General features: G+C 61.9%; 41 protein-coding genes (2 of these 41 only partly in view). 29 read left to right on the top strand and 12 right to left on the bottom strand.

All coding sequences use genetic code 11. The features are described 5' to 3' along the window. Positions 1–2,270: the 5' portion of an acylase gene (locus tag M5B98_RS01090; RefSeq protein WP_248741482.1), read on the bottom strand. It extends 73 nt beyond the left edge of the window; only the first 2,270 of its 2,343 coding nucleotides appear in the window; the start codon lies at positions 2,268–2,270; its stop codon lies off the left edge, out of view. Positions 2,271–2,567: 297 nt separating this feature from the next. On the opposite strand from M5B98_RS01090, the gene M5B98_RS01085 reads away from it, so the two are divergent. Continuing rightward, entirely contained in the window at positions 2,568–2,945 is a 378-nt protein-coding gene (locus M5B98_RS01085) for a fe2+ zn2+ uptake regulation protein (protein WP_248741481.1), read from the top strand. A gap of 18 nt (positions 2,946–2,963) precedes the next feature. Here M5B98_RS01085 and M5B98_RS01080 read toward each other — a convergent pair whose 3' ends face one another. Further along, the gene (locus M5B98_RS01080; RefSeq protein ID WP_119426198.1) at positions 2,964–3,152 is read right to left on the bottom strand and encodes a hypothetical protein; all 189 of its coding nucleotides are present in this window, start codon (positions 3,150–3,152) and stop codon (positions 2,964–2,966) included. Positions 3,153–3,309: 157 nt separating this feature from the next. Here M5B98_RS01080 and M5B98_RS01075 point away from each other — a divergent pair, with 157 nt between their 5' ends. The 6 genes from M5B98_RS01075 to M5B98_RS01050 all read left to right on the top strand — a co-directional run bounded on the left by M5B98_RS01075 (position 3,310) and on the right by M5B98_RS01050 (position 10,753). Further along, entirely contained in the window at positions 3,310–3,447 is a 138-nt protein-coding gene (locus tag M5B98_RS01075) for a hypothetical protein (RefSeq protein WP_167443772.1), read from the top strand. A gap of 264 nt (positions 3,448–3,711) precedes the next feature. Next, entirely contained in the window at positions 3,712–4,965 is a 1,254-nt protein-coding gene (locus M5B98_RS01070) for an MFS transporter (RefSeq protein WP_248741480.1), read from the top strand. Between the two features lie 12 nt (positions 4,966–4,977). Beyond that, positions 4,978–6,108 (top strand): acyl-protein synthase, encoded by a 1,131-nt coding sequence (locus tag M5B98_RS01065; RefSeq protein WP_248741479.1) that lies wholly within the window; start codon positions 4,978–4,980, stop codon positions 6,106–6,108. 1 nt (position 6,109) lies between these two features. Next, the gene (locus tag M5B98_RS01060) at positions 6,110–8,560 is read left to right on the top strand and encodes an acyl-CoA reductase (protein ID WP_248741478.1); all 2,451 of its coding nucleotides are present in this window, start codon (positions 6,110–6,112) and stop codon (positions 8,558–8,560) included. Continuing rightward, on the top strand, positions 8,544–9,833 hold the full coding sequence (locus tag M5B98_RS01055; RefSeq protein ID WP_248741477.1) for a phenylacetate--CoA ligase family protein: 1,290 nt from the start codon (positions 8,544–8,546) through the stop codon (positions 9,831–9,833). Before M5B98_RS01060 ends, M5B98_RS01055 begins: the two co-directional genes overlap by 17 nt. After that, the gene (locus tag M5B98_RS01050) at positions 9,833–10,753 is read left to right on the top strand and encodes a GNAT family N-acetyltransferase (protein ID WP_248741476.1); all 921 of its coding nucleotides are present in this window, start codon (positions 9,833–9,835) and stop codon (positions 10,751–10,753) included. Before M5B98_RS01055 ends, M5B98_RS01050 begins: the two co-directional genes overlap by 1 nt. Positions 10,754–10,790: 37 nt before the next feature. Here M5B98_RS01050 and M5B98_RS01045 read toward each other — a convergent pair whose 3' ends face one another. Next, positions 10,791–11,327 (bottom strand): hypothetical protein, encoded by a 537-nt coding sequence (locus M5B98_RS01045; RefSeq protein ID WP_134826709.1) that lies wholly within the window; start codon positions 11,325–11,327, stop codon positions 10,791–10,793. Positions 11,328–11,702: 375 nt separating this feature from the next. On the opposite strand from M5B98_RS01045, the gene M5B98_RS01040 reads away from it, so the two are divergent. The 18 genes from M5B98_RS01040 (at position 11,703) to M5B98_RS00955 (ending at position 34,520) form a co-directional block, all read left to right on the top strand. Continuing rightward, the gene (locus M5B98_RS01040; protein WP_248741475.1) at positions 11,703–13,694 is read left to right on the top strand and encodes a methyl-accepting chemotaxis protein; all 1,992 of its coding nucleotides are present in this window, start codon (positions 11,703–11,705) and stop codon (positions 13,692–13,694) included. A gap of 157 nt (positions 13,695–13,851) precedes the next feature. Then, entirely contained in the window at positions 13,852–14,298 is a 447-nt protein-coding gene (locus M5B98_RS01035) for a DUF411 domain-containing protein (RefSeq protein WP_248741474.1), read from the top strand. Further along, positions 14,298–14,732 carry a YqaA family protein gene (locus M5B98_RS01030; protein ID WP_248741473.1) on the top strand — a complete coding sequence of 145 codons (435 nt, stop codon included), beginning with the start codon at positions 14,298–14,300 and terminating at the stop codon, positions 14,730–14,732. The genes M5B98_RS01035 and M5B98_RS01030 overlap by 1 nt, the downstream gene beginning before the upstream one ends. A gap of 85 nt (positions 14,733–14,817) precedes the next feature. After that, positions 14,818–15,843 carry an alpha/beta fold hydrolase gene (locus tag M5B98_RS01025; RefSeq protein ID WP_248741472.1) on the top strand — a complete coding sequence of 342 codons (1,026 nt, stop codon included), beginning with the start codon at positions 14,818–14,820 and terminating at the stop codon, positions 15,841–15,843. A 13-nt stretch (positions 15,844–15,856) separates the two neighbouring features. Next, positions 15,857–16,810, top strand: coding sequence for a D-2-hydroxyacid dehydrogenase family protein (locus M5B98_RS01020; protein WP_248741471.1), 954 nt, complete (start codon positions 15,857–15,859; stop codon positions 16,808–16,810). Positions 16,811–17,338: 528 nt separating this feature from the next. Next, the gene (gene glgA / locus M5B98_RS01015) at positions 17,339–18,925 is read left to right on the top strand and encodes a glycogen synthase GlgA (RefSeq protein ID WP_248741470.1); all 1,587 of its coding nucleotides are present in this window, start codon (positions 17,339–17,341) and stop codon (positions 18,923–18,925) included. An 18-nt stretch (positions 18,926–18,943) separates the two neighbouring features. Continuing rightward, a complete protein-coding gene (gene treZ, locus M5B98_RS01010) occupies positions 18,944–20,746 on the top strand; it encodes a malto-oligosyltrehalose trehalohydrolase (RefSeq protein WP_248741469.1) in 1,803 nt (600 codons plus the stop codon). Further along, entirely contained in the window at positions 20,743–22,821 is a 2,079-nt protein-coding gene (gene malQ, locus M5B98_RS01005; protein ID WP_248741468.1) for a 4-alpha-glucanotransferase, read from the top strand. The genes treZ and malQ overlap by 4 nt, the downstream gene beginning before the upstream one ends. After that, a complete protein-coding gene (locus M5B98_RS01000; RefSeq protein WP_248741467.1) occupies positions 22,818–25,592 on the top strand; it encodes a malto-oligosyltrehalose synthase in 2,775 nt (924 codons plus the stop codon). Before malQ ends, M5B98_RS01000 begins: the two co-directional genes overlap by 4 nt. A 29-nt stretch (positions 25,593–25,621) precedes the next feature. Continuing rightward, positions 25,622–25,942: a DUF2934 domain-containing protein gene (locus M5B98_RS00995; RefSeq protein WP_248741466.1), complete on the top strand. Its 321-nt coding sequence runs from the start codon at positions 25,622–25,624 to the stop codon at positions 25,940–25,942. Positions 25,943–26,045: 103 nt separating this feature from the next. Continuing rightward, complete coding sequence (glgX, locus tag M5B98_RS00990) at positions 26,046–28,205, top strand: glycogen debranching protein GlgX (RefSeq protein WP_114882689.1); 2,160 nt, start codon at positions 26,046–26,048, stop codon at positions 28,203–28,205. A gap of 1 nt (position 28,206) precedes the next feature. After that, positions 28,207–29,205 carry an acyl-CoA dehydrogenase family protein gene (locus M5B98_RS00985; RefSeq protein ID WP_248741465.1) on the top strand — a complete coding sequence of 333 codons (999 nt, stop codon included), beginning with the start codon at positions 28,207–28,209 and terminating at the stop codon, positions 29,203–29,205. Next, entirely contained in the window at positions 29,202–29,960 is a 759-nt protein-coding gene (locus tag M5B98_RS00980) for a PIG-L deacetylase family protein (RefSeq protein WP_248742149.1), read from the top strand. The genes M5B98_RS00985 and M5B98_RS00980 overlap by 4 nt, the downstream gene beginning before the upstream one ends. Further along, positions 29,957–30,556, top strand: a complete 600-nt coding sequence (locus tag M5B98_RS00975; RefSeq protein ID WP_248741464.1) for an SAM-dependent methyltransferase — start codon at positions 29,957–29,959, stop codon at positions 30,554–30,556. Before M5B98_RS00980 ends, M5B98_RS00975 begins: the two co-directional genes overlap by 4 nt. Beyond that, on the top strand, positions 30,553–31,212 hold the full coding sequence (locus M5B98_RS00970; protein ID WP_248741463.1) for a glycosyltransferase: 660 nt from the start codon (positions 30,553–30,555) through the stop codon (positions 31,210–31,212). Before M5B98_RS00975 ends, M5B98_RS00970 begins: the two co-directional genes overlap by 4 nt. Positions 31,213–31,386: 174 nt before the next feature. After that, positions 31,387–32,148 (top strand): PIG-L deacetylase family protein, encoded by a 762-nt coding sequence (locus M5B98_RS00965; RefSeq protein WP_085708214.1) that lies wholly within the window; start codon positions 31,387–31,389, stop codon positions 32,146–32,148. An 87-nt stretch (positions 32,149–32,235) separates the two neighbouring features. After that, positions 32,236–33,018, top strand: coding sequence for an endonuclease/exonuclease/phosphatase family protein (locus tag M5B98_RS00960; protein WP_248741462.1), 783 nt, complete (start codon positions 32,236–32,238; stop codon positions 33,016–33,018). A 431-nt stretch (positions 33,019–33,449) separates the two neighbouring features. After that, a complete protein-coding gene (locus M5B98_RS00955; protein WP_248741461.1) occupies positions 33,450–34,520 on the top strand; it encodes an autotransporter outer membrane beta-barrel domain-containing protein in 1,071 nt (356 codons plus the stop codon). A gap of 45 nt (positions 34,521–34,565) precedes the next feature. Here M5B98_RS00955 and glgB read toward each other — a convergent pair whose 3' ends face one another. From glgB to M5B98_RS00940, 3 genes are read right to left on the bottom strand one after another with little or no spacing between them, the layout of a single operon-like run. Beyond that, positions 34,566–36,797 carry a 1,4-alpha-glucan branching protein GlgB gene (gene glgB, locus M5B98_RS00950; RefSeq protein WP_248741460.1) on the bottom strand — a complete coding sequence of 744 codons (2,232 nt, stop codon included), beginning with the start codon at positions 36,795–36,797 and terminating at the stop codon, positions 34,566–34,568. 2 nt (positions 36,798–36,799) lie between these two features. Further along, on the bottom strand, positions 36,800–40,141 hold the full coding sequence (gene treS, locus M5B98_RS00945; protein WP_248741459.1) for a maltose alpha-D-glucosyltransferase: 3,342 nt from the start codon (positions 40,139–40,141) through the stop codon (positions 36,800–36,802). A 39-nt stretch (positions 40,142–40,180) separates the two neighbouring features. Next, entirely contained in the window at positions 40,181–42,178 is a 1,998-nt protein-coding gene (locus M5B98_RS00940) for an alpha-1,4-glucan--maltose-1-phosphate maltosyltransferase (RefSeq protein ID WP_248741458.1), read from the bottom strand. Between the two features lie 218 nt (positions 42,179–42,396). Here M5B98_RS00940 and M5B98_RS00935 point away from each other — a divergent pair, with 218 nt between their 5' ends. The 4 genes from M5B98_RS00935 (at position 42,397) to mapR (ending at position 46,000) form a co-directional block, all read left to right on the top strand. Then, a complete protein-coding gene (locus M5B98_RS00935; RefSeq protein WP_167443771.1) occupies positions 42,397–42,555 on the top strand; it encodes a hypothetical protein in 159 nt (52 codons plus the stop codon). Positions 42,556–42,645: 90 nt separating this feature from the next. Next, the gene (locus M5B98_RS00930) at positions 42,646–42,879 is read left to right on the top strand and encodes a DUF3203 family protein (protein ID WP_248741457.1); all 234 of its coding nucleotides are present in this window, start codon (positions 42,646–42,648) and stop codon (positions 42,877–42,879) included. Between the two features lie 195 nt (positions 42,880–43,074). Then, positions 43,075–44,505 (top strand): cytochrome c oxidase accessory protein CcoG, encoded by a 1,431-nt coding sequence (ccoG, locus tag M5B98_RS00925; protein WP_248741456.1) that lies wholly within the window; start codon positions 43,075–43,077, stop codon positions 44,503–44,505. 85 nt (positions 44,506–44,590) lie between these two features. Further along, positions 44,591–46,000, top strand: a complete 1,410-nt coding sequence (gene mapR, locus M5B98_RS00920; RefSeq protein ID WP_248741455.1) for a GntR family transcriptional regulator MpaR — start codon at positions 44,591–44,593, stop codon at positions 45,998–46,000. 39 nt (positions 46,001–46,039) lie between these two features. On the opposite strand, the gene M5B98_RS00915 is transcribed toward mapR, so the two are convergent. The 6 genes from M5B98_RS00915 to M5B98_RS00890 form a co-directional block, all read right to left on the bottom strand. Then, the gene (locus M5B98_RS00915) at positions 46,040–46,786 is read right to left on the bottom strand and encodes an SDR family oxidoreductase (protein ID WP_085708225.1); all 747 of its coding nucleotides are present in this window, start codon (positions 46,784–46,786) and stop codon (positions 46,040–46,042) included. Between the two features lie 83 nt (positions 46,787–46,869). Then, positions 46,870–48,951, bottom strand: a complete 2,082-nt coding sequence (locus tag M5B98_RS00910; RefSeq protein WP_085708226.1) for a putative bifunctional diguanylate cyclase/phosphodiesterase — start codon at positions 48,949–48,951, stop codon at positions 46,870–46,872. Between the two features lie 205 nt (positions 48,952–49,156). Further along, complete coding sequence (locus tag M5B98_RS00905; RefSeq protein ID WP_085708227.1) at positions 49,157–50,626, bottom strand: efflux transporter outer membrane subunit; 1,470 nt, start codon at positions 50,624–50,626, stop codon at positions 49,157–49,159. Further along, complete coding sequence (locus tag M5B98_RS00900; RefSeq protein WP_248741454.1) at positions 50,623–53,730, bottom strand: efflux RND transporter permease subunit; 3,108 nt, start codon at positions 53,728–53,730, stop codon at positions 50,623–50,625. The genes M5B98_RS00905 and M5B98_RS00900 overlap by 4 nt, the downstream gene beginning before the upstream one ends. After that, the gene (locus M5B98_RS00895) at positions 53,727–56,831 is read right to left on the bottom strand and encodes an MdtB/MuxB family multidrug efflux RND transporter permease subunit (RefSeq protein ID WP_248741453.1); all 3,105 of its coding nucleotides are present in this window, start codon (positions 56,829–56,831) and stop codon (positions 53,727–53,729) included. The genes M5B98_RS00900 and M5B98_RS00895 overlap by 4 nt, the downstream gene beginning before the upstream one ends. Beyond that, on the bottom strand, positions 56,828–57,671 hold the 3' portion of the coding sequence (locus tag M5B98_RS00890; protein ID WP_248741452.1) for an MdtA/MuxA family multidrug efflux RND transporter periplasmic adaptor subunit. It continues 464 nt past the right edge of the window; the window shows 844 of its 1,308 coding nt (coding positions 465–1,308); its start codon lies off the right edge, out of view — the gene reads right to left on this strand; it ends in the stop codon at positions 56,828–56,830. Before M5B98_RS00890 ends, M5B98_RS00895 begins: the two co-directional genes overlap by 4 nt.

Here is a 57,671-nt window from a genome sequence, read left to right as displayed (position 1 = left end):
TTGATCTGCTGTTCGGTGAAAGGCAGTGCACTCCACTGTTTCTTCGAGAAGGCTTCGGTCTGATCCCGCGAGTACTTCGACGCCGGATCGCTGGACAGCGAGAACGCAAGCAGGCCCTGAGCGTGCGGCCCCTTGTCGTCGAACGTTACCACCTGCAGATAACTCGTCCCGCTGACCACTTCGAGTTTGCCGTCCTCACGGGGCACGCTCTGGATTGCGTTGTAGATCCCCAGCGTACCCGGACCGCCATGGATCGGCGTCTGCTGACCACCACTGCTGACTACCTGGACATCGCCCCAGCGGGTTTGTGCAGTCAGGCCCATCTTGCCGGCCGATTCGGCTGACGCCAGCATCGCTTCGCGCAACGCCTTGGCCACTTCGGTTTTTTCAGTCGCCAGTCCGCGCGGAGTGTGCTGCGCGTCTTTCGGATCGAATGCCACACGCCAGATTGCCGGCGATTTCTGCAAGGCCTGCATGATGTTCTGGAAATGCACCAGGCCCATTCCCGAATCCAGGTTCGCCCGACCGTCCCAGGCCTTGAGACTGCTGCACACCGATTTCAACTCAGCCTCGGCACCGGTTTGCGATGCACAGAATTTCAGCAGATCCGGCAGCACCTGAGCGGCCAGAAACACCTGATCATCCATTACCATGCGTTGCAGGTCCTGCACCGCCACCGAACCCTTTTTGCTCAGGGTCGCCAGACGATCCAGCGCAAACCGCGAACGCAGCCCCAGTGGCTGGCCTTCCTGACTGATCAGCGGCGAGAAACCGGTCAGCGGTTGCGCCGGGTTGGCCAGCCAGGCCGAATCGTTGGAGTGCTGGACGAAATCCTTGCGCAACAGCTGCGGCAACTGGCTGGACGCATAAATGCCCTGCTGCGCGGCTTGCGGATCGATGTCCCACGCGCAGGCGCTGTTGGAGCCGTCGAGGACGATCATTTGCAGGCCGATGCGCGGATCGCTGCACCTGGCCAGTTTGTCGGCGCTGACGTTCGGCACCACTGACAGGTTCATGTACAGCGTCTGCCCCTTGTCATCCACCGCCAGGGTGTTGACCCACGGGATGCCCTGGATCTTGTGCACCGAATCCTGCAGATCCTTGAGGTTGGCGGCGCGGTTCATCGCGTACCACTGCGTCAACACACGATCATTGTCGAGGTTGGCATCGCGCAGGCTGTAGGCGTATTGGTTGTCCCAGTCGAGCTTGCCCGGCCACTGCACGATCGGGCCGAACTGCGAGCTGTAGATATCCCGCGATACCGGTGTCACCTGTCCGTCCGCCTGTTTGACCTGCACTGTCACCGTCTGCTTGTTCAACGGCAACGATTGGCCATCGAGCAGGTAACGGGTCGGGTCCTTCGGATCGAGTTGCAGGCGATACAGGGTGAAGTGCTTGGACGAGTCAACAGTGTGGGTCCAGGCCAGGTGCTGGTTGAAACCGATGTTGATCATCGGCAGACCCGGCAGCGCCGCGCCCATCACGTCCAGTTTGCCGGGAATGGTCAGGTGCATCTGATAGAAACGCATGCCACCGACCCACGGGAAATGCGGGTTCGCCAGCAACATTCCACGGCCGTTGAAGGAACGCTCGCTGCCCACGGCCACTGCGTTGCTACCGCGGTCCAGGGCGAAACGTTGCAAGCGCGTGGCAGCCAGGTCATAGGCGCGGGCGTGGCTTGGGTTTTGCGCAGTGGCTTGCGGCGGCGTGGCGCCGGCCAGGGCTTCGGCAAACTGACCGACGCCGCCCTCGACCAGCAACCGACGGGTCAGCCTCACCAGATCCTCGGGCGCGATATCACGCACCCATTCGCCCTGGCACCGCTGCGGCAACCCTTGCTGGCGACGCTCGGCCAGATACCGGTTGTAGCCGGCGGCATAACCTTCCACCAGATCACGCACTTCGACCGGCTGCGCCTGCCAGAAGGCGCTGACTGCTTGAGGGGTATTGAGCCATTGAAAGAACACATCACTGACTCGGTTCTCGCGCTCTTCGACCGTCAACTGATCGGGCCCGAAGTAGCGCGACCGCTCACCATTGACCGTGACGATCTCGTTGGCCAGCAGGCACAGATTGTCCTGCGCATAGGCGTAACCGATGCCGAACCCGAGGCCGCGTTCGTTTTCCGCTCGGATATGCGGTACGCCAAACCCCGTGCGACGGATGTCGGCCCCGGCCTGGTTGGAAGGGCTGAACGCCTGCGCCGACAGACTCAGCCCGAGAAACATGCCGGCAAGGGTCAGTCCGGTTAACTGCCTGGAAATAATCACGCTCGCTCCTGATCGAAATGCCTGAGAGCGGAGCGCGCCGTGTTCGAAAGCCATGCGCAGCAGCTCCGCCCTGAAATCACCCACGCGTCCACGCGCAATGAGCCTGACCGGGAAACGAAACCGATGAAAAAAAATTTAGGGGATTACCAGACCGTTTCGAGCCCGGATCACGGAGAAAAGACGATTCAACGACAAATTTTCTACATTTTTCGCTTCATGATTTGTCGGGCTGATACGTCTTGTTTAGAGAGAGCACCCGTAACCCTTCCTGATCAGGCTCTGAAAAGGAGTAATCGCATGTACAACCCGCAACTACCATCGGACGGTAGCCAGGCACCACAAGGAGCTTCCATGGGTTCGCACGCCGGCGTATTCGGACCACGAGCCGAGCGCCACGGCAATGAACGTATTCGCCTGCTGCTCAAGAGCTTCGGCCTGCGCACCAGCCTGATTCGCCTGAAAGTCATCGATGCCCTGCTGGTCGCCGCCGAGAGCGAGCGCAGCCTGGGTGTGCGCGGTGTCCACAGCCAATTGCTGGAACTGGGCATTCCGCTGTCCTTTCTCAGCGTGCGCGAAGTCTTGAAGCGCCTGTGCGCCGAAGGTGTGATCACCTTCAATGCCGACAAGAGCTACAGCCTGCATCCACAGGCTGCTGCCGTCCTCAACAGCGATTGATTCCCTTCTCGAGCGCCGTCAGGGTTTGACCTTGCGGCGCATCACACCGTTGATCACCACCACGACCACCGCCACGCCAATGGCGATGTACTGGAACACTTTCTGGCTGATTATCCCGGCATTCTGCAGCCAGGACAGGCCGAACATGATCGCCAGTACGGTAAGGGCGATCAGAATCGAGTACTTCAAACGTTGCGACTGAGTCATTGCGAATTCCTGAAACTTTGAAATGTATCGGGTTTGTATCGGCGCTGATGCCATGGGCATACCGATTCACGGGGATGCGCCGCTGCAAACGGGGTCTCATGTTACAGCCGATGAAGAGTTTTGACTCCATACGGCGTTAACCATGAGGACTTTTGAAATGCTGCGTCGAATCACCTGGCTGATTCCAGTTCTGGCACTGCTCACACTGAGCGGCTGCATCATTTTCCCCCACGGCGGCTGGCATGGCGATCATCGCTACTACGGCGGAGGCCCTGGTTACTACCAACATCGGTAAATCCGACATCGCAAGAGCACCGACAATCGTCTCTTCAAATGCAACATTTGATTGAATGCCTGTGAAAAATGCCCACGAGGATGTGGGCATTTTCCGTATATATTCCGGATCAAAATATCGGAAATTTCGCCCACAGAAGTAAGCAATCTGCCTGTGGCAATGTCCTGCAAACCTGCGACATACATCGTTGCAGCAACAACGTAGATACATACCACCTCTCGCCCCTAGCCTTTGCGCTCTCCCCTTTGAAGGCCATGGAAGCGCATGCAAAGAACACTCATCGATATCTCCCCGCTCAAAACGCTTGGCTTCTGTCTGGCCATCACCCTGTTCGAGTGGCTGACCTACATGGCCAGCGACATGATCATGCCGGCCATGCTCACCGTCACCGAAGACCTCGACGCCAATCCACTGCATATTCCCAATGCGTTCAATCTGTATCTGATCGGAGGCGTCTGCCTGCAATGGCTGATCGGGCCACTGTCCGACCGGTTTGGCCGTCGCCCCGTGTTGCTCGTCGGCTGTGCGCTCTTCGCAGTGACCTGCGCTGCGGCGATCGTCACCCCCGGCATTGAAGTGTTCAACGCATTACGGCTGTTGCAAGGCATGGGACTGGGGTTCGTGGTCGCTGTCAGTTATCCCGCGCTCCAGGAAGTCTTCTCTGAAGCCGATGCCGTGCGGCTTATGGCGTTGCTCGGCAATATCGCGCTGCTTTCACCGTTGCTGGGGCCGCTGCTCGGCAGTCTGTTGCTGGAGTGGATGAGCTGGCGCGACCTGTTTCTGGCCCTGGGGCTGGCTGCCGCTATCGCGTGGATCGGGCTCTACACCTGCCTGCCGGAAACCATCGGAGTGGTTCGCCGTGATGGCGGCCAACAGGCCCCCGTTCCGCTGTCCTGGCAAAAGACCCGTCGTCGCTACCTGGCGCTGCTGCGCAACTCCGAGTTCCTTGGCGCGAGCCTTGCGCTCGGGCTGATGAGCCTGCCGCTGATCGCGTGGATCGGCCTCGCGCCACTGTTGCTGATCCAGGGGCTTGGCCTGTCGACGCGAGAGTACGCGCTGTGGCAGATCCCGATCTTTTCGGCGGTCATCGTCGGCAATCTGATCCTTGACCGACTGCTGGCCTCACGCAAGCTGCCGCAATTGATTGGCCTCGCGCTCTGGCCGTTTTGCCTCGGGTTGCTGATCTTGCTGGCTGGCGCGCTGATCGGCGTATCCCTCGGTGTGCTGATTGCCGGCCTCGTGCTCTATGCCGTCGGCCTGGGCATGAGCAATGCCGTGCTGTATCGGCTGGCGCTGTTTTCCAGCGATGACAGCAAGGGGCTGGTCTCGGCAGCCGTGGGCATGATTTCCATTGCCATGATGGGCACCGGCGGTTCACTCATCGCAGCCATCGGCGGCGGTGCCCGCCTCGAATCCTTCGCCCTCTGGGCGGCCGTGGGTGGGCTGTCGAGCCTGCCCCTCTTGTACCGGTTTCTTCGAAACGCTTCGGCAGAAACCGCTTCCTCGCCACATCAATAACAAGGACGCCTGATGTTCCATTTCCCCCATAGCGGCGCACTCTGTGCGTTGACGCAACCCTATTGTCCGGAATCCGTGCCGGCAGGGCTCTTCGATCGGGCCATGGCCGAAATCAGCCGGTTTCACAGCGAGCACACGCCCGGTTATGAACATTGGCTGAATGCCAACGGACTGAACGTGGCAGACCTGGACAGCCTCGACGACTGGTCGAGACTGCCCCCGATCTTCGCCAGTTATTTCAAACAGCAACAACTGCTCAGCCCGACCGGCGCAGACGCACTGGAACTGACATCGTCAGGCACCAGCGGCCAGAAAAGCCGCATGCGTTATGACGAACGCAGCCTGGCGGCAGCGCAATACATGGTCGAGCGAATCTTCCACCACTACGGCTGGGACGGTCCGCACACGCCATGCAATTACTTGCTTCTGAGCTATGAGCCCGAAGCCAGTGTCACCCTGGGCACGTCGTTCACCGATCAGTTCCTGTGCCGTTTCGCACCGGTCAACCGCATGGCCTACGCATTGCGACGAACCGGAAGCGGCCACGAGTTCGACGGCTTCGGTGTCATCTCGGCCTTGCAGTCATTTGCCGAAGAAGGCCTGCCGGTACGGATAATCGGTTTCCCGGCGTTTCTCTGGCAGACCCTGCAACGCATGAGGGCCACCGGCGTGGCAAACCTGCAATTGGCAGCGGACTCACTGGTGCTGTTTGGAGGTGGCTGGAAAACCCGTGCGGCGCAGGAAATCCCTCGCCAGCATTTGTACGAGCGTATCCATTGCCAACTCGGGATCGACCTGTCCCGTTGTCGCGACGGTTACGGCGCGGTGGAGCACCCGGTGCCTTACTTCGAGTGCGCTCACCATCACTTCCATGTTCCGGTCTATTCGAAGGTGTTTGTGCGCAACCCATCCGATTTCGCCGTGCTGCCTTATGGCCGGCCCGGGCTGCTGAGTGCGGTCTCGCCCTACATTTCTTCGAGCCCGGCCCATGCCGTCGTCATGAGCGATCTGATCACCCTGCACCCCGGCGCAAGCTGCGGCTGCGGTCTGGACAGCGACTGGTTCGAACTGCATGGCCGTGCCGCCACCACTGCCGGCAGAAGCTGCGCCATGGCGGCTTCCGAACTGCTGGGGAGGCACTGATATGTACTTGATCAATGGGCACCTTCACGATGAATTCAGCCTTGATGCCGCGCTGGATCAACTGCGTCAGACGTTGCCATTACACCTGAACCGGCCCTTGCACAGCGAGACGGTCATTCATGCGGCGGCCACGTTTGCCGCCCGGCTGAACGACAGCACGCTGGCCCTGCCGCTCGACGCCGGACAACGCCAGTCGCTGATCGAGCTCTGCCAGCCGCAAGGGCTATTGCGCAAGCTCGAACGTGAGCTGGGCGATCAACCCGCCGCGTTGCGCCGGCCCGATTATCGCCAACCACGCTTCGAGCGCTGGAGCCCGTTGGGCCTGGTGGTTCACATCACCCCCGGCAACGCGACACTTCTGGCGTTCTGTGCGGTGATCGAGAGTCTGCTGGCCGGCAACGTCAACTGGCTGCGCCCCAGCAGCAGCGACGACGGTCTGACCGCGCAATTGCTCCATGCGCTGACGCAATGCGACCCCAGCGGCCAACTGGCCGGGCACGTCGCTGTCGTTCCGGCGACCACCGCGCAAATCGGCCAGTTGTGCCGATGGGCCAACGGCGTCTCGGCCTGGGGTGGTGAATCGGCGCTGCAAGCGATCCGTGAACAGATTCCCGCCGGGTGCCGCTGGATCGATTGGGGACATCGCATCAGCTTCGTTTATCTGACCCCGGACGCCGTCTCGCCACAGACACTGGATGGCGTGGTGGATGAAGTCTGCCGACTCGATCAGCAAGCCTGCTCCAGCCCGCAATGGGTGCTGGTGGACAGCGACGACCCGGCCGTACTGCGCGAAATCGGTTTACGCCTGTCCGAAGCATTCGAACGCCGTGCGGGGCAATGGCCGCCATTGCCGCCAACCCTTCAGGAAGCCTCGCAAATCACCACCGATACGGCCATGGCCCGGCTCGCACACAGTTTTACCGAGGTGGCTGGCGAGGTCTGGGCAACACCGGGCTGGCGGGTGATCTGGACCCACGACCCGCAATTGCAGCCTTCACCGTTGTTTCGCAGCCTGCTGCTCAAGCCCCTGCCGCACGCACGGTTGGTCGAGACGTTACTGCCATGGCGAAACGTGCTGCAAAGCTGCGCCCTGATCTGCCCGGAACATCGGATTGCAGAACTTTCACGGAATCTGATCGCCGCCGGTGTCACCCGCATTGCTCCGGTGTCGGCGATTCACGATGGCTACGAAGGCGAACCCCATGACGGCGTCTATGCCTTGCAGCGCCTGAGCCGGCGAGTCTCGGTAAGTCTGTCGCCGACACAACTGCCCTCCCACGCTTCGCTCGACGGCACAGCCATTGCGCCCTGCGTGAAAAACCTGCCGATCATGAGCAAGGAAGATTTTATCGCCCGCCCGATCAACGTTGCGACCCAGCTGTATTTCCGCTCCGGCGGCAGCAGCGGCGTACCGGCGCTCTCGGGTTTCAGTTATCGCGATTTCCACCGGCAGATGCGCGCTACGGCCGACGGTCTGTTCGCAGCCGGACTCGATCCGGGCCGGGACCGGGTGATGAACCTGTTTTTCAGCGGCGGTCTGTATGGCGGCTTTTTCAGCTTCTCCAAAGTGCTGGAGCAACTGGACGTCACACACCTGCCGATGGGCGCCCCGGCCGATGATGATTACCGGGAGATCGCGCAGTTGATCATCGATCAGCGGGTGAACACGCTGATCGGCATGCCGAGCACTTTGCATCGATTGTTTCTCAACGAACAAACACGTTTACGCGCCTATGGCGGGATCGAAAAGGTATTCCTCGGCGGTGAACACCCCGGTGAACAGAGCCGCCTGTTGATGCAGGATTGCGGCGCCAGCCTGATCCGCTCGGCGATCTACGGCAGTGTCGATGCCGGCCCGCTCGGCCATGCGTGCCCGGCCACCGGCGATGGTGTGTTTCATCTTTTGAGCGATATCCAGCACCTGGAAATTGTCGCGTTCGAGGCCGATCGTCCTGTCCATGACACCGAGACGGGACGCCTGGTGTTCACGTCCATCGCACGGCAAGGTCAGGACGTGAGGCGTTATGACGTCGGCGACAGCGGACGCTGGGTGCCCGGACAGTGCGGCTGTGGTCTGCAAACGCCGCGTTTCGAACTGCTTCAGCGCCATGGCAGGCTGGTGCGCATCGGCACCGATTTCATCTGTCTGTCGCAGCTGGCGCAGCACCTGCGGACCGAATTCCAGGTGATTCTCGAACATGCCCCCGACGGACTCGAATGCATGAAAGTCCGAAGTGCGCTCGAACCCCACGAGGTGCATGAACGGTTGCTGGGCTATCCGACGCTGGCAACCCTCGTGCAGACCGGGCTGCTGACGGTAGAGGCACAAGTGTGCGCCATCGACCGATTCGCCCGAAACAGCCATAGCGGCAAGACGCCGCTGCTGATCGATAACCGGGGAGCCCGCGCCTCCTCCATTCTGCAAGGAGCACACCATGAATCCGGTAACTGATTGGCAAGAGCTGGTGGCTTTTGCGCGTCAGCATTCAAGCTTTTACGCCAGCCACTTCAGCGAGGTGCCCGAGCAGGTAACGTCGCTGTCCGAACTGCCGGTCATTGATTCTGCGCAGTACTGGAAAAACAGCCACGACCTCGATCACTGGCCGGTGCTGACCGCAGGCCTGGATAACGCAATGGTATTCAAAACCGGCGGGACGACCGGCGACGGCAAATTGTCGGTCTTCGAGCGCCAGGAATGGCAGACGCTGGTGGAAGATTTCGCAGGCAGCCTGAAGGGTCGGTTGAACAAGGGTGACCGGGTCGCCAACCTGTTTTTCGTCGGCGATCTGTATGCCAGTTTCATCTTCACCCACGATGCCCTGGCTCATGTACAGCCGGGTGTCGTGGAGTTCCCTTTCACCGGTCACGTGGATTCGGCCGTCCTGGCCGATGCGATTTTCCGCCATCGGATCAACGTGCTGGCAGGTTTACCCGCGCACTTGCTGTCCTTTGCCGCATGGCTGGAGCGCCAGGGACGGCGGCTGGAATGCGTCGAATCCCTGCTCTACGGTGGTGAAAGCCTGTTCCCGGCGCAGTTGCGACTGCTCGGCCGGGTATTCCCCAATATACGGGTTGCCTCCATGGGTTACGCCAGTGTCGACGCCGGCTTCATCGGCGCCAGTCATCCCGACTGCGCATTGGGTGAACATCGAATGACGCAGGGCCACAGCATGCTGGAAATCCTCGACGAGCAGACCGGCGAAGTGATCGAGGAATGCAATCGCACCGGACGCCTGGTGATGACCAATCTCACCCGGCGGTTGATGCCGATGATTCGCTACCCGGTCGGCGACCGCGCCTGCTGGCGTGAAGTTGAGCAAACTCCCACACGCAAATTCGCATTGATGGGCCGCTGCGCCGACAGCCAACGAGTCCGGGTGGGCATTCTGACGTTACTGCCTGAAGAAATTGGCAATACCGTGCAACGCATCACCCGCAGTGACGACTGGCAACTGGTGATCGAACAGAGCGGGACAAAAGATATCCTGACCCTGAAATGGGCTCCGGATGCCGTGGGACCCGCGTCGCCAGAGTCAGAGCGGATGCTGCGCAGCGCGTTGATCGAGCACTATCCGTTGATTTCGCAATTGAACGCCGATCATCTGCTGGATTTACGGATTGACTGTTGCACTGTTCAGGACCTGACACGCCACCCACGCTCCGGCAAGCGCCAGCGTGTGCTGGACCTGCGTGTCTACAACAGCCCCCATGCGGATCTTCGCTGATGGAGCGCGTAACGCTGCGGAACTACCGCAACAGCGACGCAAAAGCCGTGAGCAGGCTGTTTCGCAAAATCTATGGCGATCTCTATGCCCAGGCCCACGTTTATCTGCCCTGCATGATTGACCGCAACCATGCGCAAGGTCATTGGCACTCGCTGGTGGCGGTAGCCGAAAATAATGTAGTGGGCCACGCGACATTGATTCGCGCCAAAGACTCACGCCTCGCAGAATTGGCACTCAGCGTGGTTGACCCGCAAACCCGGGGTCAGAGTATTGCCACCCGTCTGGGCCACCATCTGTTGATCCATGCCCAGGCGCTGGGATGCCGGGGCGTGACGATCAAACAGGTGACCTGTCACCCCTACACCCAGCGCATGGCAGCCGGCCTCGGCTTTCACAATACGGGATGGCTGCCCGACGGTGTCCCGTCTCCGCATGACGCCTCGGCACGGGAGTCGCTCGTCATCGGGTACCTGCCCATCGATGGAAACCGGCGGCCGCTTCCAGCCCTGGCATGGCCCGACAGCTGTCGGGACTTCATGCAGCAGATGTGCAGTGTGTTCGGGACGCAGGAAAGGGTCGCGCCATGGGTGGGCGAACCGGTGCATCTTGAACAGCGGTGGGATCGATATGAAGGGACTTTCAAGGCACTTGATAGCTGTTTGCTCAAGCAGTTGCAGGAACTGCCGGCGCATTGGCTCATTTCAATCCGGCTGAGGCTGGCGCAGGGGTTTGATAGCGCTTGGCACGCGCTGACGACGGCGGGTTTCGTGTTCACCGGACTGGCGCCGGATGAACGAGGTGCAGGATGGCTGGCGTTGTTTCATCGCGGCGCAAAACCACCCTCGCTGACGTTGATTTGCCCGCAGATGCAGCGGCTGCACGATGACCTGCAAGGGAAAATAGCGAGCGTGGCGCAATAACGACAAGCCCCCTTGTCGGGGGCTTGTCGTTGCAGGGTCATGCCTTGGCGCTGACACCTTTGTCGGTCGGCGGTGGCGGACGGTCGCCACCCTGTCCATAGACCTTCAGGCTTTGCAGCACGTAAATGGCTTTCTTGTACTCGGGAATCAGCCCGTTGGCGTACTTGTTGCCCTTCAGATTGTTGTTCTGGATCGTGTCCAGTTGCGTGGCGAAATACTCCAGCGCGTTGAACTTGGTGTCCGGGTCTTTCTGAATGCCGAAACGATCGAACTTGTCACCGGCATTGAGCAGGGTCATCGCCGTGATATCCGTAATGAGTCCCCGACTGCGCAGGAAGTCAGTCAGTTTACCCAGTTGCTTGGGCGTCACGTTTTCCGGGTCGAAACCCTTGACGCTCTTGTGGATCCCCTGCTTGTCCATCTCCCGGGTGTTGAGTACGGTCGGATCGTTGCCGACTTTCGCCAGCATCTGCTTGACCTTCACACTTTGCGAAACCGGTTTGCTCGATGGCGAATTATCGCGGACCAACAAACCTGCCTTGGGCTGCCAGGCGCCGGTATAACCAACGGTCATGAGCGTGCTCCTTGCGGAAAGAACATGAAAATATCCTTGTGGAACGTCTTGAATTGCCCGGAGTATCGGCCGGCAAACCGATGGCACCAATCTGTTTTTCACTTTTTTACAAATTTCGTACATTCTCGATACAAACCCACAGAAGTACCGCTGCCATTGGCCTTCAGGCATTTATCCAGGCAGATTGAAATCGAATTTTTACTCTAACGAACGGGCTGGTTAGTTTGAATGTATCTGGTCTGTTACCTGCCGATTTTCGCTTCAACACTTTTTAGTACGCGAGTACCTAAAGCTTCCTCCCGCAGCGACGATATGTAAGGGATCCCCCTACTGTTTTACTCCTCGCCCCTAACAAGAAACGAAGGACCGGTCTCCATGCCCGCATTCCGTACCATTCAGGCTCGCTATACGCTGTTTCTGGTTCTGTTCATCCTGTTGCTGTCGGTCCTGACCGTGGTGGGCATCAGCCAACTGGTTGCGCCGAAATTGCGCCATACCGAAGAGCAGGTGGTGCTCAATCGCATCGCTGAAGTCGCCGAACAGATCCAGGGCGAACTGAACAAGGTTCAGTCGCAGCAGCGCAGCATCACCCAGACCATCCCGCTGCTCGACAGCGCCGCCATCGATACGGTGCTGCCGGGGCTGGTGGATCAGTACGGCGAGTTGAAAGTATTTGGCGGCGGTATCTGGCCACTGCCCGGCCAGCGCGAGGCAGGACGCAACAAGTTCAGCACCTTCTGGCACCGCGACAGCTCCGGCAAGCTCGCCGTGAACACTTTCTGGAACAGCGACGCAGCGCCCAACTACTACGACCAGAGCTGGTACAAGGGCGGTATGCAGACCCCGCGCGGCCAATGCGCCTGGGCCGCCGCCTATAAAGATGATGCGAGCGCCGAGCCGCGCACCAACTGCGCCATGGCCATCCAGAAAAACGGCAGCGCCTGGGGCGTATCGACCATCGACGTGACCCTGGGCTTCTTCAACGATCTGGTGGCGCGCAAGGAAAAAGACCTCAACGCCGAAATGCTGATCGTCGAGGCCGACGGCAAGATCATCAGCAACAGCTCGCGCATCAACGGCCCGATCGTGCTCAAAAACATCAGCGAGCTGGCCGCCGGTTCGCCATTCGCCAGCCAGGTAAAGGCTGGGCTGCAACAACGTGATCAGGCCCAGCGTGTCGAATTCGACAACAACGGCGTAGCCAGCACCTTTTTCATGCGCCCGATCGAAGGCACGCCGTGGTTCCTCGCCACTGCACTGCCGACCAAAATGCTTACCGCACAACGTGACGACGTACTCAGCAGCCTGAGCCTGTTGCAGATTCCACTGGTGATCCTGCTGGTGCTGCTGCAGGTCTACGCGATTCGCCAACTGGTTGCGCGCATGAAAGCGCTCAAGGCCAACATCGATTCGCTGTCCAGCGGCGACGCCGACCTGACCCGCCGCATCACCATCCGCGCCGAAGACGAGCTCGGTGCCATTGGTCACTCGGTCAATACCTTCATCGCCTACCTGCAGAACATGATCGGCGAAGTCACCCAGGCCACCGGCGCCATGGCTTCGAGCCTCGACAACCTGCAACGCACTTCGGCGCACACCAGCCAGATCCTGTTGCGCCATGCCTCGGAAACCGACCAGACCGTCACCGCCATCAACGAGATGAGCTCCACCGCTGAAAGCGTTGCCCAGAACGCTGCCGAAACCGCTGCGTTTACCCAGCGTGCCAACGAAAATGCCGACCGTTCGCGGGTGGTGGTGGGTGAAGCGACCAGCAGCGTCGTGGCGCTGATCGATGAAGTGGCCAGTGCTACCCACAAAGTCGAAAACATGCAGCAGGACGCCCAGCGCATTACCGAAATCCTCGGTGTGATCGGCGCCATTGCCGGCCAGACCAACCTGCTGGCACTGAACGCCGCCATCGAAGCCGCCCGGGCCGGTGAACAGGGCCGCGGTTTTGCCGTGGTTGCCGACGAGGTGCGCGCCCTCGCCGCCCGGACCCAGGCCAGCACCTCGGAAATCAACGAAATGCTGGCCCGCCTGACTCAGGGCGTGAGTTCCTCGGTCAGCGCCATGGAAAACACCCAGGCCAGTTGCCAGTCCGCCGCCGACGCCACCGCGCGGGTCACCACCGGACTCGATGACATGGCCGGCTCCGTCAGCCACATCAACAGCCTCAGCGCCCAGATCGCCACCGCCGCCGAACAGCAGAGCGCCGTTACCGAGGAGATCAACCGCAGCATGGTGCAGATCCGCCATATGGTCGATGAGCTGGTACAAAGCGGCCAGGCCAGTGAAACCAGCACCCGCCAGTTGCTGGAAGCCAACAGCCGGGTGAGTGCGATCATGGGCCGGTTCAAGGTCAGCTGACAGATTTGTCATCTCACACTCAGGAGGCTGTCAGCTTTGATCTACGATCATGCTGACGGCCTGCCTTGTATCAACTGGAAACACTCCGTTGATGCCCGGTCGGAAAAACCGGTCAAAATGCGTTCTTTTTGACCGTCACCCGAGTCGAGAACCCTGCATGAAAAACCCTCTGCGCCTGGCCGCCCTGAGCGCCCTGCTCCTTTCCTCCCTGGCGCAAGCCGCCGACCTCATTCCGATCGAAGTCCACCGCGACGCCAACTGCGGCTGCTGCAAGAAGTGGATCAGTCACCTGGAGGCCAACGGCTTCAAGGTCGAAGATCACGTCGAAAACGACATGAGCCGCTTCAAGCAACAACACGGTGTTCCCACTCGCCTCGCGTCCTGCCACACCGCAATCATCAACGGCAAATTCGTCGAAGGCCATGTCCCGGCGGAACAGGTGCTGGCACTGAGCAAGCGTGACGATCTGCTCGGCGTTGCCGCGCCGGGCATGCCGATGGGCTCGCCTGGCATGGAAATGGACGGCATGAGCGATGCCTATCAAGTCATCGGTTTGAAGAAGGACGGTGCCGACGTGGTGGTGGCGGATTACCCGGCCCATTGATGACGGCGGGTTATCTCGGACTGTTCTTCGCTGCATTTGGCGCGGCGACGCTGTTGCCGCTGCAATCGGAAGCCGTGCTGGTCGGGCTGCTGATCAGCGATCGCTATTGGCTTTGGGGACTGCTGGCCGTGGCGACGCTGGGCAACGTCCTTGGCTCGCTGGTGAACTGGTGGCTGGGACGCGGGCTGGAGCGGTTTCAGGATCGACGCTGGTTTCCCGTCAGCCCGAAGCACATGGAGCGCGCCCGTGTGCACTATCAGCGTTATGGTCACTGGTCGCTGCTGCTCAGCTGGCTGCCGGTCATCGGTGATCCCCTGACGCTGGTCGCCGGTGTCATGCGCGAACCGCTCGGGCGATTCCTGTTGATCGTCACCCTGGCGAAAGGCGCCCGTTACGGCGTGCTGGCCATGCTCACCCTGGGCTGGCTCGGTTGAACGATCGGGCGCGGGCATTGCCTGTGTTTAACGTCGCCCTAATCCGGCCGTTCCAGCATCGGCCGATTTCCTGTGGAGTTGTCCCATGTCTGTGTCGCTGACCCGCTGGCTGCCCGGCCTGCTGTTGACCGCTGCCCTGCCCCTGCTGGCTCACGCCGAAGGCCCGCAATACGGCCCGGAACTGCAGGGTTTCGATTATCCCTACACCCTCAAGCACTTTGCCTTTCAGTCCCAGGGCCAGTCTCTGCAGATGGGTTACATGGACGTCGCCGCTCACGGCAAGGCCAACGGACGCACCCTGGTACTGATGCACGGCAAGAATTTTTGCGGCGCGACCTGGGACAGTTCGATCCAGGCCCTGAGCGAGGCCGGTTACCGGGTGGTCGCCCCGGATCAGATCGGTTTCTGTACCTCCAGCAAACCCGATCATTACCAGTACACGTTCCAGCAACTGGCCGCTAACACCCAGCAATTGCTCAAGGCGCTGGGCATCCAGAAAGCCACCCTGCTCGGCCACTCCACCGGCGGCATGCTGGCCACCCGCTACGCCCTGCAATACCCGGATCAGGTCGAGCAACTGGCACTGGTCAACCCGATCGGCCTGGAAGACTGGAAAGCCCTCGGCGTACCGTATCGCAGCGTGGATCAGTGGTATCAGCGCGAACTGAAAGTCACCGCCCAGGGTATCCGCGACTATGAGCGCAGCACTTATTACGACGGTCGCTGGAAACCTGAATTCGACCGCTGGGTGGACATGCTCGCCGGCCTGAGCAATGGCCCGGGCAAGACTCAGGTCGCATGGAACTCGGCGCTGATCTACGACATGATCTTCACCCAGCCGGTGTACTACGAGTTCAAGGACCTGAAGATGCCGACTCTGCTGCTGATCGGTACGTCCGACACCACGGCCATCGGCAAGGACATTGCGCCGCCCGAGGTGAAAGCGAAAATCGGCCACTATGACGTGCTGGGCAAGCAGGTCGCCAAGCTGATTCCGCAGTCCACGCTGGTGGAATTCCCCGGCCTGGGCCATGCCCCGCAGATGGAAGAACCGGCGCAGTTCCACAAGGCGCTGCTCGGCTGGCTGAACAAAACCAATCCCGTTCGTTGAGGAGTCAAGGCTGATGGCGGTGCAGATTGCAGTGATCGATGACTGGCAGGACGTGGCGCGAGACGTGGTCGACTGGTCGGTGCTGGACAGTCTCGGCGAAGTGACCTTTGTCCATGAGTACCCGGCGGACAACGCCACACTGGCCGAACGACTGGGCCGGTTCGAGGTGATTTGCGTGATGCGCGAACGCACGCGCTTCGATGAAGACCTGCTCAAGCGTTTGCCGAACCTCAAATTGCTGGTCACCGGCGGCATGCGCAACGCGGCGCTGGACATGGCGGCCGCCGCCCGCCTCGAGATCAAGGTCTGCGGCACCGACAGCTACAAACATGCCGCACCGGAACTGACCTGGGCGCTGATCATGGCCGCCACCCGCAATCTGGTAACCGAAGCGAACGCCCTGCGCGCCGGTCAATGGCAGCAAGGCCTTGGCAGCGACCTGCATGGCAAGACCCTTGGCATTCTCGGGCTCGGCAGCATCGGCCAACGGGTCGCGCAATTCGGTCAGGTATTCGGTATGCGCGTCATTGCCTGGAGCGAAAACCTCACCGCCGAGCGCGCAGAACAGGCCGGCGTCACCTATGTCAGCAAGCAGCAATTGTTCGAACAGGCCGACGTGCTGTCGGTGCACCTGGTGCTCAGCGACCGCAGCCGTGGATTGGTCGATGCCCAGGCGCTGGACTGGATGAAACCCACCGCTCTGCTGGTCAACACGGCGCGCGGGCCGATTGTCGACGAAACGGCGCTGATCAAGGCTTTGCAGAAACAGCGCATTGGTGGTGCAGCGCTGGATGTGTTTGATGAAGAACCGCTGCCGGCGCTGCACCCGTTTCGCACGCTGGACAATGTGCTGGCCACACCTCATGTCGGGTATGTCAGCCGACAGAACTACGAACAATTCTTTTCGCAGATGATCGAGGACATTCAGGCCTGGTCGGCGGGAGAACCGATCCGCCTGCTGAATTGATCCATGTGTGCTTCGCGGGCAGCCCATGCCCGTGAAGCAGCACCCGCTGCCCGCCTGCCGACACAACTGTCCGCACCGCAACAGTGCATCCGCACGTTCCTTGCGCCCGAAAACGTGACCGACCGGTCACCGCTTTGCACCGTCCGCCCCTTCAAACATGCACTTCGTCGGTGCGATGCCCCGCTCAAAGCCACGGTTTCCGTGGCCCTGCAACACATTGTCGAACAATTCGTCCGATTGCCCTGGCCCGCTCTAGGATCTGGCCTAGACTGGTTTTCGCGAGGCGAAACCGACCGGTCACAACGCGGAAATTTTGTCGAAACTTTTGCTGATCGCGACGGGTCATCTGAAAGACAGGGCCAAAGCGACTGGTTCATTCCTTGCAACGGCCTCTTCACCCATTCTGCTTGCGCGTGTTGGGTAGCGTTTGCTCACCGATGCGTGGCGCGTTTGCGCCCGGCCACAGGATTTGGCCATGGACATCGCTTGTTCAAGACAAGAATCAGATCAACAAAACGGGAGATTCATATGATCAGTGCGGCATTGGATATTCAGGGAGAGCGCGCTCACCAGCCGGTCGGCGAGTCGAGCACCGCGAGCGTTCCCGGCAGCCGGTCGATCAACGTCCCGGGCACCAGGACGCTGGCACCGGTAGCCAGTCAGAATCCCAACAAGAAGAAAGTGTTGTTCGTGACCTCGGAAATTGCCGATCTGGTGAAGACCGGCGGTCTTGGTGACGTTTCTGCCGCCCTGCCCCGCGCGATGGCGCATCTGCATGATGTCCGGGTGCTGATCCCCGGTTACCCGCAAGTGATGAACAGCGAGAATCCGATTCATATCATCGGTGAACTGGGCGGCCACGCCGCGCTGCCTCCCTGCAAGATCGGGCGCATGGACATGCCTGACGGTCTGGTCATTTATGTGTTGATCTGCCCTGAACTCTACGCCCGCGACGGCGGCCCTTACGGTGCCAACAACGGTCGTGACTGGCCGGACAACCACATCCGTTTCGCCCGCCTGGGCCTGGCCGCCGCCGATATCGCCGCCAACCTCGCACAAATTCACTGGTGCCCGGATCTGGTGCACGCCCACGACTGGCCGGCCGGGCTGGCACCTGCCTACATGCACTGGCGCGGGCAGCGCACGCCGACCCTGTTCACCATTCACAACCTCGCCTATCAAGGCGTGACCAGCCTCGGTTCGTGCCCGGAACTCGGGATTCCCGCCCATGCCCTGCAACAGGAAGGCATGGAGTTCTACGGCAAGATGTCGTTCCTCAAGGCCGGCATGGCCTATTCGAGCCACATCACCACGGTCAGCGCCACCTACGCGCAGGAAATCACCACCCCGGATTTCGGCTGCGGTCTCGACGGTTTTCTCGCCGCCAAGACCCAGCAAGGCTTGCTCAGCGGCATTCCCAACGGCATCGACGAGAGCTGGGACGCCGCCACCGATCCGCACCTGTTCGCGCCGTTCGCCATCGGTGACTGGGAAGGCAAAGCGGTCAACGCCGCCCATGTGCGCGAGCTGTTTGGCCTGAAAGACTCCGAAGGTCCGCTGTTTGCCGTGGTGTCACGGCTGGTCTATCAAAAAGGCCTCGACCTGACCGAAGCGGTCTCCGAGTACATCGTGCAGAACGGCGGCCAGATCGCGATCATCGGACGTGGCGAACCCGAAGAAGAACAGGCCATGCGCGAACTGGCCCTGCGCTTCCCCGGCCAGATCGGCGTGCGCATCGGCTTCAATGAAACCGACGCCCGGCGGATGTTCGCCGGCAGCGATTTCCTGTTGATGCCGTCGCGTTACGAACCTTGCGGCTTGAGCCAGATGTACGCCCAGCGTTTCGGCTCGCTGCCGGTGGCGCGCAACACCGGCGGGCTGGCCGACACCATCGAAAACGGCGTCACCGGTTTCCTGTTCAACGAATCCACGGCCGACAGCTACCGCGAAGCCCTGAGCCGCGCCTTCAAGGTCTTTGCCTTTCCGGACCTGCTGCACGCCATGCGCTGCCGGGCGATGGCGGCACCGTTCAACTGGTGCCAGGCCGTCGAACCCTACGCCGAACTTTATGAACAACTGGTGGCCAAGGCGCTGGGTAAAACGCACCACAAATAACCAGGGAGGTTGTCAACAATGCCGTCACGGTCCCCTGAAACCTGGCCCCACGGCGCGATCATGCTGGATGCCGACCACACGCAATTCGCGTTGTGGGCGCCGGATGCGTTTTACGTCAGCGTCGAGCTGGACAATGGCCAGTCCCTGCCGATGCTGCCGCAGGGCGATGGCTGGTTCGTGATCAAAAGCCACTGCCCCGCCGGCCGTCGCTACCGCTATAACATCGACGGCGAACTGGAGGTGCCCGACCCGGCCTCCAGGGCGCAGGACGGCGACCTCGACCGCCACAGCGTGGTGGTCGATCCGCACGCCTATCACTGGCGGCACAGTACATGGCAAGGCCGGCCATGGAACGAAGCGGTGATCTACGAACTGCACGTCGGCGCCCTCGGCGGCTTTGCCGAAGTCGAACAACATCTGGCGCGACTGGCCGGGCTGGGCATCACCGCCATCGAACTGATGCCGATCGCGCAGTTTCCCGGCGCTCGCAACTGGGGTTACGACGGTGTGCTGCACTTCGCGCCGCAAGCTTCCTATGGCACGCCGGAACAGCTCAAACACCTGATCGACAGCGCCCACGGCTATGGGTTGGCGGTGATTCTCGACGTGGTCTACAACCACTTCGGCCCTGACGGCAACTATCTGCACCGTTATGCCAAGGGCTTTTTTCGCGAAGACAAACACACGCCCTGGGGCGCGGCCATTGATTTCCGCCGCCGCGAAGTGCGGGACTTCTTCGTCGAAAATGCGCTGATGTGGCTGCTGGAATACCGTTTCGACGGCCTGCGCCTGGACGCGGTGCATGCCATCGAAGACCCGGACTTCCTGCAAGAACTGGCGCAGCGCATCCGGCAGCAGATCGACCCGTCCCGGCATGTCTGGCTGACCGTGGAGAACGAGCACAATCAGGCCAGCCTGCTGGAAGACGCCTACGATGCCCAGTGGAACGACGACGGTCATAACGCGTTGCATGTGCTACTGACCGGCGAAACCGACGCCTATTACGCCGACTACGCCGAACATCCCACCGAACAACTGGCTCGGTGTCTGAGTCAGGGTTTTGTGTTTCAGGGTCACCTGACCCGCCACGGCACGCCCCGTGGCGAGCCGAGTGAACATCTGCCGTCCACCGCATTCGTGCTGTTCCTGCAGAACCACGACCAGATCGGCAACCGCGCCTTCGGCGAACGCCTGCATCAACTGGCCGATCCTCGCGCCCTGCAAGCCGCCACCGTGTTGTTGCTGTTGTCACCGATGATTCCGTTGATGTTCATGGGCGACGAGTTCGCCGCCGAGCAACCCTTTCTGTTTTTCACCAGCCACCACGGCGAACTCGCGAAGCTGGTGCGCGAAGGCCGGCGCAACGAGTTCGCCGCGTTCAGTGCGTTTGCCGATCCACAGCGCCGCGAGCAGATTCCCGATCCCAACGCCGAACAGACGTTCCACACCTCGCAACCGCGGCTGATCGGCAGCGGCACAGCGAAACAGCAGGCCACCCTGGCGCTGTATCGACAGCTGTTGCAACTTCGCCACCAACACATCATTCCGCACTTGCCCGGAACCCAGGCGCTCGGCGCTCAAGTGCTGGGGCCTGGCGCCGTCAGCGCGCGCTGGCGTCTGGGCAACGGCAGCGAGCTGCGAATCGACCTGAACCTCGGCGACAGCCCGGTGGTCAACCCACCACAGGCCGAATCGGTGTGGCTGCTGCGCCAGCCGCCCGCTGCCGACTTGACGGATGAAGGGCAACTGCCCCCGTATTGCGCGCTCGTCAGCCTCACGGCCGCAACCCCTTTGCCACCCCTGGATGGAGAGCGCCTATGAGCGATGCGCAACTGGAAATTCTCGCCAGCCGAGCCGGCCTCGCGGTCGACTGGATCGACGCCAATGGCCGTCAGCAAAAAGTCGCCCCGGCGGTGCTGCGCAATGTCCTCACCGGGCTCGGTCACCCGGCCGGCTCGGCCCAGGAAATCGACGCCAGCCTGCTGGAACTGCAACAAGTGCAACAGGACCGCCAATTGCCGCCGCTGCTGACCGCCGATGTCGGCGTAGGCCTGGACCTGGCGCGTTACTTCGAACCCGAAAGCCCCTGTGAAATTCATCTGGAGGACGGCACGCGGCTGTCGCTCAAACTCGATGCCGATGCGGTGCTGCCCGGCGAGATTCCGGTCGGTTATCAGCAAATCCACATCGCTGATCAACATTTCACCCTGGCCGTAGCCCCCGAGCGTTGCTACAGCGTGGGTGATGCCGTGGGCAGCCCGATCCCCCGCGCCTGGGGCCTGAGCGTGCAGCTTTACAGCCTGCGCCGCCCCGGCGACGGCGGTTTCGGCGACACCCAGGCTCTGGAAGAACTGGCCCGCAGCGCCGGCGAACGCGGGGCCGACGCTTTGGCGATCAGTCCACTGCACGCGATGTTCAGCGCCGACACCGGGCGCTACAGCCCTTATTCGCCGTCCAGCCGCCTGTTCCTCAATTCCTTGTATGCCGCGCCCGGGACGATTCTCGGCGAGCGCGCCCTGCGCGATGCCATCGACGCCGCAGGCCTCAACGATCAGTTCCAGCAACTGGAGAACCTGAAACTGATCGACTGGCCCAGCGCCGCCGACGCCAAGCAAAAACTCCTGCAAGCGCTGTACGAAGGTTTCATCCGTGGCGAGCATCCGTTGCAGGCGGATTTCTCCAGCTACCGCGATGCGGGTGGCGAAGCGCTGGAGAATCACTGCCGCTTCGAAGCCATCCAGGAAATGCGCGCCGCCCGTGGCGAAAACCTCGACTGGCGCGAATGGCCCGAACACTGGCACGACCCGCGTGGCGCGGCGCTCAGTGCATTTGCCGAGGAATATGCCGAACGCATTGGCTACTTCGCGTTTTGCCAATGGTTGATTCACCGCTGCCTGGAACGCGCGCAAAACGCCGCCCGCAGCGCAGGCATGGGCATCGGCCTGATCGCCGATCTCGCGGTAGGTGCCGACGGCGCCGGCAGCCAGGCCTGGAGTTTTCAGGATGAACTGTTGGCTTCGCTGACCGTCGGTGCACCACCGGACATCCTCAACCGCTCCGGCCAGGGCTGGGGCATCTCGGCGTTCTCCCCGGAAGGTCTGGTGCGCAATGGTTTTCGGGCGTTCATCGACATGCTGCGCGCCAACTTCGCCCACGCCGGCGGCCTGCGCATCGACCATGTCATGGGCCTGCAACGGCTGTGGGTGATTCCCAACGGCGCAGCCCCGGCAGATGGCGCGTACCTGTATTACCCGGTGGACGACCTGCTGCGTCTGCTGACCCTCGAATCCCACCGCCATCAAGCCATCGTGCTGGGCGAAGACCTCGGCACCGTGCCCGATGGCCTGCGGGAAAAACTGGTCGCCCGGGCCATGCTCGGCATGCGCGTGCTGTTGTTCGAACAGGACAACACCTGGTTCAAACCAATCCTCGACTGGCCGGACAACGCTTTGGCCACCACCAGCACCCACGATCTGCCGACGCTTAATGGCTGGTGGCATGGTCGGGATATTGACTGGAATGCGCGGCTCGGGCTGATCGACGCCAACGGCGAAATCGACTGGCGCCGCTATCGCGAGCGCGAACGCGACGGTTTGCGCAATGCCCTGAGCCAGGATCCGCAGAACTTTCGCGAGGAATCCCACGAGGCCGATCAGGTGGTCGACGCCAGTGTCCGCTTCCTTGGCCACACCCGCGCGCCGCTGGTGTTGCTGCCGCTGGAAGACGCGCTGGGCCTGGACGAACAGGCCAATTTGCCCGGCACCATCGACACTCATCCGAACTGGTCGCGGCGCCTACCGGGCACCAGTGACACCTTGCTCGATGGCATCGATGCCGCGCGACGTCTCGAACTGCTCGCCTGTGCCCGCCTTCAGGCCGCCGAGCGTGACCAATGAGTGCAGTGCAAAACCTGACCTTGCGCGCCACGGTGCGTCTGCAGTTTCACAAGGGTTTCACCCTCGATGAGGCGGTGCCGCTGGTGGCGTACTTTGCCCGGCTCGGCATCAGCCATGTTTATGCCTCACCGCTGCTCGCCGCCCGCGCCGGCTCCATGCACGGCTACGACGTGGTCGACCCGACCCGGGTCAACCCGGAGCTTGGCGGCGAACCGGCGCTGCGCCGGCTGGTCGCGGCCCTGCGCGAACACGGCATGGGGCTGATCCTCGACATCGTCTCCAACCATATGGCGGTCGGCGGCGGTGACAACCCGTGGTGGCTCGACCTGCTGGAATGGGGCCGGCTCAGTCCCTATGGCGAGTTCTTCGACATTCAATGGCACTCGCCGGACCCGTTGATGGAAGGCCAGTTGTTGCTGCCCTTTCTCGGCAGCGATTACGGCATTGCATTGCAGGACGGCACGCTGCCGCTGGTGTTCAACGCCGGGGCCGGCACCTTCCACGTCGAGCATTACGAGCATCACTTCCCGATCTGCCCCGGGGATTACGGCGAACTGCTGAAAGCCGACGAGCCAGTGAGCGAAGCACTCAAGTCGCTGGCCGATCGCTTCAGCAGCCTCAGCTACCAGACCGACGCCCGCTCGCTGGCCATCCCGCTCAAGGAAGAACTCCAGCAACTGGCCAGCGACCCGCAAATCCTGCAAGCCATTCAACACAACCTGACGCACTACGACTCGAAGACCGAAGACGGTTTCCAGCGCCTGCATCAACTGCTGGAACGGCAAAGCTATCGCCTGGCCAGTTGGCGCACGGCGGCGGACGACATCAACTGGCGGCGCTTCTTCGACATCAACGAACTCGGCGGCCTGCGGGTCGAGCGGCCAGCGGTGTTCGAAGCGACCCACGGCAAGATCTTCCAGTTGATCGAAGAAGGCCTGATCGACGGCTTGCGCATCGACCACATCGACGGCCTCGCCGACCCACGGGGTTACTGCCGCAAGCTGCGGCGGCGCCTCGACTTTCTGGCACCGGGGCGACACTTGCCGATCTACGTCGAGAAGATTCTCGGCGACGGCGAAACCCTGCGCACCGACTGGGCGGTGGATGGCAGCACCGGTTACGAGTTCATGAATCAGCTGTCGCTGCTGCAACACGACCCGGCCGGCGAGCATGTGCTCGGCGACTTGTGGCAGCGGCGCACCGAGCGCCCCGCCGCATTTATCGAAGAGGCACGACTGGCGCGTCAGCAGATTCTCAACGGTTCGCTGGCCAGTGATTGCGAAAGCGTTGCCCAGGCGCTGCTGCAAGTAGCGCGGGACGACCTGATGACCCGCGACCTCACGCTCGGTTCGATCCGCCGGGTGTTGCAGGCGTTGATCGTGCACTTCCCGGTGTATCGCACCTACATCAGTGCGATGGGCCGCTCGGCGCAGGACGAGGTGTTTTTCCAGCAGGCCATGGAAGGTGCGCGGCAGACACTGAGCGAAAGCGACTGGCCGGTGCTCGAGTCCGTGGCCGGCTGGCTCGGCGGCCAGCCGTGGCGGCGCAAACCCCGTGGGCGTTCGCGCAAGATCCTGCGCCACGCCTGCGTACGCTTTCAGCAACTCACCTCGCCCGCCGCCGCCAAAGCCGTGGAAGACACCGCGCTGTATCGCTCGGCGGTGTTGCTGTCGCGCAATGACGTGGGCTACAACACCGAACAGTTCAGCGCCCCGGTCAGCGACTTTCATGCGGCAAACCAGCAACGTCTGGCGACATTCCCCGACAACCTGCTGGCCACCGCCACCCACGACCACAAGCGCGGCGAAGACACCCGTGCGCGGCTGGCCGTGCTCAGCGAGCGCAGCCACTGGTACGCCGAACAGGTCGAGCTGTGGCGTGCCCTCGCCCGGCCACTGCGTAATGACGACCAGATGCCGTCGTCCGCTGACGAATTGATCCTCTATCAAGCGTTGCTCGGCAGTTGGCCGCTGGAGTTGCACAACGACGATCGGGATGGATTCGCCGACTACGCCAGACGCATCTGGCAATGGCAGCAGAAAGCCCTGCGCGAAGCCAAGCTGCAAAGCAGCTGGAGTGCGCCGAACGAGACCTACGAAAACGCCGCGCAATCATTCACCGAGCAACTGTTGCTGGCGCCTGAAGGTGAACTGCTGCGCGGGGCGCTGGCCAAGAGCGTTAACAGCATCGCCGCTGCCGGCGCCCTCAACAGTCTGGCGCAAACCTTGCTGCACATGACGGTGCCGGGGGTGCCGGATCTGTATCAGGGCAACGAGTACTGGGATTTCAGCCTGGTGGATCCGGACAACCGCCGGCCGGTGGACTACGACTTGCGAGAGCAATCCGTGAAACCCGCGCCCGTAGCGGAACTGCTGTCGAACTGGCGCGACGGGCGCATCAAGCAAGCGTTGATCACGCAGGTACTGAACCTGCGCGCCGAGCACACCGAGCTGTTCCGCCGTGGTTCGTACCAGGCCCTGGAGGTGCTGGGCAGCCAGGCGCACAACGTACTTGCGTTTGCCCGCGAGCACGAGGGGAAACGGGCCATCGTCATCGTGCCGATCCGTTGCGCGACCTTGCTGGAAAACGGTGCCGTCCCGCAGGTCGATGCGCTGCGTTGGGGCGATACACGGGTGGAATTACCGTTCGCCGCCTCCGACGAAAATCTGAAGGGACTTTTTTCAAGCACCGCAGTCACAAAAAACAGGGAGCTGGAGGTCAGCGCTGCGCTGGGGGACTTCCCGGTCAATCTGTTTATCCAACACTTCTAGAAGCATGAGTTCAGTTCAGGAGCATTGCGATGAGTACCGACGATAAACGCATCCGCGAATTCGCCTATCAGATCTGGGAATCGGAAGGTAAGCCTGAAGGTCAGGAAAGCCGCCACTGGGAGATGGCGCGCAAACTGGCCGAGGCCGAAGCACTGGCTCCGAAGAAATCGCCGAAGGCTACTGCTGGCAAAACGGCGAGCCCCAAAGCCTCTGCCCCCAAGGCAACAGCAGCCAAGCCCAAAGCCACGACGGCAAAAGCCAAGCCTGCCAGCGCCGCCAAAGTGATTCCCCCGGGCGAAAAAGCCGCCGAGAAAAAGCCCCGCGCACCGCGCAAGCCCCCGGCCATCTGAGGCTTTTCCAACCGTTGAACTGAATGGCCGTGTGGCGGGTTCGCTCGCCACAGCGGGCTCACTCGCCCTTTGAAAATGCCCACCCCGATTTGCAGGAGCAATCATGACCCGTCCAAAGAAAGCCGAGCCCGCCGCACACGCCGAACCCACGCGAATCCGCGAGGGTCTGCCCTTCCCGCTCGGTGCCACCTGGGATGGGCTGGGGGTGAACTTCGCGCTGTTTTCCGCCAACGCCACCCGCGTCGAGCTGTGCATTTTCGATGATGCCGGCGAAGTCGAACTCGAACGAATCGAACTGCCGGAATACACCGACGAGATTTTCCACGGCTATTTGCCCGACGCCCATCCGGGGCTGATTTATGGCTACCGGGTCTACGGTCCCTACGATCCGGCCAACGGCCATCGCTTCAACCACAACAAGTTGCTGATCGACCCCTACGCCAAGCAACTGGTCGGCCAGTTGAAATGGTCCGAAGCACTGTTCGGCTACACCATCGGCCACCCGGATGCCGACCTCAGTTTCGACGAGCGCGACAGCGCGCCGTTCGTGCCCAAATGCAAGGTCATCGACCCGGCGCATACCTGGGGCAACGACCACCGCGTCAGCGTGCCGTGGGACAAGACCATCATTTACGAGACCCATGTGCGCGGCATCAGCATGCGTCACCCCGCCGTGCCGGATAACGTGCGCGGCACGTTTGCCGGGCTGATGGTCGACGATGTGCTGGAACACATCCGCAAGCTTGGCGTGTCGACCGTTGAGCTGCTGCCCATTCACGCTTTCGTCAATGACCAGCACCTGCTGCACAAGGGCATGACCAATTACTGGGGCTACAACAGCATCGCCTTCTTCGCCCCGGACCCGCGTTACCTGGCCAGCGGCAAGATCGCCGAGTTCAAGGAGATGGTCGCGCACCTGCACGAAGCCAATCTCGAAGTGATCCTCGACGTGGTCTACAACCACACCGCCGAGGGCAACGAACAGGGCCCGACCCTGTCGATGCGCGGGATCGACAACGCCTCGTACTACCGGTTGATGCCGGACGACAAGCGCTTCTACATCAACGATTCCGGCACCGGTAACACCCTCGATCTGAGTCACCCGTGCGTGTTGCAGATGGTCACCGATTCGTTGCGCTACTGGGCCAGCGAAATGCACGTCGACGGTTTCCGCTTCGATCTGGCGACCATCCTCGGGCGCTATCACGACGGTTTCGACGAACGCCACAGCTTCCTCGTCGCCTGCCGTCAGGACCCGGTACTGCGTCAGGTGAAACTGATCGCGGAGCCATGGGACTGCGGGCCCGGTGGTTATCAGGTCGGTAACTTCCCGCCGGGCTGGGTCGAATGGAACGACAAATTCCGCGACACCGTGCGCGCGTTCTGGAAAGGCGACGACGGCCAGCTCGCCGATTTCGCCAGCCGCATGACCGCTTCCGGCGAGATGTTCAACCAGCGTGGCCGCCGGCCTTATTCGTCGGTGAATTTCGTCACCGCCCACGATGGTTTCACCCTTAACGATCTGGTGTCCTACAACGACAAGCACAACGAGGCCAACGACGAAAACAATCAGGACGGCAGCAACAACAACCTGTCCTGGAACCACGGCGTCGAAGGGCCCACCGACGATCCCGAAATCAACGCGCTGCGTCATCGGCAGATGCGCAATTTCTTTGCCACCCTGCTGCTGGCCCAAGGCACGCCGATGCTGGTGGCCGGTGACGAATTCGCCCGCACCCAGGACGGCAACAACAACGCCTACTGCCAGGACAGCGAGATCGGCTGGGTCAATTGGGACCTGAGCGAGGACGGCAAGGCGCTGCTGAAATTCGTCAAACGCCTGATCAAGCTGCGGCTGACCTACCCGATCCTGCGTCGCGGACGGTTTCTGGTGGGCGAATACAACGAAGACATCGGGGTCAAGGACGTGACCTGGCTGGCACCGGACGCCACGGAGATGACCACCGAGCACTGGCACGATGCGCACAACCGTTGCCTGGGCATGTTGCTCGATGGCCGCGCCCAGGAAACCGGCATCCGCCGCAAGGGCGCCGACGCGACGTTGCTGCTGGTGGTCAACGCCCACCACGACATCGTCAACTTCACGTTGCCGGAAGTGCCTGAAGGCAGTTTCTGGACCTGCATGGTCGACACCAATCAACCGTCGATCCGGGGTCAGGAACGCTTCGATTTCGGCCATCAATACTCGGTAACCGGACGCTCGCTGTTGTTGTTCGAACTGCAACGCGACGAGGAAGACTGAGATGGATCTTTACGACTACTTCTCGCGTCACACGCCGGACTACCGGGATAGCGCAGCGCTGGGGCGGTGCCTGCGGGAAATGGTCGAGGCCGGACTGGACCGACTGCCGTTGCCCGGCAGCGGTCGCACGCTGGAGCGCTGGCAACGACTGTCCGAAGTCGGCGGCCATGATCTGGGTTTGTGCAAACTCTACGAAGGTCATACCGATGCCTTGGCGATCATCGAGCAGCTCGGCGGCACACCGACACCCGACAGTACGTGGGGCATGTGGGCGGCCGAACCACCGCAGGCGCGGGTCCGGGTCAGCCGTTCGGGGCAACTGGTGCGATTGAACGGGCGCAAGGCCTGGTGCTCCGGGGCGGCGGTGCTCAGTCATGCCCTGCTCACGGCGTGGGATGAGGAGGACCGCCAGCAACTGGTGGCCGTGGCGCTCGATCAACCGGGGGTGAGCGTGACCGATCAGGGCTGGCAAGCCGTCGGCATGGCCACCACCGGCAGCGTCGAGGTGCTGTTCGACGATGTGGAGGCCCAGGCGATCGGCGACCCCGGCGACTACCTGCAGCGTCCGGGTTTCTGGCACGGCGGGATCGGGATCGCCGCGTGCTGGTACGGCGCCGCGAAAGAGCTCGCCGAGCGCTTGCGCCAACAGTGTGCGCGACGTGAAGATCCGCACGCGCTGGCCAGTCTCGGCGCCGTCGACAGCGCCTTGCACGCCGCTTCTCAAGTGCTGCGTGTCAGCGCTCTGGACATCGACAGCGATCCCGGAGCCGACGCAGAACTGCTGGCCCGCCGCGTCCGCGCCGTGGTCGAAGATGCCGCCGAGCAGGTCATACGCGAGACCGGACGGGCACTCGGGGCCGGGCCGTTCTGCAAGGATCCGCACTTTGCCCGTCTGGCGGCCGACCTGCCGGTTTACCTGCGCCAGAGCCACGCCGAACGGGATCTGGCGGCTCTTGGCCAACTGATTGCGCAACAACCACGCGGATGCTGGGCATTATGAAACGCAACCCGATCATCGGCGAGGGAACCTCCCTGCATGAATGGCAGGGTTCACGTCATCTGACGGCGTTGGACTGCATCGACATCCTCGACCTGGTGCCGCCGGGATCGAGGGCAGTGGTGATTGCCCCACACCCGGACGACGAGGTACTGGGATGCGGCGGACTGCTGCAGCTGCTCGCTGCCGCGGGGCGCACACTTCAACTGATTTCGGTCACGGATGGCAGCGCCAGTCATCCCGGCTCGGATCGCTGGCCGGTTGAGCGCCTGAGCGTGGTGCGCCCGCAGGAATCCGCTGAAGCCCTGCGCCGCCTCGGCCTGCCCATGCATAAGTTGCAATGGTTGCGTGGTGGCTTCCCCGACACGCAAGTCGCCGCGCGCGAGTCGATGCTGTGCGAATACCTGATCCACTACCTGCAACCCGACGACGTGATCTTCACCACCTGGCGCGAGGACGGCCACAGCGACCACGAAGCCGTCGGCCGCGCCAGCATCAAAGCGGCGCAACACGTGGGTGCGATTTGCCACGAGCTGCCGGTCTGGACCTGGCACTGGGCAACCCCGGAAGACGCCATCGTGCCCTGGGAACGGGCGCGCAAAATCCTGCTCAGCCCGGCGCAGGTCGCGCGCAAGCGTCACGCGGTGCATGCGTTTGCCAGTCAACTGGAGGGCGATCCCGACGCGGGCCTGCCACCGGTGCTCGCGCCCTATGTCATCGATCGACTGCTGCAACCGTTCGAGGTGGTCTTCCTGTGAGTGTCGAGAATCGCTACTTCGAAGGCCTGTTCGCGGGCAATAACGACCCTTGGGGATTCCGCCAGCGCTGGTACGAGCAGCGCAAACGCCTCGTGACCCTGGCGGCACTGCCCCGCCCGCACTACCGGGCAATCTTTGAACCGGGATGCGCCAACGGTGAACTGAGTGCGGCACTGGCTGAACGCTGCGATCGACTGGTGTGCTGCGAAACGTCGACCGCTGCGGTCAATCTGGCGCGTACCCGACTGAGCCTGTTCGACCACACCGAGGTGCGTCACGGTCGTCTGCCTGGCGACTGGCCTGAGGAAAAATTCGACCTGATCGTCTTCAGCGAAATCGGCTACTACCTCGATCGACAGGATCTGACAGAGGTCATCCGCCGCATCAGCGATTCACTGACGGCAGACGGGCAATTGCTCGCCTGTCACTGGCGACCGCCTATCGAAGGCTGCCCGCTCAATGCTCGCCAGGTCCACGACCTGATCCATGAGCACTTGAATCTGCCGCGACTCGTCCTGCATCAGGAAGCGGATTTTCTGCTCGAAGTCTGGAGTCGCGAGCCCCGCTCGGTGGCCGCACTGGAGGGTTTGCGATGATTGGCATCCTGATTCCTGCCCACAACGAAGAAGACTGGCTCGATGACTGCCTCTGCGCCGCCCTGCGCGCGGGTGACCATCCTTTGCTGGCGGGTGAACCGGTGGAAATCCTGGTGGTGCTCGACAGTTGCACCGATCGTTCGGCGCACATCGTCAGCCAGTACCCGGTGCTGGTGCTGAGCATCGACGCGCGCAATGTCGGGCAGGCTCGCGCCCTCGGTGCGCAGCAATTGCTTGAACGCGGTGCGCGCTGGATTTCCTGCTCGGACGCCGACAGCCGGGTCGCCGAAGACTGGCTGGTAGCACAACTGGGGCTGGGCATGGATGCCGTGTGCGGCACGGTGACGGTCGAACGTTGGCATGAATCGTTCGATGAAGCGGCGCAGATTCGCTATCACCGTGATTACCAGGCCTGCGAGGGTCACCGGCACATCCATGGCGCCAATCTGGGTGTCAGTGCGCAGGCCTACGTCCGCGCTGGCGGCTTCGAGCCGTTGCCCTGTGATGAGGATGTGCAACTGGTTCGGCAACTGGAGCGTTGCGGCGCCAGCATCGCCTGGAGCCATCGCCCGCAGGTCATTACCAGCGCACGCCTGGACAGTCGCGCGCGCGGTGGCTTTGGCGACTATCTGCGACACTTGGCACAGACTGAATAAAAAAAAGCGGAGCAGATTGATCTGCGACGCGACGAACCGTCCTTCTTGAGCAATACTCTGCATCGCGGCAATCCAGGGTTCGGAGCGCTGCCGGGTAATCAACCAGTCTTCAGGGGTCGTACATGCGTGGTCGTGTGCGACTGAAGGCCAGACACAACAAGGACGTCCTGCCTCATGAAACCGTTATCTCTCAACGAAAGCGGCCTGCCGGCGCAAATATGGAACAGCGCCGCGCAACTCGACAATATTCCGGTCATCAACACCCACAGCCTCGTGCCGCCCGGTGCCCGTGCGGTGGTCATTGCGCCACACCCCGGCGATGAAGTGGTGACCTGCGGCGGCCTGCTGCAACTGCTGTCGGCCCTCGGCCATCCCCTGCAACTGCTCTCGATCACCGATGGCAGCGCCAGTCACCCCGGCTCGCGCCAGTGGTCAGAAAAACGCCTGAGCGTTTTCCGGCCCCAGGAAAGCGTCGAGGCCCTGCGCCGTCTGGGCCTGCCGATGCACAGCCTGAAATGGGTGCGCGGCGGTTTCACCGACAATGCCCTGCTCGATCAGGAAACCCAACTGACGGAATTCATTTCCCGCTACCTGCGCCCCGGTGACGTGGTGTTCAGCACCTGGTGCGAGGACGGCAGCGCCGATCATGAAGTGGTCGGCCGGGCCAGCGCCAAAGCCGCCCGACAGGCCGGCGCCACGTACCACGATGTGCCGGTCTGGGCCTGGCACTGGCCGGAACGTGATCAGGCACAGATCCCGTGGCACCGCGCCCGCAAGCTGCGCCTCGACACCTGGACCGTCGCACGCAAGAGCCACGCCACCCACGCCTATGCCAGTCAGTTGAACGGCGAGCCGGCCATCGGCATTGCACCGCTGTTGCCCAAGGCTATTCTGGAGCGCATGCGTCTGCCTTATGAAATTGTCTTCGTCGACTGATGGGCGGGCGCGGGCAGTCACTCAATGTGAACTGCCCGCACCCGGATCAGTCGCAAGAAGAGGCAGTCATGATTCATAGGAGCGACCGTGTCCAGCGATCCCAAGCGTCATGCCATCGACGTGTCCGCCATTCATCGCCTGCGGGTGTTGACGGTCAATACACACAAGGGTTTCACCGCACTCAATCGGCGTTTCATCCTCCCGGAGCTGCGTGAAGCGGTACGCAGCACCAGCGCCGATCTGGTGTTTCTTCAGGAGGTGGTGGGCGAACACGAACGGCATTCAAACCGCTACAACGAGTGGCCGCAAACCTCGCAATACGAATTTCTCGCCGACAGCATGTGGAGCGATTTCGCTTACGGGCGCAACGCCGTCTACCCCGACGGCCACCACGGCAATGCACTGCTGTCGAAGTACCCGATCCGCGAATACCGCAACCTCGATGTCTCGATCACCGGCCCCGAACGGCGGGGCCTTCTGCACTGTGTACTGGACGTACCGGGACATGCCGAGGTGCACGCGATCTGCGTGCACCTGAGCCTGCTGGAAAGCCACCGGCAATTGCAGCTGCAGCTGCTCTGCCAGTTGCTTGAATCCCTGCCGGATGATGCACCGGTGATCATCGCCGGCGACTTCAATGACTGGCAGATGCAAGGCAACCTCGCCCTCGCCCGCCGCGACTACCTTCACGAAGCGTTCGAGCGCCATCACGGTCGGCCGGCCAAGACCTACCCGGCGCGCTTTCCGCTGCTGCGGCTGGACCGGGTCTACCTGCGCAATGCCAGCAGTCATGACCCGCAGATTCTTGGCAGCAAGCCATGGACGCATTTGTCGGATCATCTGCCGCTGGCGGTCGAGGTGCATTTGTAGTTCGAACGCGCAGCGAGTATTTACGCCAGTGCCGGTTACAGTAGCAATATTGACAGTAATGACCTGCGTGGCCTGACAGGAAACAGAGGCAATCGCATCAGTTGGCAAGCCGATAGCAGACTAAGCAAACGCTCTGTCTCGCGGTTCAAGGCGTGTTTCTCCCTGCAAACAACAACTTAGATATGTGCATAAAAACAAACGCTTGTGATCTCTGATTTAACCATACCGCTCATCGTCCATTTTCTTGACGCAATGTCAGCGGTCTTCTTAGCTCTACCTTACTACCCCCGGAATCACTACTCGGGGCGAGCCTTCGGACACTCGTGAAAACGGGCTGCCCCAGGTTCGCCTCGCTCCATTCGGTCGCCCCTCATTCGGGGTAGGAGAGACGCCAAGGCGAGATACCGCATGCGCTAGCAAGGTAGACCTTCATGAAAACCTCACTCACCCCACACGAGATCAAAATCACCTTTTGCACCGTTTCTAGTTCTATCTTGCTGTGCTCATCCATGGAGGCGCAGGCGGGTCCTGTGGCGGATGAGACCACACCCTGGTATCGCCAGGACGTGCCGATCATGACGCTGCCCGCGACCGTCATCACGCCCGATTCACAACGCCTGAGCCCGCGCCCTGACCTGCGCGGCACGCATTTGCTTACCGAGGATCTCGCCCCCTCGGACTGGGATCAGCTTTACGGGCAGCCCTCTCGCCTGGCACAGAGCGACATCCTTGGAGCCGGGTTTGCGGTGCCCGGCTCAGGGGAAGTCAAAGGGCCGGCCGTGCTGACCCTGCATGGCAGTGGCGGCCAGACTCAGCGCATCGGCCTGATCGGCGGCCTGAATCAGATCCAGGGTAACGGCAGCGGCCTGATCGTCAACCGCGCCCTCGCCGACCCGACCACCGACACCCTCAATCTGCAGGGCCAGAGCCTTGGCGCCTATTACAGCCTGACCGGTTCAGCAGGCTGGCACGTGGATCTGTCGGCCAGCGGTGGCCGGGTCAGTGGTTTCAGCCGCAATGAACAGGGCGCGCGTCTGGCCACGGAAGGCAGCGCGATGACCCTCTCCGTGGAAGGCGGCTTCCCGATCGGCCTGAGCGAAAACTGGGTAGTCGAGCCTCAGGCACAATTGATCAATCAGCGCATCACCCTCGACACGCCTTATGCAGGCTCGGGCAATGCTTCATCAACTGACATTTCGTCCTGGAGCGGCCGGGTCGGTGCCCGACTCAAAGGCAGTTACGACCTCAGCGGTCTGCCGGTCGAACCCTACGTGCGCACCAACCTGTGGCACACGGTGTACACCGGCAATGCGGTGACCCTCGATCAGGTGGACAAGATCAGCAGCAGCCGCAAGTCTTCGACGGTGGAACTCGGCCTGGGTCTGGTGGCGAAGGTCACGCCGAGCGTGAGCCTGTACGTGAGCGCCGACTACAGCAGTGATGTGGACGACAACGATCTGAACGGATTGATCGGCAGTCTGGGGGTGCGGATGCGGTGGTAACGACGTTCCTGCGGGAGCAAGTCGTTTGCTCCCGCAGGTTTATCGTCAGCCCTCGGGCTTGAGGATCAATACCGCCAGCGGCGGCAGATTCAACTCCAGCGACAACGCCTGGCCGTGACTGGCCACATCTTCGGTAAACGCCCCGCCGCCATTGCCATAGTTGGAACCCGCATAGGTGTCGGCATCACTGTTGAGCAGTTCCTTCCAGCGCCCGGCAAACGGCACGCCCACCCGGTACGACTGACGCGGCACCGGTGTGAAGTTGGCCACCACCAGCACCGGCGTCCCCTCCTTGCTCCAGCGCAGCCACGCATAGACGCTGTTGATCGCATCGTCACCGATCAGCCACTGGAACCCCTGCGGTGCATCGTCCTGCTCGTGCAGCGCCGGCTCTTCGCGGTACAACCGATTCAGATCGCCAACCAGTTTCTGCACGCCTTTGTGCTCGGAATACTGCAGCAGATACCAGTCCAGCTGCTGATCGTGATTCCACTCGCGCCACTGGCCGAACTCGCAACCCATGAACAACAGCTTCTTGCCCGGATGGGTCCACATGAAGCTCAGATAGGCCCGCAGGTTGGCGAACTTCTGCCAGCGGTCGCCGGGCATCTTGTCGATCAGCGAGTGCTTGCCGTGCACTACTTCGTCGTGGGAGATCGGCAGAATGAAACGCTCGGACCACGCGTACACCAGACCAAAACTCAACTCGTTGTGATGATGGGCGCGGTACACCGGATCCTGCTGGATGTAATGCAGCGAATCGTGCATCCAGCCCATGTTCCATTTGTAGGCAAAGCCGAGGCCGCCCTGCTGGGTGCTTTGACTGACGCCGGGCCAGGCCGTGGATTCCTCGGCGATCACCAGCGCGCCCGGTGCTTCCAGCGCCACCACATCGTTGAGGTGGCGAAGGAAGTCGATGGCCTCCAGATTCTCCCGTCCGCCATGGCGATTGGGCACCCACTCCCCGGCCTTGCGCGAATAGTCGCGATAGAGCATCGATGCCACCGCATCGACCCGCAGCCCGTCGACATGGAAATGCTTCAGCCAGTGCAACGCCGATGCCAGCATGTAGCCGTGCACTTCGGTGCGGCCCAGGTTGTAGATCAGCGTGTCCCAATCCTGATGGAAGCCTTCCAGCGGGTTGCCGTACTCGTACAGCGCCGTGCCGTCGAACTGCGCCAGGCCATGGGTATCGGTCGGAAAATGCGCCGGCACCCAGTCGAGAATCACCCCGATATCGGCCTGATGGCAGGCGTTGACGAACGCCGCGAACTCGTCCGGCGTGCCGTACCGCGCACTCGGGGCGAACTGCGACAGCAACTGGTAACCCCAGGAGCCGCCGAACGGGTGCTCCATGATCGGCATCAGTTCGATGTGGGTGAAGCCCAGCTCCTTGACGTAGGGAATCAAGCGCTCGGCCAGTTCCGGCCAGGTGTACTGACGGGCCACTTCACCGAGATCGTCCAATTCGCATTGCCAGGATCCGGCATGCAGCTCATAGATCGACAGCGGCGCATTGTGTTGCTGGCGTTCGCGGCGGCCGGTCATCCAGTGCTGATCCTGCCAGTCGACCTGCAACGGCGAGGCGACTTTCGACGCAGTGTCCGGCGGCAGGCTGGTGGCCAGGGCCATCGGATCGGCCTTGAGCGGCAGGATGCCGTGGGCGCCAAGGATTTCGTATTTGTACAGATCCCCCGCCTGCAGGCGCGGAATGAACAGCTCCCAGACCCCGGACGGATGGCGCAGCCGCATCGGATGCCGGCGCCCGTCCCAGACGTTGAAGTCGCCGACCACCGACACCCGCCGGGCATTCGGCGCCCACACGGCGAAGCGCACACCGTCGACGCCATCCACGGTTTTCAGTTGCGCACCGAGGCAGCTGCTGAGGTCGCGATGATTGCCTTCGGCGAACAGATACAAATCCATTTCACCGAGCAACTGGCCAAAGCTGTAGGGATCTTCCGCAACCTGTTCGCCACCGGCCCAACGCGTACGCAACAGATAAGGCCGCGTCGATTCGAAATGCCCGACAAACAGCCCCGGCGTCTCGGTCGCCTCCAGCGGGCCGCGCTCTTCGCCGCTGTCCTTGTCCAGCACCGTGACACTCAATGCGCCGGGCAGGTACGCCCGGATGAACTCTCCGCCGGCACCATCGCCGTGGGGCCCGAGAATGGAAAACGGGTCCTGATGTTCTGCACGCACCAGGGCATCGATGTCCCTGGCCCCGGGCAGCAAACGCTCTTTAACGTGACCCTGTTCCTTGTTCGAGAAACTCATGACTACTCTCCACCAAGATCGGAAAAGGGTTCCAGCCCCGTCAATAACCCATACAGACCGTGCAACGGCACGGGCAGCCAGGTGGGGCGATTTTCGGCTTCATAGGCCACTTCGTAGGCCGCTTTCTCCAGACCGAACAACGCCAGTGCGGCGTCGGCACCTTCAGGATCCTGCCAGGCATGATCAAGACTAGCTGCCGCTCGCTGATATGCCTCGACAAATGCCTCGCGGGCCTCACGCAGATAACGCTCGGCAACCCGTCGACGTGCCGCTTCGGCCTCGGGACTGTTGTCGACGTTGTGCACGTTGATGGTCATCGCGGCCGCGTAATCGAAGGAACGCAACACACCGCTGACATCCTTGTAAGGGCTGTGCTTGCCACGACGCTCGGCCAGTGGCCGCGCCGGTTCGCCTTCGAAGTCGATCAGGTACGCATCGCCCTTGATCACCAGCACTTGCCCCAGATGCAGATCGCCATGCACGCGGATGCGCAAACCGCCGGCGGATTTCTTCGCCAGTTCCTGCACATGGGCGAGGATGGTTTTCTTGTGGTCGAGCAGACGACCGACAAGCTTTTGATCCGCCGCATCGAGTTCGTTTTGATGCGGTTTGAGCAGCTTCAAAGCGTGCTCGACCTGAGCGCCCACGTCCTTGCCGGTGGCTTGCGCATCCTTGGCCGAGCAGACCTGTGGCGCGAAGTCCGGGTTGTCGGTGGACGCCGCCAGCACCTGATGCATTTCCCCCAGTCGCTGACCCAGCATCCCGGCAAAATCCTTCAGCTCGCCGAGGGCGTTGTAGTGCTGCGACTGTTCGGACACGGCGTCCGCCAGCTCATCGCGCAAGGCCCGTTCGAGGTTGTTCTGCGTCCATTCCCAGGCATCGCCCTGATTGCTCAGGTAGCCCTGGGCAATCATCAGCAGGTTGTCTTCGCCCTGCCCGTCGCGGCGAATCACCGAACCGAGCAGCGGGGAGATATTGGCAAATCCGGCAGTGGTCAGGTAAGCGCTCATCTCCAGTTCCGGGTGTACGCCGGAAGCGACTTTGCGGATCAGCTTAAGCACCAGACTGTTGCCGATTACCACCGAACTGTTGGATTGCTCGGCCGACAGATAACGCACTTCCGACTCGCTACCGAGTCCCAGGCTTTCCAGTTGCGGCGTGGCCTCGAAACGGATTTCACCATCGCTGGAGTCCAGCACCGTGCCACTTTGCATGCCTTGTAAAACCGCACGAATAAACGCTTCGAGACTGAACGCATCGGTAATCAGACCGACCTGACGGACCCGTCGCACACGGGACAACGCCAGTTGCTGCGGCAACGCCGGCCCGACCTGATCTTCCGAGATAAACCCGAACGGCAGTTGGTAACGGCAGGTCTGCCCGCCGCTGCTGACTTCGATCTCGCTGAGCAACACCGGATGCTGCGCGTCGCCAAAACGCACGCCATAAGCCAGTCGAACGTGCTCGATGGCCGCGTCCTTGCCGGCGAACCAGCGGCGGTTCTGCAGCCAGTTCGGCAGGATGCCCTGTTCGAGGGTGGCCCGGGACGGCGCTTCGAGCAGTTCTTCCATGCGTTTTTTCAGCACCAGCGTGGTGAAGTCCGGCAGGCTCTGCGCCGGCTCGACGTGCCAGCTCGGCATCTGGTTTTCCGCCGCGAGGCCGAACCAGTAGAAGCCGTAAGGCGCCAGGGTCAGCAGAAAGTTGAGCTGGCCGATGGGCGGAAACGCATTACCGCCGAGCATCTCCACCGGCACCATGCCGACGTAGGCCGACAGGTCCAGCTCCACCGCCTGGGCGCTGCGCGAAACGTTGGCCACACAGAGGATGATTTCGTGTTTGCCGTCCGGCCCGGTGTATTCGCGGGTGTAGGCCAGCACCCGACGATTGGCCGGCGACAGCATCTTCAAGGTGCCACGACCGAACGCCTTGGATTGCTTGCGCACGGTCAGCAAGCGACGGGTCCAGTTCAGCAGCGAATGCGGATCGCCGGCCTGGGTTTCGACGTTGACCGACTGAAAGCCGTACTGCGGGTCCATGATCGGCGGCAGCACCAGACTGGCCGGATCGGCCCGGGAAAAGCCGCCGTTACGGTCGATAGACCATTGCATCGGCGTGCGCACACCGTCGCGGTCACCCAGATAGATGTTGTCGCCCATGCCGATTTCATCGCCGTAATACAGGGTCGGCGTGCCGGGCATCGACAGCAGCAGACTGTTGAGCAGCTCGATACGGCGACGGTCGCGCTCCATCAGCGGCGCCAGACGCCGGCGGATGCCGAGGTTGATCCGCGCGCGACGGTCGGCGGCGTAGTAATTCCAGAGGTAGTCGCGTTCCTTGTCGGTGACCATCTCCAGCGTCAGTTCATCGTGGTTGCGCAGGAAGATCGCCCATTGGCAGTTGGCCGGGATCTCCGGGGTCTGACGCAGGATGTCCGTGATCGGGAAGCGATCTTCCTGCGCCAGCGCCATGTACATGCGCGGCATCAGCGGGAAGTGAAATGCCATGTGACATTCGTCGCCATTGACGCCCTCGGCGTCGGTATCGCCGAAGTACAACTGGGTGTCTTCCGGCCATTGATTGGCTTCGGCCAGCAGCATGCGATCCGGGTAATTGGCGTCGATTTCGGCACGGATCTGCTTGAGGACGTCGTGGGTTTCCGGGAGGTTTTCGTTGTTGGTGCCGTCGCGCTCGATCAGGTACGGAATGGCATCCAGGCGCAGGCCGTCGATGCCCATGTCCAGCCAGTAGCGCATCACCGACAGCACGGCTTTCATGACTTGCGGGTTGTCGAAATTCAGGTCCGGCTGGTGCGAATAGAAACGGTGCCAGAAGTATTGGCCGGCCACCGGGTCCCAGGTCCAGTTGGACTTTTCGGTGTCGAGGAAAATGATCCGCGTACCGTCGTATTTCTGGTCATCATCCGACCACACATAGAAGTCGCGGGCCGCCGAACCGGGCTTGGCCTTGCGCGCCCGCTGGAACCACGGGTGCTGATCCGAGGTGTGATTGATGACCAGCTCGGTAATGACCCGCAAACCCCGTTTGTGCGCCTCGGCGATGAAGCGTTTGGCGTCGGCCATGGTCCCGTAATCGCTGTGTACGCCACGGTACTCGGCAATGTCATAACCGTCATCGCGCCGTGGCGACGGGTAGAACGGCAGCAGCCAGATGGTGTTGACGCCGAGTTCGGCGATGTAATCGAGCTTGGCGATCAGGCCGGGAAAATCGCCGATCCCGTCATTGTTGGAGTCGAAAAAGGATTTGACGTGAACCTGATAGATCACCGCGTCCTTGTACCAGAGCGGGTCCTTGATGAAGGTGGCTGACTTGGGTTTCTTCGCCATGTGAAACTCCTGTTCAATGCATGAATGCGTCGGCCCGGATCAGGCAGCGGTGATCCGCCAGATGCCGAACGGCTGATAAGCCGGGTCGATCCGCATGAACTGGTACTTGCCGTGCCAGTCCCAGCGATGGCCGTTCATCAGGTCCTCGCCGTGGGTGGTGGCGTCGTCCGGCAGGCCCATTTCCCACAGCGGCAGTTCGAAATTGGCCTCCTGCGGGTGATGCGGATCGAGGCTGACGGCCACCAGAATGAAATTGCTGCCATCGGCGCTGCGCTTGCCGAAATACAGAATGTTGTCGTTCCAGGCGTTGTAGATCTTCAGGCCCAGATGACTGTGCAGCGCCGGGTTCTGCCGGCGGATACGGTTGAGCTGGGCGATCTCGGCGATGATGTTGCCGGGCTGGTTGAAGTCGCGGACGCGGATCTCGTACTTCTCGGAATCGAGGTATTCCTCCTTGCCCGGCACCGGCGCCGATTCGCACAGTTCGAACCCCGAATACATGCCCCACAGGCCCGAGCCCATGGTCGCCAGCGCCGCCCGGATGAGAAATCCCGGGCGCCCCGATTGGTGCAGGAACGCCGGGTTGATGTCCGGCGTGTTGACGAAAAAATTCGGCCGGTAGCACTCGCGCCAGGGCGATTCGTTGAGTTCGCTGAAGTAACTCGCCAGTTCAGCCTTGGTGTTGCGCCAGGTGAAATAGGTGTAGCTCTGGGTGTAACCGACCTTGCCCAGCCGCGCCATCATCGCCGGAGTGGTGAACGCCTCGGCGAGGAAGATCACTTCGGGGTGCAACGTGCGCACATCGGCAATCAGCCATTGCCAGAACGGCAGCGGCTTGGTGTGCGGATTGTCGACGCGGAAGATCTTCACGCCCTCCTCGACCCAGCCGACGACGATGTCCCGCAGTTCGACCCACAGGCTCGGAATCGCTTCCGGCGCATAGAAGTCGACGTTGACGATGTCCTGGTATTTCTTCGGCGGGTTCTCCGCGTATTTGATCGTGCCGTCCGGCCGCCAGTTGAACCAACCCGGATGCTGTTTGAGCCACGGATGATCCTGGGAACACTGGATGGCGAAATCGAGGGCGATCTCCAGTCCATGGTCAGCGGCTGCCGCCACCAGCCGACGAAAATCCTCGCGGGTGCCGAGCTGCGAATGAATCGCTTCGTGGCCGCCCTCTTCGCTGCCAATCGCGTAAGGACTGCCAGGATCGTCCGGACCAGCAGTCAGGGAATTGTTGCGGCCCTTGCGATGGCTGCGGCCTATGGGATGGATCGGCGTGAAATACAACACGTCGAAGCCCATGTCCTGAATCATCGGCAACCGCGAGTGCACATCGTTGAAGGTGCCGTGACGGGCGGGATCGTCGGTGATCGAGCGGGGAAACAGCTCATACCAACTGGCAAACTCGGCCAGTTCCCGTTCAACGTCCAGCGGAAACTCCGGACTGATGCTCAGATACGGGCGATGATCGGCCTCGGCCATCAACTGCGCACTCTGCGAGTGCAGAAACAACGCGACCTGCTCGGTTTCGAGCAGGCCGGACAATTCGTGGTGCAGCGCCGCCAGCCGTTCGCTGAGCTGGCCTTCGCTGCGTTCGGCCGCTTGTTGCACCATCGTGCGGCCTTCCTGCAGCTCAAGGCTGACGGGGACGGCGGCCAGGTGTTTCTTCTCCAGCTCGTACTGAAAACTGGCGAACTGGTCGATCCAGGCTTCGATCAGGTACAGGTAGCGACCCATGCGCTGGGGGCGGAACCGGCCTTCCCAGCCGTTGTTGCCCTGATCGGTCATGACTTCGCTTTGCCAGACTTCCTCGCCTTCCTCGCGCCAGCGGATGCGCACCGCCAGTTTGTCGTGGCCGTCGGCGAAGATCTTGCTGGTGACCACGATCTCGCGCCCGACTACAGCCTTGACGGCAAACTGCCCGCCATCGAGGGTCGGCCGGGTGTTTTCAATGACAATGCGCGGCAGCAGCAACGCCTGCGACAGCGGGATGTGCGGGTTGTAGCTCTGTTCGGAGGGTTTTTCAGCAGTCATTGAGCATCTCTCCTTAACGCCCCAAGGACGCTCGTTTGCCTGTTCGATACTCACGGCCAGACCTGTGCCCGACCATGAACGCTCTCAGGTTCCGAGCGAACCTCGGCGACAAAAGTTCACAGGGATTTGCCCCGCCACAAAATCGGATCGATTTCGCGCAGAAGTGGTCAACCCACTTAAGCACTTCTCACGCCATGTGCCACACGGAGGTTCATCTGATGACGATTCCGATCCCCGCTGAAACGCCCGATCCGAACATCGACAAACCGGTGCTGCCCGAAACCGAGCCGCAGCCGATCCCGGAACAGGAGCCACCGGGCACCACGCCGCCGCCCAAGGAAGAGCCACCGTCGACCATGCCGCCGGTGATTGTCTGATCGCCCGGTGACCATTAATCGGTTGCACAGAACGATCCCCCGGGGCTGCGCCCTAACCTTTCAACACCCCTTGGAAAAAAGGACAGCCCCATGACCGTGCGCATCGAAAACCAGACCTGTTTTTTCGCCACCGAAAACGGTGAGCAGATTCGCCTGTGCGGCGACCTGACGGTCATCACCGATAGCGAGAAATCGATGTCCGCCGTGGAAATCGAAGGCCGGCGCATTTACATCACAGAGGCCGAAGCCGATGCCCTGACCGTCGCAGGCGCCAAGGACGGGCGCAAACACCTGAAAGCCACCGACAGTGATTCGGTGATTTGACTGACCCCGGTCAATATCCCGCGCTGCCTTCCGGGATAGGCGTCTGCGCCCTGCACCGCCGGCTGCTTCAAGTTGTCGCAGGGCCGGGCGCAAAACCCATCTGATACGCTTTTTATTGAAATACCTGAGTCTGTTATGCAAACAGATCGGCGCTCATAGTTCACTGGCCTGATGGAGGCTGATGAGCGAACGACCATGAGCGAACGAATCCCCGTCCGAACCGTAGAAGCATCTCCCCAGATAAAAAAAGTACCGGCGCGCCCAATGAAGGCGAAACACGCCACCAGCGACAACCAGATTTTCACCCGCAGCTTCACCGGCCTGTTCCGCACCCTGCGCATGAGCGGCGCGGGATTTTTGTTCCTGCTGTTTTTCGGCACTGTGTGGCTGAACTGGGGCGGGCGCCAGGCAGTGCTATGGGATCTTTCCGAAAGCAAATTCCACATCTTTGGCGCGACCTTCTGGCCGCAGGACTTCATTCTGCTGTCGGCACTGTTGATCATCGCCGCGTTCGGCCTGTTCGCCATTACTGTGTTCGCCGGCCGGGTCTGGTGTGGCTACACCTGCCCACAGAGTTCGTGGACATGGATCTTCATGTGGTGCGAGAAGATCACCGAGGGTGAACGCAACCAGCGGATCAAACTGCAAGGCGCGCCGTGGAGCCTGAACAAGCTGGCGCGGCGTGCGGCCAAGCACACGTTGTGGCTGGCGATCAGCGTGCTCACCGGCCTGACCTTCGTCGGCTATTTCACCCCGATCCGCCCGTTGGCCGAAGAACTGCTGACCTTGCAGATCGGCGGTGTCAGCCTGTTCTGGGTGCTGTTCTTCACCGCCGCCACGTACATCAACGCCGGCTGGCTGCGCGAAGCGGTGTGCATGCACATGTGCCCGTATGCGCGGTTCCAGAGCGTGATGTTCGACAAGGACACCCTGGCGATTTCCTACGACGCGGCCCGTGGCGAAAACCGTGGCCCGCGCAAACGCGAGGTGAAACCGGCCGAAGCCGGCCTCGGCGATTGCATCGACTGCCAGTTGTGCGTGCAGGTCTGCCCGACCGGCATCGACATCCGCGACGGCCTGCAGATGGAATGCATCGGCTGCGCGGCGTGCATCGACGCCTGCGATTCGATCATGGACAAGATGAACTATGCGCGAGGCCTGATCCGCTATACCTCCGAGCGTGAACTTCAGGGTGGCAAGACGCATCTGCTGCGTCCGAGGTTGATTGGTTACGTCGCAGTGCTGGTGGTGATGATCGGCGCTCTCGCCCTGGCGTTGGTCGAGCGGTCAATGGTGTCGCTGGACGTGACCAAGGACCGTGGCCTGTTCCGCGAGAACGGACAGGGCCAGATCGAGAACATCTACACCCTCAAAGTCATCAACAAGACTCAGCAGCGCCAGGACTACAACCTGACGCTGGTGGACGGCGACGGCTTCCAGCTCCAAGGCAAGACCGAACTGAGCCTGGCCCCGGGCGAGATCGTCGATGTGCCGGTGTCGGTAGCCATGACCACGGAACGCCCGGCCAGCAGCTCGCAGACCTTGAGCTTCAAGATTGCCGACAGTGATGAGCCCGAGGTTTATAGCGTGGCGAAGAGCCGGTTTGTTGCGCCGATGAATCGTTGAACCTTTAAGATGCTGTCCGTTGTGCCAATGGCGCTGTATCCATTGGCATAACCGTTTTCCGAATCCAATCCATTGCAGGACACCGATGAAACGCTACGAAAAATTCGCCGACGACATCGCTGAACTGATCCGCTCCGGCGTCCTCGGCCCCGGCCAGCGGGTGCCGTCGGTGCGCTACGCGAGCCAGACCTATGGCGTCAGCCCGTCCACGGTGTTCCAGGCTTATTACCTGCTGGAACGTCGCGGCCTGATCCGCGCCCGGCCGCGCTCCGGTTACTTCGTCAACACCCACGCCCCGAGCCCGTTCTCGGAGCCGGTGATCAGCAGCCAGGTCAACGAATCCACCAAGGTCGACGTCAGCGAACTGGTGTTCTCGGTACTGGAATCGATCAAGGATCCGAGCACCGTGCCGTTCGGCTCGGCATTCCCCAGCCCCGAACTGTTCCCGCTGCAACGCCTGTCACGCTCGCTGGCCAGCGCCGCCCGGGAGATGGACCCGCGCATGGTGGTCACCGACATGTCGCCGGGCAACCCGCAACTGCGCCGGCAGATCGCCTTGCGCTACATGGTCGGCGGCCTGATGCTGCCGATGGAAGAACTGCTGATCACCAACGGCGCCCTCGAAGCGCTGAACCTGTGCCTGCAAGCGGTCACCGAACCCGGCGACCTGGTGGCCATCGAGGCTCCGGCGTTCTACGCCAGCCTGCAAGTGCTCGAGCGGCTGAAACTCAAAGCCGTGGAAATCCCCGTGCACCCACGCGACGGCATCGACCTCGGTGTGCTCGCCCAGACCCTGGAGCGGCACCCGATCAAGGCCTGCTGGTGCATGACCAGTTTCCAGAACCCGATGGGCGCGACCATGCCCGAGGCCAAGAAACAGGAACTGGTGGAACTGCTGAAACGGCACCAAGTGCCGCTGATCGAAGACGACGTCTACGCCGAGCTCTATTACGGCCAGCAGGCGCCGAAACCGGCCAAGGCTTTCGACACCGAAGGTCTGGTGATGCATTGCGGCTCATTCGCCAAGAGCCTGGCCCCCGGCTACCGCATCGGCTGGGTCGCCGCCGGGCGCTACGCGCAGAAGATCGAACGCCTGAAACTGATGACCTCACTGTGCGCCTCGATGCCGGCCCAGGCGGCCATCGCCGACTACCTGCAACACGGCGGCTACGACCGTCACTTGCGCAAATTGCGCTACGCCCTCGAAGAACAGCAAAGCGCGATGCTCGCGGCCATCGCCCGCTACTTCCCGGCCCAGACCCGCGTGAGCCAACCGGCGGGCGGCTATTTCCTGTGGCTGGAACTGCCACCGCAGATGGATTCGTTGAAGTTGTTTCAGATGGCGCTGGCGCAAGGCATCAGCATTGCGCCGGGGCCGATCTTCTCGCCGACCCAGCGCTTCAGGAATTGCATCCGTTTGAACTACGGCAGCCCGTGGACCGAGGCTTCGGAGAAGGCGATGGAGACGTTGGGGCGGATTGTGCGGTCGTTCTGATGCGATCGTTCCCACGCAACGCGTGGGAACGAACCTTCACTAACGTCCGCCGCCAAGATCGACAAAAGTCCCGGTGGCATACGAAGCCTTGTCCGACAGCAACCAGACAATCGCCTCCGCCACTTCATCCGGCCGCCCGCCGCGGGCCATTGGAATCGCCGACTCCAGCTTGCTGACCCGGTCCGGATCGCCGCTCAGAGCGTGGAAATCGGTGTAGATGTAGCCCGGACGCACCGCGTTGACCCGAATCCCCTCACCCGCCACTTCCTTGGACAGACCGATGGTGAACGTGTCGAGGGCGCCTTTGGACGCGGCGTAGTCGACGTACTCGTTCGGCGAGCCCAGACGCGCGGCGACCGAGGAGACGTTGACGATGCTGCCACCCTGCCCGCCGTGTTTGGGCGACATGCGCAGGATCGCGTGCTTGGCGCAGAGGATCGGCGCCAGGACGTTGGTTTTCATGATTTTGAGGATGCGGAATTCGGACATTTCGTCGACCCGCGATTTGTGCCCGACGGTGCCGGCGTTGTTCACCAGTGCGGTGACCCGGCCCAGCTCGGTGTCGACCCGGTGAAACAGGCCGATCACTTCGTCTTCGATGCTGACGTCGGCGCGAACGGCAATGGCGGTGGCGCCGCGCTCGCGTACCTGGTCGAGTACGTGATGGGCCGCCTGCTCGTCAGACTGATAATTGATGCAGATCCGATAGCCTTGCTCGGCAGCCAACAGCGCCGTGGCGGCCCCGATTCCGCGACCACCGCCAGTGATCACAATGACTTTATCCATGCTGGCCTTCCCCCAATGCACACGTAACAGTCGGGGCAAGAATAACCGTCATTGCGGGGTTTTGCATGGCCTGCGTCAGCCGTTCAGCTCGCCGCCAATTGTTTGCCGCGCTCGATATCCTGCAGGAAGCGATCGGCCGGCATCGGATGGCCAAGCAGGTAACCTTGCAGCGAATCACAGCCCAGTTGCGTCAGGAAGTCCTGCTGCACGCCGGTCTCCACACCTTCGGCGACAATGCGCAGGCCCAGTGCCTGACCCAGCGCGACAATCGCCGAGACAATGGCCGCGTCATCGCTGTCGTGTTCCAGGTCACGGACGAAACCGCGATCGATCTTCAGCTCGTTGGCCGGCAGACGCTTGAGGTACATCAGGCTCGAATAACCAGTGCCAAAGTCGTCGATGGACAGGTCGACGCCCATGTCGGACAGTTCCTGCAGCACTGTCATGCTTGCATCGGCGTCGCTCATGGCGGTGGTTTCGGTGATTTCCAGGGTCAGGCTGTTGGCCGGCAAGTGGTGCGTGGCCAGGGCCTTGGCCACGCTACGCACCAGTCCGGTGTGACAGAACTGCAAGGCCGAGAGGTTCACCGCGATGCGCCAGTCGGTATAACCCAGCACATACCATTCGCGCATCTGCCGGCAGGCTTCGTTGAGTACCCATTCGCCGATCGGAATGATCAGCCCGGTTTTCTCCGCCAGGTCGATGAACTTGTCCGGCATCAGCATGCCGTGGAGCGGGTGCTCCCAGCGCAGCAACGCTTCGGCACCGACCGGGTGACCATCGGCGGCATGGAACTTGGGCTGGTAATGCAGGCTGAACTGATTGTGTTCGAGCGCCGCGCGCAGGTCCTGCAACAGTTGCAGTTGCTTGCGGGCGTTGCTGTTCATCGAGGCGTCGAAGAAGCTGTAGCCGTTCTTGCCGCCGCCCTTGGCGTGGTACATCGCCGCGTCAGCGTTCATCAGCAGTTCCTGGGCGTTCTGGCCGTTGCCCGGATACACCGCAATGCCGACGCTGGCAGAGATCTGCAGCTCATGCTCGGCGACCCGGAACGACTGCGCAATCAAGCCGACCTGACGCGCCGCCAGACCCAGCGCATCGTCGGGCTCGCTCAAACGCACCAGCAGCACGAATTCATCGCCGCCAATCCGCGCCAGCGTGTCGAGGCTGCGCAGATCTTCGCGCAGACGCACCGCCACTTCACGCAGCAACTGGTCGCCCATGTGGTGACCGAACGCATCGTTGACCGGTTTGAAGCCGTCCAGATCGATGAACATCAACGCAAAACAGCCACCCTGTTCGTTGACCTTTTTCATCGCCTGATTGATCCGGTCGTCCAGCAACATGCGGTTCGGCAGGCCGGTCAGGGTGTCGTGCAGGGCCAGTTGGGTGAGTTCGCGGTTGGCCACGGTCAACGAGTGGGCCAGATCGGCGGTGCGCGCTTCGAGGCGGGCATCGAGAATCGAAGTCAGCAGCGCAATGGTCAGCACCGCCAGCGTGGTGATCAACACCAGGTTGTCCAGGCCATTGCCGTTCAGACCGCTGAGCGCCGCGCCGCAGAAACTGCCGTCGGGAAAACGCGCCGCCGCCATGCCGGTGTAGTGCATGCCGACAATCGCGATCCCCATGACGATGGCAGCGCCGGCACGGAACAGACGCACATAAGGCGATTGCTGACGCAGGCGGAAGGCAATCCACAATGCCGCCGCCGAAGCGCCAACCGCGATCAACAGTGAAGCGCCAAACAGGGTCGGGTCGTAATCGATGCCCGGCTGCATGCGCATGGCGGCCATGCCGGTGTAATGCATGGCGCTGATGCCGGCGCCCATGATCAAGGCACCGAAGGCCAGTTGCCAGGCCGGCAGTTTCGGCTGGCTGACCAGCCACAAGGCAAAGCCGCAGGACAGCACCGCGATCAACAGCGACAGCGCGGTGATCGGAATGTCATAGCCCAGGCTGATCGGCAGTTTGAAGGCCAGCATGCCGATGAAGTGCATCGACCAGACGCCAACCCCCATGGCAAAGGCGCCGCCGGCCGTCCATAAATGCACGGCGCGCCCCTTGGCGGTGGCGATGCGCCCGGTGAGGTCGAGCGCGGTGTAAGACGCGAGGATCGCCACACACAGCGAAATGAAGACCAGCGTGAAGGAATAACTACCGATGAGCATGGGAATTCTCGTGACCACCCCGCCGTACTGCTTCCGTTCTCGGCGGGGCCAAATGCGCCGATTGTACTGATTGCACAGAAGAACGCACTGACAAAGTAATCAAATGGCCATCAAGCCGATGAAACGCTTGTTTGATCGTTCGACAAGGCTCTAAACCGGCAGTCACGGCACTGATCATTCCCACGCTTTGCGTGGGAATTCAGCGTCAGGGATTCTGGCTGGTTTCCAGTTGCCCGTCCCAGCCACCGCCCAGCGCCGCGATCAACTGCACGCTGGCGATCAGTCGACTTTGCAGGATGTTGAGCACCGTCCGCTCGTTGCTCAACGCCGTGGCTTGCACCACCACTACGTCGATGTAGGCAATCAGCCCGGCCTTGTACTGATTCTGGGTCAGACGCAGAGAATCCCGCGCCGCATCCAGCGCTTCCTGGCGTACCGCCGCCTCGTCCTCGTACACCTTCAACTGCACCAGGTAGTTTTCCACCTCGCGGAAGCCGTCGAGTACGGTCTGCCGGTATTTGGCCACGGTCTCGTCGTACTTCGCTTCGGTGCGATCGACTTCCGCCGAGCGACGGCCACCGTCGAACAGCGGCAGGCTCATTTTCGGCCCCACCGACCAGAAACGGTTCGGCAGGCTGATCAGATCCCGCGAAGTACTGCTGCTGTAGCCGCCGCTCATGCTCAGACTGAAGTCCGGGTAATACGCCGCTTTCGCTACACCGATATTGGCGTTGGCCGCGATAACGGAACGCTCCGCCGAGGCGATGTCCGGGCGCCGTTCCAGCAGTTGCGATGGCAGGCTCAGCGGAATCTGCGGCAGCTTCGGGATGTCCTGGGTTTCAGCAATCTTGAACTGTGCCGGCGGCTGGCCGGTGAGCACCGCGATGGCGTTTTCGAACTGTGCCCGCTGCCAGATCAGGTCCACCAGATCGCCCTGGGTGGATTTGAGCTGCGTCTGTGCCTGCGCCACCGCATCACGGCCGGAGATTCCGGCGTTGTACTGGTTCTGGGTCATTTTCAGCGAACGCTCGTAGGCCTCCACCGTCGACTCGAGCAAACGCTTCTGCTGATCGATCACGCGCAGTTGCAGGTAGTTCTGCACCAGCTCCGACTGCTGGCTCAGACGCATCGCTGCCAGATCGGCGAAGCTGGCCTGGGCGCTGGCTTCATTGGCTTCCAGACCACGACGCAACTTGCCCCAGACATCGGCCTCCCAGCTCACGCCCAACTGGGCGTTGTAGGTGTCCCGAATACCGCTGGAAGAACTGCTCAGGCTCGAACTGCTGCTGCCGGTGCCCTGGCTGGAGCGGGTCTTGCCCAGGCTCAGGTCGAGCGTCGGGTAAAACGCTCCACGGGCATCGCGCACCAAAGCCTGAGCCTGACGGTACTGCGCCTCGGACTGGGCGACGGTCTGGTTGGAACTGTTGAGTTTCTCGATCAACTCGTTGAGCTGACGGTCGCCGTACAGTTCCCACCAGGCGCCACGGGCCAGAGAGTCCGCTGGGCTGGCCTGACGCCAACCCTCGGCCTCCTTGTATTGGGCGACTTCGGCGGTCTGCGGGCGCTGGTAGTCCGGGCCGACGGCGCACGCACTGAGCATCGCCACACACAGCGACAGGCTCAGCAGACGCGAGCCGCGAACACTGGCCAGTTGGATAAGCGAACGGTCATTCATAGCGGAGTTTCCAGTGCGGCATCGGTACGTACGCCACGCCATTTGTTGAAGCGATGGCGGGCCTTGTCGAGATAGAGGTAAACCACAGGTGTGGTGTAAAGGGTCAGGATCTGGCTGAAAATCAGGCCGCCGATGATGGTCAGGCCCAGCGGCTGGCGCATTTCCGCGCCTTCGGCCCGGCTGAGCAGCAATGGCAAGGCGCCGAGGATCGCTGCCAGCGTGGTCATCAGGATCGGCCGCAGACGTTGCAGACAGGCGCTGCGAATCGACTCCAGCGGCGCCATGCCCTGATGACGCTCCAGTTGCAGCGCAAGGTCGATCATCAGGATCGCGTTCTTCTTCACCACACCGATCAACAGGAACAGCCCGAGCAGCGAGATCAGGCTGAATTCGCCGCCCAGCACATAGATCGACAGCAACGCGCCGACCCCGGCCGACGGCAGTGTCGAGAGAATCGTCAGCGGGTGAATGTAGCTTTCATACAGCACGCCCAACACCAGATACACCGCCAGCAGCGCGCCAAGGATCATGAACGGCTGGCTCTTCTGGGTGGCCGCGAAGGCGTCGGCGGTGCCGGCCATTTTCGCGATCACGTCTTCCGGCAGGCCGACCTTGGCAATCGCCCGCTCGATGGCGGCACTGCCCTTCTCTACCGTCACGCCCTCGGCCATGTCGAAGGAAATGCTTTCGGAAGCGAACTGGCCCTCATGACTGACCCGGTCGTCTTCCAGGCTGCTTTCGTAGTGAGCGATGGTCGACAGCGGAATCCGCGCACCATCGGCCGTGATCACCTGCACCTGATTGAGGGTGACTGGATCCTGGGCGTATTTCGGATTGACCTCCATCACCACCTGATACTGGTTGAGGCTGTCGTAGATCGTCGAAATCTGCCGCTGGCTGTAGGCGTTGTTCAGCACGGCGGTGACCATGTTCATGTCCACGCCCAGGCGCTTGGCCTGATCACGATCGACGATCAGTGTCACTTGCTGCGCACCGCGTCCTTCACGGGCGTCGATGGCGGTCAGTTCCGGCAAGGCACGCAAGGCGGTGACCACTTTCGGGTACCACTCGCGCAAGGCGCCCAGATCACCGCTCTGCAGAATGTAGGTGTACTGCGAAGTGGTCTGCTCACGGCCACCACCGAATTGCAGGTCCTGGTCGGCCATCAGCATCAATTGCGCGCCGGGCACCTTGGGCATTTCCTTGCGCAGGCGCTCGATGACTTTCTGCGCCGAGAGGTTGCGGTCCTTGATCGGCTTCAGGCGCACCAGCATGAAGGCGTTGTTGGTGCCGTTGTTGCCACCGATGAACCCGGCAACGCTCTCGACCGCCTCGTCCTTGAGCACGGCGCGGCGGAAAGTCTCCATTTTCGGCTGCATCACGCTGAACGACAGACCGTCGTCACCGCGCACGAAACCGATCAACTGGCCGGTATCCTGTTGCGGCAGGAACGTCTTCGGCACCACCACATACAGCGCGACGTTCACGCCGACCGTAATGATCAGGCTCAACAGCGTCAGGCGCCGATGACGCAATACCCAGTCGAGACTGGTGGCGTACTTGCCGACCATCCAGTCGTTGGTACGACGGCTCCAGCGCTGCAGACGGTTTTCCTGGCCCGGCGTGTGCGGCTTCAGCCAGCGGGCGCAGAGCATTGGCGTCAGGGTCAGCGAAACCACCAGCGAAACCACGATAGCGGCGGCCAGGGTGATGGAGAACTCACGGAACAGGCTCTCGATGATCCCGCCCATGAACAGGATCGACAGGAACACCGCCACCAGCGACACGTTCATCGACAGCAGGGTGAACCCGACTTCCTTGGCCCCCAGATACGCGGCCTTCATCGGTTTGACGCCTTCGTCGATGTGCCGGGAAATGTTCTCCAGCACCACGATGGCGTCGTCCACCACCAGCCCGGTGGCCAGAATCAGCGCCATCAGCGACAGGTTGTTCAGCGAGAATCCGTACAGGTACATCACCGCAAAGGTACCGACCAGCGACACCGGCACCGCCAGGGTCGGGATCAGCGACGCACGGAAATTGCCGAGGAACAGGAACACCACCAGGATCACCAGCGCCACGGCGATCAGCAGAGTCATTTCCGCTTCATGCAAAGTGGCCTTGATCACCGGCGAGCGATCCATCGCCAGGTTCAGCTTCACACTGGCCGGCAGCACCGCCTGCAATGCCGGCAACTGCGCCTTGATCTCGTTGACCGTCTCGATGATGTTGGCGCCGGCCTGCCGGTTGATTACCAGCAGTACCGCCGCGTCGTCATTGAAGAAACCGCTGTTGTAGCGGTCTTCCACGCCGTCGGTGACCTTGGCCACGTCCTTCAGACGCAGGGCTGCACCGCCGTTGTAATGGATGATCAGCGATTCGTAGTCCTTGGCTTTCTCCAGCTGGTCATTCGCCTGGATCTGCCACAGGCGCTGGTCATCCTCGACCGAGCCCTTCGGCCGGCGCACGTTGGCGCCGGCAATGGTCTTGCGCACATCGTCCAGCGCCACGCCGTACTGGTTCAGCGCCTGGGGTTCGAGTTCGATGCGCACCGCCGGCAGGGAGCTGCCGCCGATCTGCACTTCGCCGACGCCCTGCACCTGGGACAGGCTCTGGGACAGAATGGTCGAGGCCAAATCGTAGAGCTGGCCTTTTTCCAGCACATCCGAGGTCAGCGACAGCACCATGATCGGCGCCTGCGACGGGTTGACCTTCTTGTAGGTCGGCATGCTGCGCATCCCGCTCGGCAACAGGTTGCGCGAAGCGTTGATCGCTGCCTGCACTTCCCGCGCCGCGCCGTTGATGTCGCGGTCGAGGTCGAATTGCAGAATGACCCGGGTCGAACCCTGGCTGGAGCGGCTGCTCATGGTGTTGACGCCGGCGATGGCGCCGAACGAGCGCTCCAGCGGCGTGGCCACGGTGGACGCCATGACTTCCGGGCTCGCGCCGGGCAGACTCGCCTGGACCACGATCACCGGGAAGTCCATTTGCGGCAGCGGCGACACCGGCAGCAGACCGAAGCTCACGCCGCCCAGCAGCATGATCGCCAGGCTCAGGAGCATGGTCGCCACCGGGCGCTTGATGAAAGGACCGGACAGGTTCATGGCTGCTCTACCGGCTCCACGGCCGAAGGCGCACGGCCCCAGCGCCGACCGAGGCGGTCGAAATACAGGTAGATCACCGGCGTGGTGAACAGCGTCAGGATCTGGCTCAGCAGCAAGCCGCCGACCATCACCAGACCCAGCGGCTGACGCAACTCAGCACCGGAACCGGTCGCCAGCATCAGCGGCACCGCGCCGAACAGCGCCGCCAGCGTGGTCATAAGGATCGGGCGGAAGCGCAACAGCGCCGCCTGATAGATCGCCTGCTCCGGCGCCATGCCCTGGTTACGCTCGGCGTCGAGGGCGAAGTCGATCATCATGATCGCGTTCTTCTTGACGATACCGATCAGCAGGATGATGCCGATGATCGCGATCATGCCCAGGTCATTGCCGCTGAGCAGCAAGGCCAGCAAGGCGCCGACCGCCGCCGACGGCAAGGTCGAAAGAATCGTGATCGGATGGATGTAGCTCTCGTAGAGCACGCCGAGCACGATGTACATGGTCACCACCGCAGCCAGGATCAGCAGCAAGGTGCTCGACAGCGAAGCCTGGAAGGCTTCGGCCGCACCCTGGAACTGGGTCTGCACGCCGATCGGCATGCCGATGTCCTTCTGCACCTGCTCGATGATGTCCACCGCATGCCCCAGCGCCACGCCGTGGGCCAGGTTGAAGGACATCATCACCGCCGGGAACTGGCCGATGTGGGTGATCGCCAGTTGCGCCTGACGCTCTTCGACATGGGCCAGGCTCGACAACCTTACCTGACCGCCATCGGTGGTCTTGACGTGAATCTGATCCAGCGCCTGCGGCCCGATCTTCTCCCCGGCCTGAGCCTGCAGCACCACGCGGTACTGGCTGGCCTGGGTGTAAATGGTCGAGATCTGCCGCTGACCAAAGGCGTCGTACAGTGCGTCGGTGATGTTCGCCACCGACACGCCGAGGCGTGAAGCCGCGTCACGGTCGATCACCAGGAACACCTGCAGGCCCTTGTCCTGCAAATCACTGGCAACGTCGGTCAGCTCGGGGCGCTGGGCCAATGCCTCGACCAGACGTCCGCTCCACAGGCTGAGCAGTTCGGCGTCCGGCGAAGACATGCTGAACTGGTACTGGGTGCGGCTGACACGGTCTTCGATGGTCAGGTCCTGCACCGGCTGCATGAACAGACGGATGCCCACCAGTTTGTCCAGTTGCGGTTGCAGGCGGCTGATTACCTCGGCGGCGGTCAGATCACGCTGACCGTGAGGCTTGAGGTTGATCAGCAGGCGACCGCTGTTGAGCGTGGCGTTGTCGCCGTCGACGCCGATATAGGACGACAGGCTTTCCACCGCCGGGTCTTCGAGAATCACCTTGGCCAGCGCCTGCTGACGCTCGCCCATGGCGGCAAAGGAAATCGACTGCGGCGCTTCGGAAATGCCCTGGATCACCCCGGTGTCCTGCACCGGGAAGAAGCCCTTGGGCACCACCATATAAAGGAATACGGTCAGCGCCAGGGTGCCGATGGCCACCAGCAGGGTCAGCGGCTGATGCTTGAGCACCCACTGCAACTTGCGTCCGTAGGCGGCGATCATCCAGTCAATGAACGCGCCACTGGCCCGGTAGAAACGGCCCTGTTCATGTTCCTCGGGCTCACGCTTGAGCAGACGCGCGCACATCATCGGCGTCAGGGTCAGCGAGACCACCAGGGAAATCAGGATCGCCACTGCCAGGGTGATGGCGAATTCGCGGAACAGCCGCCCTACCACGTCAGCCATGAACAGCAGCGGAATCAGTACCGCGATCAGCGACAAGGTCAGGGAAATCAGGGTGAAGCCGATCTGCTTCGCGCCCTTGAGCGCAGCCAGCATCGGGCTGTCGCCTTCTTCGATGAAGCGGGCAATGTTCTCCAGCATCACGATCGCATCGTCGACCACGAAACCGGTGGCGATGGTCAGGGCCATCAATGTCAGGTTGTTGACCGAGAACCCGGCCAGGTACATCACGCCGAACGTACCGATCAGCGACAGCGGAACCGCTACTGACGGAATGATGGTGGCGCTGGCGCGACGCAGGAACAGGAACGTCACCATCACCACCAGCGCGATGGCGATCAGCAGTTCGTGCTGCACGTCAGTGACCGAGGCGCGGATGGTCTGGGTGCGGTCGGTCAATACAGTGACTTCAAGGCCGGCCGGCAGGTTGTCGGTGATGCTCGGCAGCAGTGCCTTGATCCGGTCGACCACCTCGATCACGTTGGCGCCCGGCTGACGCTGGATGTTCAGCAATACCGCCTGATTCTGGTTGGCCCACGCCGCCAGACGCTCGTTCTCGGCGCCATCGACGATCTGCGCGACATCCTTGAGTCGCAGCGGCGCGCCGTTCTTGTAGGCCAGGATGAGGTTGGCGTAGTCCTTGGGCGAAGTCAGCTGGTCGTTGGCATCGAGCATCGACACCCGGGTCGGGCCGTCGAAGTTACCCTTGGGCTGGTTGACATTGGACGCGCCGATCAGTGTGCGCACGTCCGACAGGTTCAGGCCGTTGGCCGCCAGCGCTTCCGGGTTGACCTTGATCCGCACCGCCTGACGCTGGCCGCCGGCGATACTGACCATGCCGACACCGCTGATCTGGGCGATCTTCTGCGCCATGCGCGTATCGACCAGATCGTTGAGCTTGGGCAACAGCATGGTTTTGGAGGTGATGGCCAGGGTCAGCACCGGGGTGTCCGCCGGGTTGACCTTGTTGTACACCGGCGGCGCCGGCAAATCGGTCGGCAGCAGGTTGGTGGCGGCGTTGATCGCAGCCTGCACCTGCTGTTCGGCGACGTCCATGTTGATGTCGAGACTGAAACGCAGGGTCAACACCGAGGCGCCGCCGGAACTGGTCGAGGCCATTTGCGTCAGGCCCGGCATCTGCCCGAACTGGCGCTCAAGCGGCGCGGTGACGGCGCTGGTCATCACGTCCGGACTGGCGCCCGGGTACAAGGTCATGACCCGGATGGTCGGGTAATCCACCTGTGGCAAGGCCGAAACCGGCAGCAGGCGATAGGCGATCAGGCCGGCCAGCACGATGGCCAGCATGCTCAGCGTGGTGGCGACCGGGCGGAGGATGAACAGACGCGAAATGTTCATGCGCCCTTCTTGGCCTTGTCGGTAACGGCAGCATCAGGTGCGCTGGCGGCGGACTTGCCTTGCAGGTGTCCGGTCGGGGTGGTCGGTACATCCTGACTGTCGTTGACCACTTCCACTTCACTGCCTTCCTTCAAGCGGTCGGTGCCTTCCAGCACCACGCGGTCGCCGGCGGCCAGGCCTTCGGTGATCACGGTGCTCTGCCCGTCGCTGGCGCCGATCTTCAACTGGCGGATGGTGACTTTCTTGTCGCCGTCCAGCGCATAGACGAAGGTGCCGTTGGTGCCGAACTGGATGGCGGCCGACGGCGCCAGTACCACGCCCTTGAGGGTGTCGGCCAGCAAGTGGACGTTTACGAACTGGTTGGGGAACAGCGACTGATCGCGGTTTTCGTAGCGCGCCTTGAACTTCAGGGTGCCGGTGGTCACGTCGATCTGGTTGTCGAGGCTTTGCAGTACGCCCGTGGCCTGAATTTTCGTGTCGCCACGGTCCCAGGCTTCGGCCGGCAGTTTGGCGCCGCTGTGGTAGCGGGCCAGTACGGTTTCCAGGGTGTTTTCCGGCAATGTGAAGACCACGCTGATCGGCTGGGTCTGGGTGATGACCGCAAGGAACGTGGTGTCATTCGCGGCCACCAGGTTGCCGACGTCGAGCTGACGCAGACCGACGCGACCGGCAATCGGTGCGCGGATCTTGGTGAATTCGAGATTGAGCTTAGCGTCGTTGACCGCCGCCTGATTGGTCTTCACGGTGCCGAGAAACTGGCCGACCTGCGCTTCGGCGGTGTCCAGGGTCTGCTTGGCGATGCTGTCCTCTTTATACAGGCCACGATAGCGCTCGACGTCG

It is taken from the genome of Pseudomonas sp. MWU12-3088, from assembly GCF_023242405.1.
GTDB lineage: Bacteria > Pseudomonadota > Gammaproteobacteria > Pseudomonadales > Pseudomonadaceae > Aquipseudomonas > Aquipseudomonas kribbensis.
Note: the sequence above shows the minus strand (reverse complement) of the source record. Positions and strands in the feature narration are given on the sequence as shown.

Coding starts and splice junctions, on each gene's coding strand:
- M5B98_RS00900 (WP_248741454.1), bottom strand. CDS start 53,730: ATGAACCTGTCCGGTCCTTTCATCAAGCGCCCGGTGGCGACCATGCTC.
- M5B98_RS01080 (WP_119426198.1), bottom strand. CDS start 3,152: ATGACTCAGTCGCAACGTTTGAAGTACTCGATTCTGATCGCCCTTACC.
- M5B98_RS01075 (WP_167443772.1), top strand. CDS start 3,310: ATGCTGCGTCGAATCACCTGGCTGATTCCAGTTCTGGCACTGCTCACA.
- treS (WP_248741459.1), bottom strand. CDS start 40,141: ATGGCGAAGAAACCCAAGTCAGCCACCTTCATCAAGGACCCGCTCTGG.
- malQ (WP_248741468.1), top strand. CDS start 20,743: ATGAGCGATGCGCAACTGGAAATTCTCGCCAGCCGAGCCGGCCTCGCG.
- glgB (WP_248741460.1), bottom strand. CDS start 36,797: ATGAGTTTCTCGAACAAGGAACAGGGTCACGTTAAAGAGCGTTTGCTG.
- M5B98_RS00970 (WP_248741463.1), top strand. CDS start 30,553: ATGATTGGCATCCTGATTCCTGCCCACAACGAAGAAGACTGGCTCGAT.
- M5B98_RS00980 (WP_248742149.1), top strand. CDS start 29,202: ATGAAACGCAACCCGATCATCGGCGAGGGAACCTCCCTGCATGAATGG.
- M5B98_RS00915 (WP_085708225.1), bottom strand. CDS start 46,786: ATGGATAAAGTCATTGTGATCACTGGCGGTGGTCGCGGAATCGGGGCC.
- M5B98_RS01065 (WP_248741479.1), top strand. CDS start 4,978: ATGTTCCATTTCCCCCATAGCGGCGCACTCTGTGCGTTGACGCAACCC.
- M5B98_RS00955 (WP_248741461.1), top strand. CDS start 33,450: ATGAAAACCTCACTCACCCCACACGAGATCAAAATCACCTTTTGCACC.
- M5B98_RS01000 (WP_248741467.1), top strand. CDS start 22,818: ATGAGTGCAGTGCAAAACCTGACCTTGCGCGCCACGGTGCGTCTGCAG.
- M5B98_RS00995 (WP_248741466.1), top strand. CDS start 25,622: ATGAGTACCGACGATAAACGCATCCGCGAATTCGCCTATCAGATCTGG.
- M5B98_RS00910 (WP_085708226.1), bottom strand. CDS start 48,951: ATGCTCATCGGTAGTTATTCCTTCACGCTGGTCTTCATTTCGCTGTGT.
- M5B98_RS01050 (WP_248741476.1), top strand. CDS start 9,833: ATGGAGCGCGTAACGCTGCGGAACTACCGCAACAGCGACGCAAAAGCC.
- M5B98_RS00935 (WP_167443771.1), top strand. CDS start 42,397: ATGACGATTCCGATCCCCGCTGAAACGCCCGATCCGAACATCGACAAA.
- M5B98_RS01030 (WP_248741473.1), top strand. CDS start 14,298: ATGACGGCGGGTTATCTCGGACTGTTCTTCGCTGCATTTGGCGCGGCG.
- glgX (WP_114882689.1), top strand. CDS start 26,046: ATGACCCGTCCAAAGAAAGCCGAGCCCGCCGCACACGCCGAACCCACG.
- M5B98_RS00930 (WP_248741457.1), top strand. CDS start 42,646: ATGACCGTGCGCATCGAAAACCAGACCTGTTTTTTCGCCACCGAAAAC.
- treZ (WP_248741469.1), top strand. CDS start 18,944: ATGCCGTCACGGTCCCCTGAAACCTGGCCCCACGGCGCGATCATGCTG.
- mapR (WP_248741455.1), top strand. CDS start 44,591: ATGAAACGCTACGAAAAATTCGCCGACGACATCGCTGAACTGATCCGC.
- M5B98_RS01060 (WP_248741478.1), top strand. CDS start 6,110: ATGTACTTGATCAATGGGCACCTTCACGATGAATTCAGCCTTGATGCC.
- M5B98_RS01025 (WP_248741472.1), top strand. CDS start 14,818: ATGTCTGTGTCGCTGACCCGCTGGCTGCCCGGCCTGCTGTTGACCGCT.
- glgA (WP_248741470.1), top strand. CDS start 17,339: ATGATCAGTGCGGCATTGGATATTCAGGGAGAGCGCGCTCACCAGCCG.
- M5B98_RS00965 (WP_085708214.1), top strand. CDS start 31,387: ATGAAACCGTTATCTCTCAACGAAAGCGGCCTGCCGGCGCAAATATGG.
- M5B98_RS00895 (WP_248741453.1), bottom strand. CDS start 56,831: ATGAACATTTCGCGTCTGTTCATCCTCCGCCCGGTCGCCACCACGCTG.
- M5B98_RS01055 (WP_248741477.1), top strand. CDS start 8,544: ATGAATCCGGTAACTGATTGGCAAGAGCTGGTGGCTTTTGCGCGTCAG.
- M5B98_RS01035 (WP_248741474.1), top strand. CDS start 13,852: ATGAAAAACCCTCTGCGCCTGGCCGCCCTGAGCGCCCTGCTCCTTTCC.
- M5B98_RS01085 (WP_248741481.1), top strand. CDS start 2,568: ATGTACAACCCGCAACTACCATCGGACGGTAGCCAGGCACCACAAGGA.
- M5B98_RS01040 (WP_248741475.1), top strand. CDS start 11,703: ATGCCCGCATTCCGTACCATTCAGGCTCGCTATACGCTGTTTCTGGTT.
- ccoG (WP_248741456.1), top strand. CDS start 43,075: ATGAGCGAACGAATCCCCGTCCGAACCGTAGAAGCATCTCCCCAGATA.
- M5B98_RS00985 (WP_248741465.1), top strand. CDS start 28,207: ATGGATCTTTACGACTACTTCTCGCGTCACACGCCGGACTACCGGGAT.
- M5B98_RS00905 (WP_085708227.1), bottom strand. CDS start 50,626: ATGAATGACCGTTCGCTTATCCAACTGGCCAGTGTTCGCGGCTCGCGT.
- M5B98_RS01020 (WP_248741471.1), top strand. CDS start 15,857: ATGGCGGTGCAGATTGCAGTGATCGATGACTGGCAGGACGTGGCGCGA.
- M5B98_RS01045 (WP_134826709.1), bottom strand. CDS start 11,327: ATGACCGTTGGTTATACCGGCGCCTGGCAGCCCAAGGCAGGTTTGTTG.
- M5B98_RS01070 (WP_248741480.1), top strand. CDS start 3,712: ATGCAAAGAACACTCATCGATATCTCCCCGCTCAAAACGCTTGGCTTC.
- M5B98_RS00940 (WP_248741458.1), bottom strand. CDS start 42,178: ATGACTGCTGAAAAACCCTCCGAACAGAGCTACAACCCGCACATCCCG.